Source organism: Halodesulfovibrio sp. MK-HDV, assembly GCF_009914765.1.
Taxonomy (GTDB): Bacteria; Desulfobacterota; Desulfovibrionia; order Desulfovibrionales; family Desulfovibrionaceae; genus Halodesulfovibrio.
Window position 1 is genome coordinate 1 of record NZ_WYDS01000004.1, and the last position, 57671, is coordinate 57671.

At 44.9% G+C, this 57671-nt stretch carries 44 protein-coding genes, 1 tRNA gene and 1 riboswitch (1 of these 46 running past the window's edge); of the genes, 21 read left to right on the forward strand and 24 right to left on the reverse strand.

The window, feature by feature from the left end; all coding sequences use genetic code 11:
* Positions 1-348, forward strand: a 348-nt coding sequence (locus MKHDV_RS03965; RefSeq protein ID WP_305794739.1) for a molybdopterin dinucleotide binding domain-containing protein, incomplete at its 5' end; no start/stop codon positions are given.
* Positions 349-786: 438 nt separating this feature from the next.
* On the opposite strand, the gene MKHDV_RS03970 is transcribed toward MKHDV_RS03965, so the two are convergent.
* The 11 genes from MKHDV_RS03970 to MKHDV_RS04020 all read right to left on the reverse strand — a co-directional run bounded on the left by MKHDV_RS03970 (position 787) and on the right by MKHDV_RS04020 (position 12904).
* Positions 787-1209 (reverse strand): GtrA family protein, encoded by a 423-nt coding sequence (locus tag MKHDV_RS03970; protein WP_160712494.1) that lies wholly within the window; start codon positions 1207-1209, stop codon positions 787-789.
* Positions 1200-2588, reverse strand: coding sequence for a glycosyltransferase family 39 protein (locus MKHDV_RS03975; RefSeq protein WP_160712496.1), 1389 nt, complete (start codon positions 2586-2588; stop codon positions 1200-1202). The genes MKHDV_RS03970 and MKHDV_RS03975 overlap by 10 nt, the downstream gene beginning before the upstream one ends.
* Positions 2579-3604: a glycosyltransferase family 2 protein gene (locus tag MKHDV_RS03980; RefSeq protein WP_160712498.1), complete on the reverse strand. Its 1026-nt coding sequence runs from the start codon at positions 3602-3604 to the stop codon at positions 2579-2581. The genes MKHDV_RS03975 and MKHDV_RS03980 overlap by 10 nt, the downstream gene beginning before the upstream one ends.
* Positions 3605-4226: 622 nt before the next feature.
* Positions 4227-6266, reverse strand: a complete 2040-nt coding sequence (locus MKHDV_RS03985; RefSeq protein WP_160712500.1) for a methyl-accepting chemotaxis protein — start codon at positions 6264-6266, stop codon at positions 4227-4229.
* Between the two features lie 397 nt (positions 6267-6663).
* A complete protein-coding gene (locus MKHDV_RS03990; RefSeq protein WP_160712502.1) occupies positions 6664-7023 on the reverse strand; it encodes a RidA family protein in 360 nt (119 codons plus the stop codon).
* An 8-nt stretch (positions 7024-7031) separates the two neighbouring features.
* The gene (locus tag MKHDV_RS03995) at positions 7032-8450 is read right to left on the reverse strand and encodes an NAD(P)/FAD-dependent oxidoreductase (RefSeq protein ID WP_160712504.1); all 1419 of its coding nucleotides are present in this window, start codon (positions 8448-8450) and stop codon (positions 7032-7034) included.
* Positions 8450-8740: a (2Fe-2S)-binding protein gene (locus MKHDV_RS04000; protein ID WP_160712506.1), complete on the reverse strand. Its 291-nt coding sequence runs from the start codon at positions 8738-8740 to the stop codon at positions 8450-8452. The genes MKHDV_RS03995 and MKHDV_RS04000 overlap by 1 nt, the downstream gene beginning before the upstream one ends.
* Positions 8733-9851 (reverse strand): FAD-binding oxidoreductase, encoded by a 1119-nt coding sequence (locus MKHDV_RS04005; protein WP_160712508.1) that lies wholly within the window; start codon positions 9849-9851, stop codon positions 8733-8735. Before MKHDV_RS04005 ends, MKHDV_RS04000 begins: the two co-directional genes overlap by 8 nt.
* Positions 9852-10072: 221 nt before the next feature.
* Complete coding sequence (gene dctP / locus MKHDV_RS04010) at positions 10073-11068, reverse strand: TRAP transporter substrate-binding protein DctP (RefSeq protein WP_160712510.1); 996 nt, start codon at positions 11066-11068, stop codon at positions 10073-10075.
* Positions 11069-11090: 22 nt separating this feature from the next.
* Entirely contained in the window at positions 11091-12389 is a 1299-nt protein-coding gene (locus tag MKHDV_RS04015) for a TRAP transporter large permease (protein WP_160712512.1), read from the reverse strand.
* A gap of 2 nt (positions 12390-12391) precedes the next feature.
* The gene (locus MKHDV_RS04020) at positions 12392-12904 is read right to left on the reverse strand and encodes a TRAP transporter small permease (protein WP_160712514.1); all 513 of its coding nucleotides are present in this window, start codon (positions 12902-12904) and stop codon (positions 12392-12394) included.
* A gap of 448 nt (positions 12905-13352) precedes the next feature.
* On the opposite strand from MKHDV_RS04020, the gene MKHDV_RS04025 reads away from it, so the two are divergent.
* Entirely contained in the window at positions 13353-15251 is a 1899-nt protein-coding gene (locus MKHDV_RS04025) for a sigma-54-dependent Fis family transcriptional regulator (protein WP_160712516.1), read from the forward strand.
* Positions 15252-15650: 399 nt separating this feature from the next.
* Here the strand turns inward: MKHDV_RS04025 and MKHDV_RS04030 are convergent, their stop codons facing one another.
* Together MKHDV_RS04030 and MKHDV_RS04035 are read right to left on the reverse strand one after the other, a co-directional pair.
* Positions 15651-17183 (reverse strand): HAMP domain-containing sensor histidine kinase, encoded by a 1533-nt coding sequence (locus MKHDV_RS04030; protein WP_160712518.1) that lies wholly within the window; start codon positions 17181-17183, stop codon positions 15651-15653.
* Positions 17184-17329: 146 nt separating this feature from the next.
* Complete coding sequence (locus MKHDV_RS04035; RefSeq protein WP_160712520.1) at positions 17330-18061, reverse strand: response regulator transcription factor; 732 nt, start codon at positions 18059-18061, stop codon at positions 17330-17332.
* Between the two features lie 236 nt (positions 18062-18297).
* Between MKHDV_RS04035 and MKHDV_RS19170 the strand changes: the two genes are divergently transcribed.
* The 12 genes from MKHDV_RS19170 to MKHDV_RS04090 all read left to right on the forward strand — a co-directional run bounded on the left by MKHDV_RS19170 (position 18298) and on the right by MKHDV_RS04090 (position 35895).
* Entirely contained in the window at positions 18298-20010 is a 1713-nt protein-coding gene (locus tag MKHDV_RS19170) for a flagellin (protein ID WP_160712522.1), read from the forward strand.
* Between the two features lie 332 nt (positions 20011-20342).
* Positions 20343-21122, forward strand: a complete 780-nt coding sequence (locus MKHDV_RS18855; RefSeq protein WP_254060406.1) for a flagellin — start codon at positions 20343-20345, stop codon at positions 21120-21122.
* Positions 21080-22072, forward strand: coding sequence for a flagellin (locus MKHDV_RS18860; protein ID WP_254060407.1), 993 nt, complete (start codon positions 21080-21082; stop codon positions 22070-22072). Before MKHDV_RS18855 ends, MKHDV_RS18860 begins: the two co-directional genes overlap by 43 nt.
* A gap of 613 nt (positions 22073-22685) precedes the next feature.
* Positions 22686-23234 (forward strand): RNA polymerase sigma factor, encoded by a 549-nt coding sequence (locus tag MKHDV_RS04050; protein WP_160712524.1) that lies wholly within the window; start codon positions 22686-22688, stop codon positions 23232-23234.
* Positions 23224-23889, forward strand: a complete 666-nt coding sequence (locus tag MKHDV_RS04055) for a flagellar hook assembly protein FlgD (RefSeq protein WP_160712526.1) — start codon at positions 23224-23226, stop codon at positions 23887-23889. The genes MKHDV_RS04050 and MKHDV_RS04055 overlap by 11 nt, the downstream gene beginning before the upstream one ends.
* Positions 23889-25487, forward strand: a complete 1599-nt coding sequence (locus tag MKHDV_RS04060; protein WP_160712528.1) for a flagellar hook protein FlgE — start codon at positions 23889-23891, stop codon at positions 25485-25487. The genes MKHDV_RS04055 and MKHDV_RS04060 overlap by 1 nt, the downstream gene beginning before the upstream one ends.
* Before the next feature lie 23 nt (positions 25488-25510).
* On the forward strand, positions 25511-27523 hold the full coding sequence (locus MKHDV_RS04065) for a flagellar hook-associated protein FlgK (RefSeq protein WP_160712530.1): 2013 nt from the start codon (positions 25511-25513) through the stop codon (positions 27521-27523).
* Between the two features lie 9 nt (positions 27524-27532).
* Positions 27533-28729 (forward strand): flagellar hook-associated protein FlgL, encoded by a 1197-nt coding sequence (gene flgL, locus MKHDV_RS04070; RefSeq protein WP_160712532.1) that lies wholly within the window; start codon positions 27533-27535, stop codon positions 28727-28729.
* 9 nt (positions 28730-28738) lie between these two features.
* Entirely contained in the window at positions 28739-30460 is a 1722-nt protein-coding gene (gene fliD, locus MKHDV_RS04075; protein WP_160712534.1) for a flagellar filament capping protein FliD, read from the forward strand.
* 1173 nt (positions 30461-31633) lie between these two features.
* Positions 31634-34684 carry a formate dehydrogenase-N subunit alpha gene (fdnG, locus tag MKHDV_RS04080; protein ID WP_160712840.1) on the forward strand — a complete coding sequence of 1017 codons (3051 nt, stop codon included), beginning with the start codon at positions 31634-31636 and terminating at the stop codon, positions 34682-34684.
* Complete coding sequence (locus MKHDV_RS04085; RefSeq protein WP_160712536.1) at positions 34684-35436, forward strand: 4Fe-4S dicluster domain-containing protein; 753 nt, start codon at positions 34684-34686, stop codon at positions 35434-35436. Before fdnG ends, MKHDV_RS04085 begins: the two co-directional genes overlap by 1 nt.
* 15 nt (positions 35437-35451) lie before the next feature.
* Entirely contained in the window at positions 35452-35895 is a 444-nt protein-coding gene (locus MKHDV_RS04090; RefSeq protein ID WP_160712538.1) for a cytochrome c3 family protein, read from the forward strand.
* Between the two features lie 512 nt (positions 35896-36407).
* On the opposite strand, the gene MKHDV_RS04095 is transcribed toward MKHDV_RS04090, so the two are convergent.
* Entirely contained in the window at positions 36408-36851 is a 444-nt protein-coding gene (locus tag MKHDV_RS04095) for a hypothetical protein (RefSeq protein ID WP_160712540.1), read from the reverse strand.
* A 464-nt stretch (positions 36852-37315) separates the two neighbouring features.
* A complete protein-coding gene (locus MKHDV_RS04100; protein WP_160712542.1) occupies positions 37316-38230 on the reverse strand; it encodes an SAM-dependent methyltransferase in 915 nt (304 codons plus the stop codon).
* A gap of 776 nt (positions 38231-39006) precedes the next feature.
* Between MKHDV_RS04100 and MKHDV_RS04105 the strand changes: the two genes are divergently transcribed.
* Positions 39007-39600, forward strand: a complete 594-nt coding sequence (locus tag MKHDV_RS04105) for a class I SAM-dependent methyltransferase (RefSeq protein ID WP_160712544.1) — start codon at positions 39007-39009, stop codon at positions 39598-39600.
* A gap of 20 nt (positions 39601-39620) precedes the next feature.
* A complete protein-coding gene (locus MKHDV_RS04110) occupies positions 39621-39857 on the forward strand; it encodes a hypothetical protein (protein WP_160712546.1) in 237 nt (78 codons plus the stop codon).
* Positions 39858-40435: 578 nt separating this feature from the next.
* Here the strand turns inward: MKHDV_RS04110 and MKHDV_RS04115 are convergent.
* Positions 40436-41827 (reverse strand): sodium:alanine symporter family protein, encoded by a 1392-nt coding sequence (locus tag MKHDV_RS04115; protein ID WP_160712548.1) that lies wholly within the window; start codon positions 41825-41827, stop codon positions 40436-40438.
* Between the two features lie 101 nt (positions 41828-41928).
* A riboswitch (glycine riboswitch) is annotated at positions 41929-42029 on the reverse strand.
* A 424-nt stretch (positions 42030-42453) separates the two neighbouring features.
* On the opposite strand from MKHDV_RS04115, the gene MKHDV_RS04120 reads away from it, so the two are divergent.
* From MKHDV_RS04120 to MKHDV_RS04130, 3 genes are all read left to right on the forward strand, one after another.
* The gene (locus tag MKHDV_RS04120; RefSeq protein ID WP_160712842.1) at positions 42454-43797 is read left to right on the forward strand and encodes a Na+/H+ antiporter NhaC family protein; all 1344 of its coding nucleotides are present in this window, start codon (positions 42454-42456) and stop codon (positions 43795-43797) included.
* Positions 43798-44044: 247 nt separating this feature from the next.
* Entirely contained in the window at positions 44045-45055 is a 1011-nt protein-coding gene (locus MKHDV_RS04125) for a M23 family metallopeptidase (protein WP_160712550.1), read from the forward strand.
* 524 nt (positions 45056-45579) lie between these two features.
* Complete coding sequence (locus tag MKHDV_RS04130) at positions 45580-45975, forward strand: hypothetical protein (RefSeq protein WP_160712552.1); 396 nt, start codon at positions 45580-45582, stop codon at positions 45973-45975.
* A 162-nt stretch (positions 45976-46137) separates the two neighbouring features.
* Here the strand turns inward: MKHDV_RS04130 and MKHDV_RS04135 are convergent, their stop codons facing one another.
* Both MKHDV_RS04135 and MKHDV_RS04140 read right to left on the reverse strand, forming a co-directional pair.
* Positions 46138-48552, reverse strand: coding sequence for a methyl-accepting chemotaxis protein (locus MKHDV_RS04135; RefSeq protein ID WP_160712554.1), 2415 nt, complete (start codon positions 48550-48552; stop codon positions 46138-46140).
* Between the two features lie 527 nt (positions 48553-49079).
* Entirely contained in the window at positions 49080-49646 is a 567-nt protein-coding gene (locus MKHDV_RS04140) for a flavodoxin family protein (RefSeq protein WP_160712556.1), read from the reverse strand.
* A gap of 223 nt (positions 49647-49869) precedes the next feature.
* Here MKHDV_RS04140 and MKHDV_RS04145 point away from each other — a divergent pair, with 223 nt between their 5' ends.
* A complete protein-coding gene (locus tag MKHDV_RS04145; protein ID WP_160712558.1) occupies positions 49870-50484 on the forward strand; it encodes a LysE family translocator in 615 nt (204 codons plus the stop codon).
* 191 nt (positions 50485-50675) lie between these two features.
* Here the strand turns inward: MKHDV_RS04145 and MKHDV_RS04150 are convergent, their stop codons facing one another.
* The 3 genes from MKHDV_RS04150 to MKHDV_RS04160 form a co-directional block, all read right to left on the reverse strand.
* Positions 50676-51401: a LuxR C-terminal-related transcriptional regulator gene (locus MKHDV_RS04150; protein ID WP_160712560.1), complete on the reverse strand. Its 726-nt coding sequence runs from the start codon at positions 51399-51401 to the stop codon at positions 50676-50678.
* A 512-nt stretch (positions 51402-51913) separates the two neighbouring features.
* A complete protein-coding gene (locus MKHDV_RS04155; RefSeq protein ID WP_160712562.1) occupies positions 51914-52123 on the reverse strand; it encodes an alkylphosphonate utilization protein in 210 nt (69 codons plus the stop codon).
* A gap of 109 nt (positions 52124-52232) precedes the next feature.
* Positions 52233-52673 carry a PACE efflux transporter gene (locus MKHDV_RS04160; protein ID WP_254060408.1) on the reverse strand — a complete coding sequence of 147 codons (441 nt, stop codon included), beginning with the start codon at positions 52671-52673 and terminating at the stop codon, positions 52233-52235.
* 156 nt (positions 52674-52829) lie between these two features.
* Here MKHDV_RS04160 and MKHDV_RS04165 point away from each other — a divergent pair, with 156 nt between their 5' ends.
* Positions 52830-53714, forward strand: a complete 885-nt coding sequence (locus MKHDV_RS04165; RefSeq protein WP_160712564.1) for a LysR family transcriptional regulator — start codon at positions 52830-52832, stop codon at positions 53712-53714.
* Between the two features lie 93 nt (positions 53715-53807).
* Here the strand turns inward: MKHDV_RS04165 and MKHDV_RS04170 are convergent.
* The 3 genes from MKHDV_RS04170 to MKHDV_RS04180 all read right to left on the reverse strand — a co-directional run.
* A tRNA-Thr gene (locus MKHDV_RS04170) sits at positions 53808-53883 on the reverse strand.
* Positions 53884-54022: 139 nt separating this feature from the next.
* The gene (locus MKHDV_RS04175) at positions 54023-57181 is read right to left on the reverse strand and encodes an efflux RND transporter permease subunit (RefSeq protein ID WP_160712566.1); all 3159 of its coding nucleotides are present in this window, start codon (positions 57179-57181) and stop codon (positions 54023-54025) included.
* A gap of 2 nt (positions 57182-57183) precedes the next feature.
* Positions 57184-57671: the end of an efflux RND transporter periplasmic adaptor subunit gene (locus tag MKHDV_RS04180; RefSeq protein ID WP_160712568.1), read on the reverse strand. 901 nt of this gene lie beyond the right edge of the window; 488 of the gene's 1389 nt are visible here — the last part of the coding sequence; its start codon lies off the right edge, out of view — the gene reads right to left on this strand; its stop codon occupies positions 57184-57186.

Genomic DNA, 57671 nt, shown 5'->3' on the forward strand with positions numbered 1-57671 from the left:
TTAATACTCACAACGGGTCGCGTATTGTACCAATATCATACAGGAACTATGACTCGAAAAGCCGAAGGGCTTGCAGCAAAAGTTCCTACAGCGTATATAGAAATGAGTAGCAATGATGCTGCAAAATATGGAGTAACTGATGGGAAGTTTGTAAAAGTATCTTCCCGTCGTGGTTTCATTGAGGTGGAAGTTCAGCTTTCAGAAAAAGCCGTAGATGGAACAGTTTTTATTCCATTCCATTTTGCAGAAGCTGCTGCCAACGTGCTTACTAACAGTGCAGAGTGTCCTGAATCCGGCATCGCCGAGGTGAAGGTCTGTGCTGTAACTATCGAACCAGTCGGTGACTAGGCTCACTAAACACAACACCCGCAATATTGTGAGCCTGCTACCTTCTTATAGACACATGGTAATGTAGGTTGAGTGTCTCGGTAATCAGATAATCCTTAACGGTTGCTGGCTCACGTGAGGAAAAAAGGAGTGATCTTGCTACGAGCATGTAGGCACATAGTTGTTCAAAACATTTGTTGGTATGAAATTCTTTGATAGGTGTAATTTGGTGTAAGTTTATCAGCTAATCGTGTCGCCAAGTTGGTCTGTGGTTCTCTGGAAGCCCTTGTCTATTAAGGAATAAGCTGTCTTTAGTTGTAGTTATACCAGACTTTCACGCAGGCGACAGTGGGCAAATCCCCTTGGGGACGCCAAGTAATCTAAGCTCTTACACGAAAGTGTAAGAGCTTTTTTTGTTCAAATTTTCGAGTGAAACGTTTAAGTGGCAACATGCTGAATTTATATTTCGCTTTGTACATTCTTCTTAGTTGCAAAGACCCAGTGAGAACTAAGTGTGTAGTTACTTATCATTCCAGCCAGCACACCAAAAATTAAAGCAATATAAGGTGCGAATTGTGTTTCCGCTAACAACTCTAATGAAATTTTAAACACAAGCAGGTTAGGTAAAGCGGAAAAACAGGAAGCGACCATGAATTTTTTCCATTGTGTGAGTCGGGGCGTTCGAACCCGATGTTTAAACGTCAACACCCTATTGCCTACCCATGTCGTTGTTGCCGCACATATAAAAGCAATTATTCGAGCTTTAAGTGCTGTGATTCCCATAAGTTCAAATAGTAATGCGAATATGGTTGCGTCAACAACAAAACCCACAGAGCCTACAAAGGCAAACAAAAGTATGTGGGGAAAGGTACTTATTCGCATAAATACCTTTGGCGCTTAGGTGACTCGGCAACGATTCTGCAATCCACTTTGTTTTTCTCAAAAAATTTGTCCAGATCCTTTTTCTTTCCTAACAAATAATAGGGAGAATCAAGCTCATTTAGCTGTTCAGAGTTTTTTAAAACAATAGCCTTACCGCTACTGTAGAATTGGCCGGAGAATGGACGTTTTCGAATATAAAACGCAGGAACGGACTTATCTGCTGTTTCAAACAGAATCTTATCACTATTTGTAGTTGCAGCTGTGAACATTACAACCACAAGACCAATCAGCATTACGGCCGGCATGACTTTGCAGAAGATAACAAACCATTTTTCATCTTTCTGTGTAAGTAACCCGGCACAGATTAAACCTAGCGCAGGAAGTCCAGGCAATACATATGTAGGCAAGATGTTTCCGGCAAATGTAAAGAGAACCATCGGAGAAATTAACCAGAAGAGAAGCATGTAAGCTAACGGGGGGAGGGATATTGTTTTTTCCGTTGAGCTTTTCCATTTCTTCCATAAGAGCATTGGAAGTATCAATGACCACGGCAAAGCCGAAAACAATCCAAAGAGCCAAATCATGCCGCGCGGGCGATCATGCGCTGAGCCATACAAGTCCCCTTCCCAGCCTGGAAGAGTAAAGCGTTTCCAGTGTTCACCTATAATGAAGTAGTCAAGAAAACCCGGGGTTGCTTTCTCAGCCATGAGATACCAAGGAAGGGAGATCCCGAGCATTAAAAGCGTACCGGTGATAACAGGGAATCGCTTCCAAAATACGACAAAAGCTTTAAATGGTCCGTGTTGTACTGCAAGGAAAGGGTAAAATGCGATAGCTGCAAGTACAATGGCCACAGGCCCCTTTGCTAGCAAGCCTATCCCAAGACCAACAAAGCCGGCATAGCCCCAAGCCTTTTTCCCATTCCAGCAAAGGTAGAATGAAAGTATGGTAATCGTAATTGAAAGCGTGAGAGCCATATCAGTCATCACAGCACCGCTGGAAATAAAAAACATTCCACAGGTAGCGAGTACTATCCCAGTGAGAAGTGGGCTAATTTTATGGTAGGAAGCAAACATCATTGCCATTCCGATAGTTACAAGACCGGCTAACCAGTGTGGAAAGCGGATTGCAAACTCGGATTGTCCAAATAACTTTAGACCTAGCGCACTCATCCAAGTGAACAAAGGGGGTTTGCCCCAGAATGGAACGTTGTAATCAAACTGAGGGGTGAGCCAGTTGCCTGTTTCGACCATCAAGCGCGCCATTTCCCCATAACGTGCTTCTGTTGTGTCCATAAGTGGGTACAAGCCTAGTGAAAGAAGCCTCATCAGTAGAAAAATTGCTAAGATAGCAAGCAGGTGTGTTTTTTTTAGGCCCATTGTTTGTCTTCATATTCTAAATGGTTTGCAGGCTGGTCAAGAATCTGATCAATAACGTAGGTCGGTCGTCCTTTTGATTCGATAAAAATTCTTCCAATGTACTCGCCTAAGAGACCAATACAAAGTAGTTGAACCCCTCCTAGTCCTAGTTGAACAACCATTAATGATGGGTACCCTTGAACTGGTTCTCCTGATGCCAAGGTCTTAATGATTACCCAAAAACCATACGCAAACGCACCGGTGGCTATTAACGTTCCTAGTACGGTAGCTATTCGCAAGGGGCGGATTGAAAATGAAGTTATTCCATTCATGGCCAACCCCATCAATTTGAAATAATTCCATTTCGTTTTTCCACAAAAACGAGGGTCACGATCAAACTGTAGGGTTGTTTGGACAAATCCTGGCCAAGAAAATAGTCCTTTCATGTACCGATTTTTTTCAGGAAGTGTATTGATATGCTCAACTACAGTGCGGCTAATCAATCGAAAATCCCCAACATTTTCAGGAATATGCAGTTCGGACAGTATGTTTATGAGTTTATAGAACGTTGCTGCAGAAAAACGTTTAAACTTTGTCTCTCCGTGTCGTACGGCACGCTGCATATTGACAACGTCATAGCCCTTTTCCCATTGTTCAAGCATCTGCGGAATGAGCTCAGGAGGGTCTTGCAGGTCTGCGTCTAGAATGACAACAGCTTGTCCACGAGTGTTTCGAAGACCTGCGGTCATTGCAGCCTCTTTGCCAAAATTTCTACTTAAACAGACGTACCTTACTGTGCTTGACGTGGGTAAGGCATTTGTAATTATCTTTTGGCTGTTATCGTAACTACCATCATTGATATAAACAATTTCTGTTTTTTCTTGGATTGTATCAAGAACAGCTGTGAGTCTTTTATGAAATGCTGGTAATACCTCTTCTTCATTGAAAAAAGGAACTACAACTGAAAGCTTTATATCAGATTTCTTAAAATCATCTGACTTCTGAAAATAGCCTGATTCTATTTTTTTATTTTTCATAAGTTGTTTCTGCTGCAGATTTAACAATGTGGCTGAACTTATTGTGTTTTTTGAATAGTTTTAAATTTATCCATGGCATTGTTTATAGGTAGGAAGCAATGAGAAGTGTAATATTTATTTTTAAATTACCTTCATGGATGATTCGACTGCAAACTTGTAGGCGCTAGTTAAGCTAAGGTTTTTTGATCGAATGAAATGTTCTGGAAAGTGTAAACTTGGTGTAAGTTTTTTATTTATGTCACTTATGCTACCTGTGTTCTTGTTGATGTCTTGAAAATCAAGAACTGAACAGTATCTGGTCAATATGACCTCTTCCTTTCACACAGATGACAGAGGGGGAAATTCTCCTTTGGGACGCTAAGCAAAAAAAGCTCTTACACGAAAGTGTAAGAGCTTTTTTTGTGTTCAAATAACGGAGTAAAAGAGTAGATGAATTTTTATGATATAAGATCTGTAATTACCTGTGTTCAATGTAATATAGAGAAATTATATGGATTGCTCCAAAAAAAGAGGATGCACGGAACTGTGCATCCTCTTTACATTTACAGGGAGCTATTTTTGGAAATATCCGAGATTACAATTAGCGATGTGAGTTTTCATGCTCACTGGCTAAGTAAAAATCTTAGGAATTTTTTAAGTGTGTAATCACGTTGTTTAGCTCTGATGTCATAGTTGAGAGCTTATGTACTGAATCCGATGCTAAAGCCATTGATTCCGCAGTTTCGGTTGCAATACGGTTAACCTCTTCGGAACCCCGACTAATTTGTTCTGAGGCAGCGGACTGTTGTTCACTTGCAGTAGCAATAGAACTAACTTGATCAGAGTTAGCCACGACAATATCGACAATTGACCGCAAAGCATCACCAGATTGCTGAGCAAAACCTGTTGAACGGACAACAGCGTTGGATGCTTGATCCATACCTTCAATATTTTCCCGTGATGCTAATTGAATAGCACGTATCGCCTCATCTACTTCTTTTGTGGCTAACATTGTTTTTTCTGCCAGCTTGCGAACTTCATCTGCAACGACAGCAAAACCTCGTCCAGCTTCACCAGCTCGGGCTGCTTCAATTGCAGCATTCAGGGCAAGCAAGTTGGTTTGATCAGCGATATCTGTGATGACAGTCATTACAGACTCAATGTTTTTGGCCTGTCCTCCCAAATCTGCAAGACTTGTCTTCAATTTACCTGAGTGGGCTTCAACTTCGCCGATCGATTCTACAACGGTATGTACAATGCTTTCCCCATCTTCTGCTTTTTCTCGGGCAGAAGTAGCATATTCCGCTGCTTCACCAGCATTGCGGGCAACCTCAAGGACTGTTGCATTCATTTCTTCAATGGCCGTTGCAGACTCTGCTGCACGTTCACGTTGAATGCTAGATCCATTTGCGGCTTCTTGAATTAACTGCGAAAGCTCTTGGGTTGTATAGGTAACACCGTCAACAATCTCTTCAAGTTGTGCCGCGGCTTGAAGCAGACCATCACGCTTTGCGTTTTCAGCTTCACTTCTTGCCTCTTCAGCATCCTGCATTGCAACCTGAGCTCTTGTAGATTCTTGCTCAGCTTCCTTGGTTTTATTCTCAGACATCGCAATCATGCTTTTTAGGTTTGTGACCATAACATTTAAGGACGCTGACAAGTTACCAATTTCATCGTGCCGTTCGATAGCTAAATTTTGTTCAAGATTCCCGTTGGCAACGTTTTCTGCAAACCCGACACACTTGTTAAGGGACATAATAATATTGCGAACAATAAAGAATACTACGAGTGCGACTAGTATCAATCCGACGAGGCTAATCAAAATATTGCTATTTTTGATGGCTGTGACTTCAGAAAAAATATCATCAACGTTTGCAGCTACAGCGACAATCCACTCAGTTTTAGGCTCGGTTCGATACGTGATAATCTGGCTTACGCCTTGCCATTCTGTGCGAAGAATCCCATTTTTGTTCTTCTGCATTTCTTTTCCGTCAGGACCGTCAGTTGCGCGGGCTTTCATGATGATTGATTTGTCGGGATGAGCACACAAGTACCCGGCTCTGGATATCATAAAAGCGTATCCGGTTTTTCCCAATTTTACGGGGTCAATAAACTTGATTGAGAATGCTGTGAGATTTAAAGCTCCTACAAAAACACCCTTAATCTCACCATGTAGACGATAGGGAATAGCAACTACAATAATGGGTTTTCCAGTTGTTTTGCTTATCAGTGCATCAGAAATTGCAATGTCACCGCGTACGGCTTTTTGGAAATAAGCTCTATCGGAGATGGTTGGTGTGGCGTTTGTTCCAGTAGCTACATATGCATGTGCAATCCCTTTTGTATCAAACAGCCCCATCCCTCTGTACTCTCCATATATTTGAAGAGAATCTTTAAGAATAGTGGTCGCACGAAGAGCCAGTTCCGGATTTGGAGTTCTCTGCGAAGCTAGTTCCTGAAAGATAGGGTGATGAGAAATTTGTGTGAGGTCTTTCTGTATTCCATCCACCCATATAGACATTTGAGTACTAATGCCTTTTACAGTTTGATCGGACTGGTTAAGCATGGCTTCAGAAATAGCGTCATCAGCAAGCTTAAAGGAAGTGTATGTAACTGCACCAAGGGCTAATGCCATAACTAGTAACGTTGGGATAAGAAATTTATTTCGTAGATTCCAATTCATAGAGACTCCTTTATTACAACGGGCAACGTTTTCAACAGGCACAAAAAGAAAAGTAGAGATAGTGGATTGTAAGTATGCATTCACTCTCATGAAAAAAAGGGCACAAGTACACTTTTAAAATAAACCGATCAACCAAACTAAATTATGAAGATTTTTATTTCATTGAGATGAAAAGTTTTGCAATACAGTTCCGTTATTGTTCCTTTCGGTATTCCGATGGCATCAGTTAATTTTTTGGAAGAATTAATATGATAGGTAAAAAAAAAGCAGCGTGTTCCCGTTGTGGCAATAACGGCGGGAACACACTGCTTTCTTAGTAAAGCGGAAGTAAATTGCTAGCGTATGAGGAGTCTGCGCGAAGTTTGGTGGAATACTTCGCAGCAACTATGCTGTTTTATTACTTCTCGATGACAGCTGCGGTTACAGAAACTTCGCAAAGGAGTTCTGGTCTGGCGAGACGAGCTTCAATACAAGCTCTGGCTGGTGCATAGCCCTCTTCGAACCATGTGTCCCATACGGAGTTGAAACCAGCAAAGTCTTTCATGTCTCTGAGGTAAACCAGAACAGAAAGAACATGCTTTCTATCGCTGCCTGCTTCTTTCAGAAGAGCGTCTACTTTCTCAAGCATGTTACGTGCCTGATCGCAGATATCACAGTCAGAGTTGTCCGGAACCTGCCCACAAAGGTAGGCTACTCCGTTAAAAATTGTTGCCTTGCTCATACGGACGCCGGGTGTAATTCGAGTAATTTCTGACATAATCTTCTCTACTTTTGGTTCTTAAATAAATCTGCAGGGCCGGAAGCTTGAGTAAATTTCATAGCGGCAATTTCACCAAGCGGTACCCCTTTTAAAGGAGGACGAATGGTTAAGTAGCCAACTTCATCCGGTGTAGAATCTAGTTCCTCAGCGAGGATTTCGTTGATGGCTGACCCACACATTCTGCCCTGACATGGACCCATGCCAGCGCGAGTTATGATCTTAATTTCGTTCGGGTCATGTGCACCCTGACTGATAACTTCGCGGATTTCACCCACAGTGACGTTTTCACAGCGGCATACCACGGTTTCATTATCGAATGTGTATTGTCCTGCACGTGGTGCATACATTGCGTCGATAAATGGTCTAGGGTGCTTATCTTTTGTAATTTGTGCAGTAATCGGCTTCGCGATTTCATCACGGGCTATGGTAGAAATGATGCCGAGACTTTTAGCGATTTCTAAACCTGTCAGTTCACCTTTTAGGCCTGCTGCAACTGCACCGGAAACATAGCTGCCGTCACCTGCAACAAAAACTCTGTCGTGGTTAGTGCGTCCCCAATTGTCGCAAACTGGATGCCAGTAACGAAGCTCAGGGTTCCAATGTAATTCACAACCCACCTGACGCATCATGTGGGTATTTGGAATAACACCAAAATGAAGCAGCGCAACGTTGGTTGGAATTGTAACTTTCTTGCCTCTGTGAGTGCATTCAACCTGTTCCACGTTGTCCTGACCAATCATCTTCAGACCGGAAACCCCGCGCAGGTAAGGTATTTTCGATTTTTTGATGTCCCAGAGAATCTTGAGACCCTTCAGGAGAAAATCTGTTCTCAGTAAAGCACGTGGAAGATTTTTGACCACGGAGAGAGAAGGAATAAGCGGCGTTGTGTCCAGAATTGCTTCAATCTGAACCCCTTTCTTAATCAGAAGAGATGCTTCGAGCAGTAACAGTGGACCGCTTCCGCAAATAACTACTTTTCCTTCAGGAGAAAGGCCTGCTTCTTTGGCAAGGTTGTTTGCTGCACCTGCACCTAACACGCCGGGAAGAGTCCATCCCTGAAGGGGAACAGGACGTTCCATGGCGCCGGTTGCGATAACGATATAGTTCGCTGTAATGTGGTGAGAAGCACCTTCGCAGCTGTAGCAGATGTCACCATCAGCTTCGACCTGCCAAACGGTTGCGCCACCTTTGTACTTTGCGTTGCTTTTTCTGAAACGCTGCACAATCGCGCGACCCTGTGCGTAATCTTCACCAAAGAATTCCAACTGTGCCGCAGAGGTGGATTCTACATTACGGTAAATCTGTCCGCCCGGATGAATCTGTTCATCAAGAATGAGCGTATCAAGTCCCATTTCAGCAAGTGTTGCACCGCAGGAAAGTCCGGAAGGACCTGCGCCGATAACAACAACATCATAATGGCTCATTAGCTTGCCTCCTCTTGCACGAAGTTACGGTTAATAACCATTCCTTCTGCAACTTCAGTCATACATGCCTGTTTTTTAGTGCCGTCAATTTCCATAAGGCATTCGTAACAAACACCCATGAGACAATGCGGGCTGCATGGCTTTTTCGATGAAGGGGAAACGCGGGAGATGATTTCTCCGCAACTTAAAAGTGCTGCCGCTACACTCATTCCTGCAGGAAGAGCTTTATGTTTACCATCGAGCAGAACAGTAACTGTCTGCTGAGCATGTGAAGGATCGATTTTAAACATTGAAACGTCCGTTGCTGAAAGGAGAAAGAGCTTCTGCGTTGCTGCCATTAAGAATCCACGGTGCTACAACTGATGTGTGCATTGGATTAAGCGAAACAGCGCTATGAAGAGCCATGACATAAATGTTTGGATGATTTGGAAGCGTGTCGTAAATCGGTGCGCCGTCCGGAGTCATTACGCGGATTGCACCCCAGGCTCGAACCCAGTTCACGGAAGCAAGTTCAGGGAAAATTCTGATTGCATTTTGAGCATGTTGTTGCATCGCCTGCGGGGTAACGCGGATATCGTGTGCGACATCTTCAGTGGTCAGGCCGACCATGTATGTACCGTCCTGAGTCTGGCGTACTGCAAGCAATGGGAACGGAAGTTTGCGTTCGCAGCGTTCTGTTACCAGTAACTGACCGCGTTGCGGATATACATTTAGTTTAAAACCAAGTGGGAAGAGAAGGCGCTCACAGCCGTGTCCGGCAGCTACCACGAGCTTGCCGCAACTGTATTCTTCGTCTTTGGTTTTAACAGTGACGGTGTTGCCTTTGGGGATAATTTCCAGAATGTTCTGGTTGCCCACAAATTCACCACCGTTCATCTGGAAAGATTGACGCATAGCGCCGAGAAGTTTCAGCGGGTTAATGTGCCCTTGATGCGGGGTGTACATTGCGCCGGAAACATCTTCACCAAGCTGCATTTTAGGCACAAGCTCTGAAAACTGCTGACGATCGAGAACAGAAACTGGGTAGTCCAGTCCAACTTCATCGCAGACGCCAGTAAGTTTTTCAACGCTTGAGGCATGAGCCTTTAACTGGTCTTCACCGAAGGCGTGTAATGCGCCGCCGTTCCATTCCAGTTCGATGTTTGTTTTTGTCTCATCTTCAAGGGCTGCTGCATATTCAGGCCACTGTTTGCAAGCGTTGCGACACCATTTGGCGTATGTCGAGCTGCCGCCGCCCTTGCACATGAACCATGTGAGTCCGAAGTTTGCACGGGAAAGTCGCTGCGAGGGCAGCTGGCTGTCGAACATAAGAACTTTGCCCGCGTTTTCTTTTACTAAGCCAAGTGCTGTGGAAGCGCCGGTAATGCCGCCACCAATAACTATGATATCAGCTGTCTTCACTGAAATCCTCCAACGTAATGAAACTACATACAGCAGTGTGCCAAAGATGAATAAGGTGCCAAAGATGAATAAGGTGCCAAAAAGAATAAGGTGCCAAAAAGAATACGATACTAGATAAGCAGAGATTGCTGCCAGCACAGAAAAGATGTGTTAATGACCCGGGGGCTTGGGCCCCCGGGACGGGCAGATTTCTGGGAGTGTGTACTCTTCAGTAGTTGCCGTTACTGAATGATATTTGAAAGAACGTTGCGTCCCCAGTCTTCGCCTACGTCAGAAAGAATGATTGGCCATACCTGCTCACGTACTTTTGTTGCATGGGCTTCTACAGCTTCTTTAGAAACAGGGATGATTTTTGCGCCGTAGTCTGCAAGACGCTGCTCGTTTGCAGCCTGATCAGCTTCAGCACGTTCCCAGCGACGCTGTTCAAAGTCAGCTGCTGCTTTATCAACGAGTGCTTTCTGAGAATCATCAAGACCGTTGTAGAGTTCTGCGTTCATGATGAGGTACCACATTTCGAAGTGAGTATTGAGCGGGAGGTAGAATTTGGTTACGTCGCGGAATGAAGCGTAGTAGCCTTCTGCGCCGGAGCCTACAACACCGTCAACAACACCGGTCTGTACTGCGGTAAATGCTTCAGAGAACGGAATTGGTGTGCCGATAAAGCCGATTGTGTCTGCCATAAGTTTAAATGACTTACTTGGCACAACGCGGATTTTTAAACCTTTTTTTGCATTAGGGTCGGTTGGGTTTTCAGGCTCTTTGTTCAGAGCTACGCCACCGAAGTATGCAGGCCATGTTGCAAGAAGTTTGATGTCCTGTTCTTGATAAAGACCAGCGATTGTTTTTCTGAGTGGTGCAGTTGCAGTAAAGTTCTTTTCTGCCTGTGCCCATGTGGTCATCATGAATGGGAAGTTGGCAATCTGCATGCGTTTGTCAGCTGCAAAAGCAACTGGCTGACAGGCCATATCTACTGCGCCGAGACCAACACGTTCCTGTACAACGGTGTAGTCACCGAGGGAGCTGGAAGCATAAATTTTTGCTTTCATGTTGCCTTTGCTGATTTCTGCCAGTTCTGCGGCAAATAACTTAAGGTCTTTGTCGATAGCAGCATTCTGCGGACGCACGTGGGAAATTTTCCAGCTGCGAGCCTGTGCAGTGCCTACGGCAAGAATACAGACAAACATCATAACAACAGCGACTGATAATTTTTTTTGCATATCCCTTACTCCTTACAAACAGTTAGTAGCCGATGAGGCTTGGTAAATAGAGAGCCAGTTGTGGCCAGAAGGACGTGAGAAAAACAACCGGTACATACCCGAATAGGATCAACGTCATTGCGGGCTTAATTACATCGACAAATTCAACTTCCCCGATACGAACACCAAGGTAGAGGATACTTGCGTAAGGTGGAGTAACGCCACCCATAGCAGTGTTAACGCCGATGATTGCAGCAAAGTGAATTGGGCTGATGCCGATAGCTTCCATAAGCGGGAGCAGCAGCGGAGCAGTAAGAATGATGGATGTAATGTCGTTAACGATCATGCCAATGAAGAAGAGCAGAATGTTAACGAGGATGAGAAGCATCACCTTATCTGTAGTGATAGTGAAAATGCCTTCAACAAGAGCCTGCGGAATTTCTTCCATTACAAACATCTGGCTGAGCATGAGGCTGAACACAATCATAACCATGATTGCGCCAATCGCGGTGGCAGCATCTTTAGAAGCGATGAGGAATTTTTTCCAGGTTAAGCCCTTGTATACAAGGAAACCAACAGGGAAAGCGTAGATAACGGCAACAGCCGCAGCTTCTGTAGGAGTCATGATGCCGCCGTAAATACCGCCCAGAATGATAATAGGCATTACAAGCGCAGGAATAGCGAGCAGCGTGGCAGCAGAAGCGGCGCGTACTGTTTCAGCGATTGGCTTTGGCTTATCCATTACGAGAGGGAATTTGCGACACATGACGAGGTTTACTACGCCGAACAGGAACGTAATAAGTATACCGGGGCCTACTGTTGCCAAGAAACAGGCAAGAATAGATGTGTCTGTTACCCAGCCGTAAACGATCATGGTTACGCTTGGAGGAATAAGAAGGCCAAGAATGGAGGAGTTTGCAACGAGTGCAGTTGCATAGCCTCTAGGGTAGCCTTTAGCTGCCATTTCAGGAATCAAAAGAGGGCCTGTAGCTGCAACACCGGTTAATCCACTACCGGAGATTGCGCCAATGATAGCACAGCTTAAAGAGGCTACGATACCGAGACCGCCTCGAATTCTACCAACAAAAATATTTACAAAGTCTAGCAGGCTCTTCGCAATACCACTTTCACTCATAATAGCGCCGGCAAAAACAAAGAGCGGGATACAGAGCAGAACAGGGTTGGAAAGCTGGCTGAAGCCCCAGAGCATGGTGCCTTTCATTGTAGCGCCACCAACAAGGTGCATAAACATGAGGGCGCCGCCGAAACAGAATGGTAATGGAACACCAAAGCTCAGCATTACAACAAGTAATCCGATTGCCAGTAATGAAATTTCAACCATTGCTATGCGCTTCCTTCGTTTGCACTATGCAAACTGGTAGTAACTGGTTTTGTGCTTAGCAGCGAAAAGCGCCGAATGTTCTTAATGAGGTGACCCAGGCCGAACATTGTCATTAAGAGCAGTCCGAGGAATAAAGAACATTCTGCATAAAAAGTAGGAAGATAAATTGTAGGAGTTTCTTTCCATACGCGGAGCGCATACTGGAAGTAATCCCATGCCCAGCGGGTGAGCCATGCAGATACAACAACTGTCATAACGTCGGCCACGACGCGGACACCAAGTTTGGAGCGCTCGGTTTTCAAAAACACATCAAGCACGTTGGCTTTGATCTGTGTGTCTTCGCGTGAGGCGTTTACACTGCCGAGCAGATATAGCCATAGAGTTGGGTAGATGACGATGTCATCCAGTCCCATAAGCGGGGCTTGCAGAATATAGCGCCATATGACCTGTATGAACTGTAATAAAGCGACAGTGCTTAACAGTATTGTCAGGGCATACCGAAATTGCTTCTCCATACTTTTCTCCTTCTATGGTTATGTTGATTAGTAGGTGTATTGTGATTGTTGTTGCTATATGCAATGCATGTTCCGTTTTTGATGCCGAACCGTTGTTATATAAAAATTACATTTTTGTTTTTTCCAAATCCGTTTGTGAAAACTCAATGTTTATGCTTGATTTGAGCAAGATTGTGTAACCAATCAACAAGCGATGTTTTTTCGGTGGGTTAGCTTTGTGCTAGATTGAGTGGTAGCAAGGAGTGCGTGATAAATGTCTCAAAATGAGGCATTGCGACCTTGTGAGAATGAATAATTCAAAAAACACTAGTAAATACGGCGTTATATTGATTGTGTCTTATTTTGAGACATGTCGCTATTTAAGACACACGGAATGTTTTTGTTAATAACTTAGGTGTGTAACGGAAGGTAACTGGTTACATTTATGAATGTTAGAGAGCGTGGAGAGATGAAAAAAGGACATGTTGTCGATTCCTCAACGATGATGAAGTTGATTGATGAGTCTCATGCACGCTCGAAGCAGTTCGGGATAGATTCCATGAGTCGGAATATGCAGCAGGAGTGTATTTCAGATGAGGCTCTGCGGGCGCGTCGTGCGGATAACGATGAATTGTTGCAGGTTGTGTTGCCACATTTTGCAGAGTTCTTTGATCTGCTCTCACCTGATGAATTTCTGATTGCTGCCATCGATGCTGATGGATACATCTTGCACATTACGGGGTCTGAGCTGTTAAAAAAGCAATACCGTCAGCGTAACTGTGCTCCGGGTTTTAAGTGGACAGAAGAGGACGTGGGGACAACTGCAATCAGCATGTGTCATAAGCACCACATTCCTATTCAGCTCACTGGTTCAGACCATTACTGCGACTTAGCGCACCATTTGACAAGCTCTTCTGCTCCTATTTTTGGGGAGGGTGGAGAACTTCTTGGTATTCTAGTTGTATCCGGTGCAAAAGAATTTACGCATCCGCACACGCTATATATGGTTACGACTGCTGCCCGTGCTGCCGAACGACAGTTGCGTGTTACGCGCAGGAATAAGACGCTTGCTCTGCATATCGGATTTTTTGATAAAGTGATCGAGTCTGCGAGTACTGGTCTGCTCATTTTGAATACTGAAGGCGAGATTTGGAAAATCAACGGAAAGGGCGCCCGAATTCTTAAATCGGACAAACTTGAAGGAAGGCATATCTCAGAGCTTGAAGGGCTGTCTTTAGATATCCAGCAATTACGTACTTCTTCAAAACGATGGGTGAACAAGGAATGCTGGATTCGTTGCGGGCGTGGCACGGTTCCAATTTTGTACACTGCACAGGCGGTTCTTTCTGAAACGAAAGAATTACTTGGAGCTGTTCTTGTTTTCAACGAGATGAGTGAGATCCAGAAACTTGCAGAGAACATAGCCGGTGCAAAAGCCCACTACACATTTCCGATGCTTGTAGGGCGGTCTGAAAAATTTCTTGAATCTATTGATCTGGCGCAAAAAGCAGCAGATTCGACAGTTACTGTTTTGCTTCAGGGCGAGACCGGAACCGGTAAAGAGCTTTTTGCACAGGCTATCCATAACCACGGTAGCCGCAGCCATTATCCATTTGTACCTATTAACTGTGGGGCGATTCCCGCGGAGTTGCTTGAAAGTGAACTGTTCGGGTATGTGGAAGGCACATTTACAGGTGCAGTAAAGGGCGGACGACCGGGGAAATTTGAACTGGCAGACGGCGGTACAATTCTGCTTGATGAGATCGGTGACATGCCGCATCACATGCAAGTAAAGTTGCTGCGTGTTCTTCAAACGGCAGAAGTGTATCGAATTGGTGCTCGAAAGCCTGTAAAAATTAACACCCGAATTATTGCCAGTACCCATGTGAATTTGAGCAAGGCAGTTGCGCAGGGACGATTCCGCGAAGACTTGTATTATCGTTTGAATGTGCTCCCTATTAATATCCCGCCGTTACGGGAGCGTGGTAGCGAAGATATTTTAGAGCTGGCTATGCTCTTTTTAAATCGAGGGACACCACTGCCGCTGACTTTTTCTCAGAGCGCTCAGCAAGCCCTTGTGTCGTATCATTGGCCGGGTAATGTGCGCGAATTGGAAAACATTGTGCAGCGTGCGTTGCATAGATGTGAAGGCGATGTGCTTGACGCAGAACATTTTGCACTACCTATAAAAGAAAATACACGCAGTGTTCCAATCGGGACATTGAAGGATATGGAATACCGCCTTATTGAGGCTACGTTGGAAGAAACCAATAATAATATGGTGGAATCTGCGAGACGTCTCGGTATTTCGCGTGCGACGCTGTACCGTAAAGTCGAGAAGATGAATGCTATTGTCTATCCGACATAATCGTACGTGATTGTTGTTCCCTTGTTCCACGTGCTCTTGTTTATACGTGCCGTGTGGTAGCATCTAACGTTTTCCACTTTTGTCACACGCAAAAAGCTTCGAGAAACAAGGACACAGCACAAAAAACAAACTGAAAATTACCGTAAAAAAGCTCCTACACATACCGTGTGGGAGCTTTTTTTTGATGCTGTATATTGTATTCACTTTAAGCAATGCTGCTCATATTTCTACAGGCCGTTGCTAATTTGTCCTAACAAAAGCCTTCTTCAAAGGATGAGTTGAATTTCAAATACAACCCTCAGATACCCCTAATCGGGGTCAAGGGGACCGTGTCCCCTGCGGATGCAAGGCAGAGCCTGCCCGCCGGAGGCTATCTTTAAACCAACTAAGAAGATTCCCTTACATAAACATCTGCTCAACTGCCGGTTTGAGATTGGCAGTGTCCGCAATGGTCAACTGTTCAGAAAATTCCACACCGATGAGCGTGCCGCGACTTTTAGTACTGGTCATGCTGACGTGTGCTTTGTGGGCGTTGGCAATAAGCTTGGCTGAATACGTGCCGAGACCTGTGCCGTCTTCTTTTCCGTACGTTGCATACTTGTTGAAGAATTTTTCTTGAATTTCTTCTGGTACAAGCGTGCTGTTGTGGATGGTTATGGTTTGATCATCGGTTTGAATTGCCACGGTCACAATGTCATCACTTCTGGAAGCCTCAACCGCATTTACGATGAGGTTCGAAAACAAGGTTTGCAATAGGCGATATTCACCGGCGACTGCGAATGTGTTGTTGGTAGAGACCGGATGATTGTTGAACGTAATGCGCAGGGTCACGTTGAGCCGTGTGAGCATGGACGTTATGTCATCCTGAATCTCAAAGAGCAGATGAACAAGCTCTACGGATGTTGCACGTAGCTTGTAAATACCGCGTTCCATTTTGAAGATGTCCAAGTTGTTGTTGATCATATCAAGGATACGATAACCGGCCATTTCGATCTTCTTGATGTAGTTTTCTTGATGCTCGGTGAGGTTGCCTTTTGAGAGCAATAACTCCGGGTACCCGATGACGAGGTTCAGCAGTGATTTTAGATCATGCTGGTTAATCCTTTCCACTTCGCAACGGATCATTTCAGCTTCTTCTCGTTCAGCAACTTCCAATACGAGCTGGGCATTTTTTTTTGCTAGCTCTGCGGTACGTAATTTTACTGCATGCTCCAACATCTTTTTATGAGACGTGAGGAGCCTGTCGCGCTTTTCAATTTGATCGAGCATTGAGTTGAAGTGCGTGACTAGGTCACCAAGTTCATCACTTGATTCGTAAGGCACTCGTAGAGTGTAATCTTTACTTACCCCAATTTCTTTGGCTGCTGCTGCGAGATCGTACAGCGGCTGTAGCATTTTTTTGTATAGCTTTTTAGCCATGAAAAAACTCACAAGGATACCACTTGTCCCTGCAAAGGCGGAAAGCAAGAGATACATTGTGATTCCTTTGTCCATAAGAAACACTCCTGAGCCGAGCAGGATGTAGGCCTTGATCTCTCCGTTTTCGATAATTGGTTCTGCGACAACGCGTGTTGAAGAATTCTTGATTGTGTTGTTGGAGAGCAGTTCCTTCATGTCAAACTCTAGCGAGCCGTAGGACGCTATGATTGAACCATCAGGACTGACTATGGCGGTGTAATCCACAAACGGCCACTTGTCATAGTCTCTGGCTTCACGCAGAGCAGTGCGAGCTTCACTTGGTATAAAGGGTCGAGGCATGCGGAATGCAAGACTCCGGACACAGTCTTTGATGATTCTTTCTGAACGTCCTTTTTTTGTAAGCATTATGCTTGATGCAGAAACAAGGACAACTGTGCAGATGGCGATGGCGCACATTGCAGTTATGAAAAAGATAATGCGACGGTTAAACGGCGCAAAAAAAGAGCGGAACATTGTGGTGCTCACGATAGTTGAAGGATATGTGAGAGAGGCATCCGAAATACTTAGGGGGGAAAGGTTCCGGATGCCCCAAAAGCCATGAGTACTTCTACCTGCCGCTGTCGGGGAATGACATTCCTAGAGGAAGCGGCAGGGGGAGACTACATGTGCATAACTTGCTGTGGAATTTGTTCCGGTATGGCCAGCAAGTAGCCATTTCCACGAATAGTTTTAATTATGGCGCAGTGTTTCAGTTTTCTGCGTAAATTACTCATATGTACGTTCAGTACATAGTCATCAAGTGAAGGATCGCGACCGAGTGCGTCTTCAAGGAGCTGCTCACGAGTAATGAGTGCGCCAGCGTTGCTGGTGAGCATTTCTAAAACATTGTATTCAGCGCTGGTTAGCTGAACCGGAGAATCTTCGATTTGAACACTGCGTGCGGAAGGTGTGAGAGACATACTTCCGATAATGATCTTATGCGCAGGATCAACTTTTGTGGGCGCATTAAGCTCCCGTGCTATTTTTGCAGGCATTGTACGGCGCAAAATTGCACGGATGCGTGCTGCCAGCTCACGCAACGGGCATGGCTTCGCCACGTAGTCGTCCGCCCCCATTTCAAGTCCAACAACTTTATCGATTTCGTCGCTACGGCCAGTAAGCATGATAACGGGCATGGTGTATTCGTTTCTGATCTTTTGCAGCAGATCAAAACCGTTCATGTCCGGAAGCATGATATCAAGCAGCACAATGTCAAAAGTATCTTCCTTGAGTTTCTCAATACCACTCATTGCATCGTGTGCTGTATGGAGCGAAAAGCCTTCTCCGCTCAAGTAGCTACCGAGCAGTTCACCTAATTCAAAATCGTCGTCGATAAACAAAATGCGTTTCATACCACCTCCAACGGAAACATAAGTGAACCATACGTTGTTTATGTTTTTTTCATCAACTTAATAAATGTTAAGTAAATCTATGAAAAACATTGGGGATGGATAAAAGCGCCAACTAGGAAAAATTTTCCGCTTTATAAACAAAAACAGGGTCAACCTCCGTATTCATTTGCAAAGGGCATATCGCTCTGACGAAAGACTATTGCAAGGATGCAAAATTATAAACCTGGAGGTTTACTATGTCTCTCATCATTAACAACAACTCTATGGCGAACACCGCAGCTCGTAACCTTAACTCCGCATACAGCGATTTAACTAAATCAACGGAACGACTTTCTTCCGGTATGCGTATTAACAGCGCGGCTGATGATGCAGCTGGCCTTGCTGTACGTGAAATGATGCGTGCAGAAGTAACTACATTGAATCAGGGTGTTCGTAACGCGAACGACGCTATTTCTATGATTCAGACTGCTGATGGTGCTCTTTCTGTAATTGATGAAAAGCTTATCCGTATGAATGAGCTTGCTGAACAGGCTGCTACCGGTACGTACACCGATGACCAGCGTGCTATCATCGATCAGGAATACCAGACAATGGCAGAAGAAATCACACGTATTTCCGACTCCACAGACTTCAACGGGCAGAGCCTGCTGAATGGTTCTCTTGAAGAAGGTGCTTCATACGAAGATGCAAGCGGCGCTACACAGACCGGTAGCTCAATGACTGTTCATTTCGGAAGCGGAAACGATGCTGACGAAGATAAATACAGCATTGAACTGGAAGACGTAAGCTCAGGCGCATTGGGCGTAGGTGGCGACTCTCAGGATTACAAAATTAATGAAGACGGTCTTGCAACTACTCAGGACGGTAGAGCAATCTATTCAAATGATGACGGCGAAGTGTACATTGAAGGTGATGATCCTGCTGTGACAGGCGCGCCTACTGGTTACACTCAGGTTCAGTTGAAGGATACAGTTGCTGACGCTACTGAGGTGCAGGATGCAACAGATGATTTGACAACTCTTGCTGAAGCAGGCGTTACAACAGCATTTACCGGTGCTGCCGGTGGTACTTCTACGGATGTTCAGATTGATGGTGAAGACTTGGAAGCCAGTTTTGATGCGACAACCGGGAAGCTGACATACGATGTTGGTGGTGGTGGTGACGTCGTTTCAATTGAAGCTGATTCAAGCGATCTTCTTATTGGTGCCAATAAAATGTATGCAACCATTGATGCAGACGGCACAGTTGCTTTGCATGAGGCAACAGGTACTACTATTCCTGATGCTGGGTACGCAGTTTCTGTTGATACTGATGGTAATCTGAACATTAACGTTGAGGGTGATGACAAAACGCTCCTCACATCAACAGGTTCTGACGGTTCTGTGAATTATCACATTGCGGATGAAAGCACTGATATCCCAGCGGATGCTTCGGTAATGAACATTGCGAAAGATTCTGTTGAGACAACCTTTGAAGTTGCTGCTGATGGTTCTGCAACACTTGGTGCCGTTGCTGTAAATGTTAACGCTGGTGCCTACGAGCTATCAGGCGGTGCTGCAGCAACATTTACAATGGGCGTCGAAACAGTCTCAGACGAAGAGCTTGCAAGCTTTGGCAAAGAACTCGGCAAAACAGACGAGTACGCAGGTTCCAGCATTGCGACTCAGGAAGGTGCACAGGCTGCACTTGGTGCTATTAAAGAAGCTATTGAAATGAAAGACAAAAACCGTGCAAACCTTGGTGCGTACGAAAACCGTCTTGAAGCTACTATCTCTAACCTTGAAGTTCAGAGTGAAAACCTCTCAGCCGCTGAGTCCCGCATTTCCGACGTGGACGTAGCAACCGAAATGACTGAATACACCCTACGTCAGACCATTTCATCCGCTGCAACTTCAATGCTTGCTCAGGCTAACACCCTGCCGCAGAACGCATTGCAACTTATCGGATAAGTAATTCAAAGCCACATGACTTAATGGCTTTACGCTAGAATGACTTACCGCCCCTGATTTTTCCAGGGATCAGGGGCGGTTTTTCATATAAACGAAAATATAGAGCGCAAACGATCTCGCAAGAACCCTTAAGGGCTTGTGAGGTTTTGTTTGCGCTTTTTTAGTAACTATAAAGAACGTGTTAATTAGCCGGATTTTTATATGAAAAATCAGTAAATTCATATGTTGCTTTATAAACGAAACCGTAAGCCTCCGCGTATTTATTTACATAGCGTAAAGCGAAAATGGAAAGTCATTGCAAGGATGCAGAATTACAAACCTGGAGGTTTACTATGTCTCTCATCATCAACAACAACACTATGGCAAACACCGCAGCTCGTAACTTGAACAGCGCATACTCCGATTTAACCAAGTCTACAGAACGCCTTTCATCCGGCATGCGCATCAACAGCGCAGCAGATGACGCAGCAGGTCTTGCTGTTCGCGAAATGATGCGCGCAGAAGTTACTACATTGAATCAGGGTGTTCGAAATGCGAACGATGCGATTTCTATGATTCAAACTGCAGATGGTGCTTTGTCTGTTATTGATGAAAAGCTCATTCGTATGAATGAGTTAGCTGAACAGGCTGCTACCGGTACCTACACCGATGAACAGCGCGCTATTATTGATCAGGAATACCAGTCTATGGCAGAGGAAATTACACGAATTTCTGACGCAACAGATTTTAACGGTACCAAGTTGCTGGATGGCTCTTTGAATGAAGGTGCTGAGTATCTCGATGATGACGGCCAGCCGCAGACTGGTAGCTCTATGACAATTCATTTCGGCACCGGAAATGATGCTGATGAAGATAAGTACGCGATTGATATTGAAGATGTAAGCTCTGGTTCTCTTGGTGTCGGTAGTGAATCTTTGGATTATGTCATTGATGACGACGGACTTGCTTCCACCAAAGACGGCAACGCTATCTATGCAAATGAAGATGGTGATATTTATATTGAAGGTGATGATCCGGCAGTGCTGGGGCACCTACAGGGTTTACTCAAGTTCAGCTTAAAGAAAAAGTTATGGCAGACACAACAGAAGAAGCGGATGCAAAAACAGATTTAGAAAACCTTGTTGCTGTTCCAGCTCTAGGTACAGCAGGGGCAGTTTTGGTGGATGGCTCTTCTGTTCATGGCTCCATTGATGCTGATGGTAATCTTGTATACACCGTGGACGGAACCGCTGATGCGACTTCTGACATTGCTGTGACTGATACTGGGCAGCTGAATATAGGTACTGGCGCAACAGCAAAAGCAGTATACACAACCGTTGATACAGACGGCACCGTATCCTTCAAAACTGTTGCCAATGCAGGCGATCCGATTCCAGAAGCCGGTACCGCGGTTGAAGTAGATGCCGATGGGAATTACACCGTCAATGTTGGTGGCGAAGATAAAAAAATTCTTACTTCAGAAGCAGCTGACGGCACAACTAAGTACTATATTGAAGATGTTTCTGAGGACGTTCCAGACTCTGCCGCAGTGATGAATGTTGGTGGAGATGTTGTTGAACAGAATTTCACCCTTGCAGATGACGGTAGTGCAACACTTGGCACTGTGGCGATTCAGGAAGGTGGATCTGGTTATGCGTTAACAGCTGCAACTGCTGGTGCGGGCGCCGCGGCAGTCAGTTTTGATATGACTGTTGCCAGTATTCCTGATGACGAACTTGCTGATTTTAGAAAAGAACTGGGTGGCACAGAAGAGTATGCAGGCTCAAGCATTGCGACACAGGCAGGCGCACAGGCTGCCCTTGATGCCATTCAAGATGCTATTGAGATGAAAGATAAAAACCGTGCAAATTTAGGTGCATATGAAAACCGTTTAAGCGCAACAATTTCTAACCTTGAGATTCAGGCTGAAAACCTCGGAGCCGCTGAATCCCGTATTTCAGACGTTGATGTGGCAACAGAAATGACAGAATACACCTTGCGCCAGACTATTTCATCCGCTGCAACGTCAATGCTTGCTCAGGCAAACTCCTTGCCGGAAACTGCTTTGAAATTAATTGGCTAAGATTTTACCTATTCGGAAGTAGCAAGCTATGGCTGCTTGCTGCCAGCCCCCGATTCTCCTGCAGGAGTCGGGGGTTTTTTGTGGCGTAGTGTACGGCTGGTAAGGCTTTGTATTGTGTCCGTACCGCGTTTCGCCTCTGTGTTGAAGTGGGGGTAACGCTTCTAATTGCTGTTTTGTTTTGAGCCATCTGCTTTACCTTTTTGTGCGTATAGCAACCCGCCATTCTCTTTACCGTTTCATAGCCAGTCTGTGGTTTCGACTGCCCCTATAATCTGGAGTGCTGCTAATGAGAATGGCTCTGCTACCACACTGTTTTTAGCACCTTATGTTGCCCGTTGTTATTCTGCTTTGATGGTTAGGCAATATTTACCTCATGCTAAATCTGCACTGTAAAACCCTCCACTAGGCAAAATTTTCCGCTTTTTTATCCGAAAAATACTCCAATTTAGCGTCTGAATCTAAAGAAAGGTTAAGGAAGCTTGCTTTATCTTAATCACTTTTCTCTCTTCCCAATATTTCTCTAACAAACTGTAACTATAAGTTTAGCATACTTTTATAGAACCATAATGTTGTTGGGCATGTGAGTTGCTTTAATAAGGGCAGGGAGTTCAAGATGAAACAATGCTTACAAGAGAAAAATAGTTCAGATATCTATAATGATTTCTTTGTTGATCATACAACTTTAATAAAAAGAACGATCGTATCTATATTAAAGAAGTTTAATTCACGCATAGATTCAACAATAGTAGATGAAGCTTTTCAAAATGTAGCACTTAAAATTATCAAGAATAACTATCTTGCTAAGTATGACAGTGCAAAAGCAAAACTATCATCTTGGATTTACGTCATAGTTGAGACTTCTATTATTGATGATTTAAGAAAACAACAAAAACATAGAACGGAAACATTAGATGAAACTTTTACAATAGGCGTCACAACGCATTTCTTTACAGTTAGAAACTATATCCCAAAGAGCTTACTGACTGAAAGACAAATGGAGATACTTATTCTCACTATTGAAAAAGAATATTCAACAAAAGAAGCCTCAGCTGTGCTGTCTTTATCGGAAAGCGCTGTTCGGTGCCTTAAGCATCAGGCGCTACGACGTTTACGTAATTATTATACTAAATATGACTCCTACGGGGGAAATCATGACCATTAGCGGCGTCAGTTCCAGCCAGGACATAACCACAAGTTCGACCCAGAGTAGCACTACGTTCAGTGAAGTTGACTACATGATATTGCTCGCAGCCGAGCTTCAATATCAGGACCCTACTGACCCTATGGATACAGACAAGCTCACTGAGCAGACTTGTATGTTTTCACAGCTTGATGAGTTGCAGAGCATCAATTCTCAGATAGGTGATCTTGGTGAGGCGCTAAATCGAACCGATCCTGTTTCGTATCTGGGACGGGAGGTAGAGGTTGAGGGAGATACTCTGGTTATGAAAGACGGTGAACCGTCTGAGGTTACCATGTATCTGGCTGAAGACGCCGACTCTGTCATTATCGATATCTATGATTCGCAAGGCAACATCGTTGCCATGCAGAATCTGGGTTCCATGTCAGTTGGTTTTGAACAGATAGAATGGGATGGAACTTTGCTGACTGGCGAAACAGCAGAAGACGGCACATACACCATCGGGGTGCGTGCGTTGGATGAAAATGGTCAGTCTATTGAGACAGCAACAACTATTAAAGACACCGTTGTTTCTGTTGCCAATAGCTCAAATGGTACGGTTTTGACCCTTGGTGGCGGAGCGGTTGTTGATTTTACAGATGTTATTTCTGTCAGTGTTGCTGAGGAGGAAGCGTAATGAGTATTACAGGTTCAATGTACAATGGTATCTCAGGGTTGCAGGCACAGAGTCAGGCTACTTTGGTAGTCAGTAACAACCTTGCTAACTCCAGTACGGTTGGTTTTAAAAGCTCCAGTGTTATTTTTCAGGATGTTTTTTACGAGACAGTGCGTGCCGGTCAAACCGGTAATGGTGTTTCTGTAGCTAATATTGATACTGACTTTTCGCAGGGTTCGTACCAGACGACTGGCTCTAATACTGACCTCGCAATTACCGGTGACGGGTACTATATGGTTAAAGATCCGGCAAACCAGTCCGTGTATTACACTCGAGCCGGTAACTTCGATTTTGATGAGAATGGATATCTCGTAGACCCTGAAGGCAATCGCGTTCAAGGCTGGGAGATGGAGAACGGTAGCCCTACAGGTGCGATTGGTGACATTCAGATTGATGACTCCCAGTCTCCACCGAAAGCAACGAACAGCATTCAGATGTCCATAAACCTTAATGCATCAGCTGAAGATAATAGTGTTGCAACGGTTGATGATAACGGAACACCTGCTGACCCGACCGATGATACAACAAGCTGCGCGTACACTGCTTTGTTTGATATGTACGACGGAACAGCTTCTCCTGCGCTCGACCAGAGCCGCTATGAATATCAATCCACAATTACTGTATATGATGAAGCAGGCGGTACGCATGAACTGACCGTATATATGGACCCTGTTTCTGTGGATGCCGACGGCAATACCGTGTGGGAATACACAGTAGCCAGTAATCCCGGAGATGATCACCGAGAAGGATTTGAAGGGACAGAATCCGCCGGTTTGTTGATGGCAGGCACCCTAACTTTTTCTCCTTCCGGTGATATGACTTCAATGACTGCGTACACACCGGTAGCATCAACAGGTGCTGGGTTTGACGGAAAAAGTGCTGCAAACTGGACTCTCGCAGAATTTGACGCCGCCGGTGTACCTGTTTTGGAAACTAACTTCTCCGGTAGTGCCGAAAATCAAAAAATGTCTTTCAACTTTGGTATGACTAACAAAGATCATGATACCGCAGGCGGTTGGACTGGTGCCGTGGATAACGACGGTGATGGCGTTGCCACTCTTGCTGATCTACAGAACGGCGGTGTTGATGTTGATTACACAGACCTTCCCGGTTTCAACGCGCCGGTAATAAGCCATTCAGGTACAACCTGTTATGAATCAAACTCTGCCACACTTGGATTGTATCAGGATGGCTTTTCAACTGGCACATTACAAGATGTAACAGTTGACCAGAGCGGTGCCATCAGCGGACAATATTCTAATGGCCAGACAATTGAGCTGTACGCCCTCGGGCTTGCAGATTTTTCAAATGAAGGTGGATTAAGTTCGCAGGGCGGAAACAAGTTTCTTGATACAGCAGAGTCTGGGGAACCTATCATAGGTCGTCCGGGCGTAGGTGGCATGGGGGGCGTTCAGTCTAATACTCTGGAGATTTCCAACGTGGATATGGCGCAGGAAATGACCAACCTTATTATCCTTCAAGCTGCGTATCAGGCAAACAGTAAGGTTATTACAACTGCGGATACTTTGCTGCAGACAGCTATTAACTTGAAGAACTAGTAGCTGGTTTATGAGGAGTATGCATGATTAATACGATCTACAATACTGGCATAAACGGTGTAGTTAATTCGCAAGCCAGTGTTAACGTAACTACGAATAATATTTCGAATGCAGACGTGGCGGGGTACAAAAAACAGACCCCTATTTACGAAACGTCCGGCTCTATAAAATCTCATGGATTACATATCGGTACCGGTGCACAAATTGCCGGTATCGAAGCCTCCATGAATTACTTTGTAGAACAGCAGTACCTTTCCACATCTGCTGATGCTGCAAAGTTTAATCAGCAGCTTGCCTACCAAATGCAGCTGGAGGGAACCCTCGGACAATCTGACACAACAGGTCTGAATGCTGCATTGAGCGGATTTTTCGGCGGATGGAACACACTGTCCTCTGACCCTACACAGCCTGGTGCGTGGGAAGAGGTACTCAGTACTGCTCAGGGAATTGCCTCTACATATAATGATACATATGCGCAGATGGAAAAGATTTATACATCCATAAATCAGGAGATTTCTGCACAGGTATCAGAAGCAAATTCACTGATGGATCAAATCGCTGCATTAAACGCGCAGGTTGCTTCTAATCCCACAGACAATCAGGCGGTTGATGCTCGGGATCAGGCAATTCGTGAACTTTCAACGTATATGAATGTAACGGTTGAATACCAGAACGACGGCACGGTAACACTGCTAGCAGAAGGTCAGTACACACTGGTTGAAGGCCAGCAGACGTATCATCTTTCCAGCCAGTCCGCGCAGGCACGCGAGTCCTTGGTTCCTTCTTCGTCATTTGATGGAAACGTACAGTTTCAGGGTGAATCCAGTGAAGAGATTATGCTCGAGTTCATTGATGCCACCCATTACAAGGTCTCGTATGATGGTGGAAAAACATGGGCGACGGATGAAAGCGGCAATTCGGTTGTATATGAAGCTGGTGATGCTGATAATCCGGAAAATATCGCTGGAGTTGATGTCTGGTTTTCCACAACATCAGGCACTCACGCGGCTGGTGATAGATACGTAATTACCCCTAAGACTGGATTGTATTTGGAAAAAGGCGACGGGTCATACCTGAACCTTACGCCGTTATCCAATGATCAAGGGATGCTTTCTTCAAATAAAGTAACTTCAGGATCTATTGCAGGATTGTTTATTACTCGTGATGATTCTGTCATGCCGACAATGGATGCCTTGGACGGACTTGCTCAGTCCGTTATCTGGGAAACAAACGTGGCGCATTCAAAGGGTGCAGGTCTTGAACATCACACCAGTCTTTCCGGATCGTACGAAGTGGATGATTCCACCGTGCCGCTTTCAGAAAGCGGGTTGTTTTTCGGTGATAAACTGGAATCCGGAGATGTAGAATACGTTCTATATAATGATGACGGTTCGATTGCCTCTACTGTGTCCATCACTGTCGATCCTTCCACAGATTCTTTAGATGATATTGCTGCGAAGATTAATGCCGCATCAGGTGGCGATCTTACAGCAACAGTTTCTGCTGACGGAACGCTTGAAATGGCTTCGGGAACAGGGCTGTCATTTGAAGTGGCGCAAGATGATGCGAATTTGATGGCGGGCTTAGGGCTGAATACTTTTTACACGGGCACTTCTGCTGAAACCATTGCTGTGAACAGCTACGTTTCAAACAACCCGCAGCATATTAATGCCGGAGCAGTGGGCGAGGATGGCTCAGTCACCAGCGGTGATAACAGCACAGCATTGCAGCTTGCAGCCCTTGCAGAAAAAGATGTGTCGATAACTGCAGGTGGCGTGACCTACACGGATTCACTCTCAAGTTTTTCCAGTATGATCGTTGCCGATGTCGGCGCGGATGTGATGCTGGCGGAGCAGAATCAGGCGTATGCGCAAGGTTCTAACGAATATTATTACGAGTACCAGTTGTCATCCAATGGTGTGAACGTTGATGAGGAGCAGCTGAACCTTATTAAATATCAGCAGCAGTACGAAGCATGTGTAAAAGTTATTACAACAGCACGCGAGATGTTCGATGAAGTGCTGGATATGCTGTAGGAGATCGTTATGAGAATCGCAACATCCCAAATTTATACAAGTTCATTGCAACAGATCAATAAATCCCTTGGTAATGTGATGGAATTGAAGATGATGACGAGTACGCAGAAAAAGCTGAATGCTCCATCTGACGATCCATCCGGTGCGGCTTTAACTATGCAGCTGCGTGCGTATTCCGCAACGCTGTTGACCTACGAAGAAAACTGCACGGTTGCTGAAGGGTATTTAGGGACAGCCGATGGAGGGTTGCAGCAGACAAGTGAAATTCTGATGAACGTCAGTGAACTTGCAGAACAGGCTGCCACGGAAACATACACGAAAGAGCAAATGGAAAGTATGGCCATTGAGCTACGACAGGATATGGAATCTATTTTTCAGATGAGCAATACCAAGCTTGGCGAAGTATACCTGTTTTCTGGAAATGATATCGAAAACAGCGCCTATGAGAAGGGTGTTGGTGTAACGATTGATGATCCTACCATGACACATGCTGATGTTGTTTCCGTGCAGGGTGATGCGTCTCAAACAGTCTTTATTCAGATGACAGAATCCGGAACCATCGGCGGAGTAGACGACCTTGAGTACCAGTATTCCACAGACGGTGGTGATACATGGACAACAGGGACTTTACTTGCTGGAGATACAGAGATCATTGCCGGTGATTCTTCCATTACCTTGGCGACAGGAACAGTTGTAACCGCAGAGGACGGCAGCGGCGAAGGGACTAATCTTTATATCAGAGCTGCGTATGAATACACTGGCAGCAATGAAGAGCTTGCTCTTGCCATCGGAGAGGATTCAACCCTTGATGTGACGTCTGATGGTTCATCCGTATTCGGTGGTGTTGATCCCGAAACTGGTGAGCCATATCCGGAACCAAACTTATTCGAAGCTCTGGGTGATCTCATGGTTTACATGGAAACTGGGAACACAGAGGGCGTGGCATCATGCATTGAAACAGTTAATGCTGCCTATGAGCAGATGCTACAGAAAGCCGCCAGTGTCGGTGCACGGCAGAACACCGCGCAGAATACCGCGACCGCAATTTCCATTACAAAAGATCGCAGTATTTCCCAAATCAGTGCTGTTGAAGATGCGGATGCAACACAGTTGTCTGTGGAAATGGCTCAGGCAGAATATGTGTATCAGGCTGTGCTCTCCACAACTGCAAGCGTGTATCAGCTTAACCTTCTAAGCTACTTATAGGGGGGTACCATGTCATATATTTCTTCTGTATCATCCGATGTAATGTCTTATCAGCCTGTGACTTCTTCTGGCGCAGTTAACTTTACCGGTCTTGGAAACGGGACAGATTTTAACGAGATTATTGATGCTCAGATTGAGGCGGAGAGTTATACAAAGAAAAAGTATGAAACCAAGCTGGCAGAAACCGAAGCTTGCTCTGCTTTGCTGGATGAGCTTGTCACTTCAATGGGTGAGCTGGATAAAACGCTTGATGACAAGAACTCCATGAGTGAATTTCTTGCAATGTCCGTAGTGTCGTCAGAAGAAGGTATAGCCGGTAAAGTGACAGGCGATGTGCAGGAGGGAAGTCACACTATTGAGGTGAACCAACTCGCCCAGAGTGATATATGGGTGAATACGAGTTTGACGTATTCTGAACCCACGGATGTTATTACTGATGTGGATTCAGTGTTTGCATTTGAGTGCGATGGTGAAGAAATTTCTATAGAGGTTCCTGCAAATACAACCGCACAGCAATTGGTTGATATGATCAATTCAGATCCGGTTGCGCGAGATCTAGTCAGTGCGGATTTGTTGTCGGACGGTGATGAATTGTACTTTAGGCTTTCCGGTTCTGAAACAGGGGCAGACCACGCGATTACTGTTTCAGGCACAACCACTCTTGCTGACTTTACATCTGCTGAATTTTCGAACGTGCGTACTGCGCAGAATGCAAAGATGAAGGTCGACGGGTTCCCTGCCGGTGCGGACGAGTGGCTTGAGCGTGAATCAAACACGGTGGATGATGTTGTGCCGGGGCTTGAGTTAACGTTGTCAGACACAACTGAAGGGAGCGTAAACCTTACAGTCACATGTGATACGGATGTTACAAAAGAAAACATTGAATCCTTTCTTGAGGAAGTTAACACGCTGATTCGAGAAATTCAGGAGTTAACAGGCCGCGTTGTTACCTACGTGGAAGATGAGGATTCCGGCGATAAGATGGAGGCATATACCATCGACAGTTATGCACTCGACATGGTGTACAACGATATAAAAAGTCAGATGTCCATGTCTGTTGTGGGATTCAGTGGTGAATACGATACTTACAATGCCTTGTCTCAACTTGGGCTGTATACAGATACAGATGAAGGGTCAGAGACTTTTGGTCAGTTGGTGATCGAGGAAGAAGATCTCGATAAGGCTCTGGAAGAGAATCCCTATGCCGTTGCTGAATTACTGAGCTGCTCAAATAGTGGAATTAGTGATACGCGAGGAGTGCAGGTTACGTCGACAATTGAAGGCATTACAGATCCTGGTGCCTATGAGTTTGAATATACCGTTGTGGGCGGGGAAGTAGTTTCTGCAACTGTAAATGGTGAACCGGCAGCTATTGACGGAAACACGGTTACGGCTGCGGCTGGCACTTCCGCAGCAGGTATGGTGCTTGAAATTTCTAATTTAGATGAAGGAAGCCATTCTGCTGATCTGCGCGTGAAGGAAGGTATTGTCGCCCAACTTCAGACAGCAATTGAAACATGGACAAATGCTGAGGATGGCACCCTGACTACGGTATCCGATACGTACGATGCAGATGCCACCAAATTAGAGAACGATATCTACTATCAGGAAGAGCGCCTTGCAAAGATGGAAGCTAACTTGCAACGCAAATATGCCGTTTTAGATGGGCAGCTTGCATACTATACAAATTTACAGAGTAGTTTAACTGCCATGATCTCGCAGACAGGGTAGGAACTTGATACAGGTGCTGCCTCTGGCGATGGGGGTACCTGTGTCATATATCCATCTATGAAAGCAGATAAATAGGCGTTCTAGCGGCACATTCTATATGACGGGTTTATGTTTCAACTGACTATCTAAATTTGCTATCTAAATTTGGCAATCTAAGCCCGAAGATTCAAAACTGACCAGCTAAGTTTGAATCTCCAAGCCTGACCAGCTAAGCCTGAAGACCCAGCCCTGAGCGTGGCTATTGAAAGCACACTGAAGAAATTCTCTTCAATGTGCTTTTTTGTTTTAGAACCTGATGTGTTAACTGTTGTAGTTAGTGTATAACTGCTGCCTGTTTTTCGATATGGCTATTTAAAACATAAGGTCTGTGCACTGGGTAGAACTCTGTTTGGCATCAAAAAAAAGCACATGGTGGATAGTTCGTACTAAATCTGTTTCCCGACTTTGAGGGTAGTGAACTGATATCTAGTGCAGGTTTAAGCGTAGGTTTTTCTTTGTTCTTTTGGAGGCGTTGTGTGCAGGCTGGTTAGGGGTACGTCCCTAAACGAGGGAGGTTGAATCGTTTTCAGCGCTAAACAAAATGGACTATTTTGGTAGAAAAACAAAATGAATTACGTTTTATATTCTTTTTTTTGAGTCATAAAAGTAATTACGTCCGGTTTGGCACAACTAGAAAATGACTCTGTAACAACATGATATTAGAAGCAAAATTTTTTATTACCATTCTATAATCGATATAAAACAAAAGAAATTGGGTGGGGGGTATGTCTTTTTTGTCAAATGTTGGCTGTGTTGACACTGTTATGATTTATCTGTTCTACAGATAAGCCACGTACATTCCTTATATAGTGCATAGATAACGGAATATGGACAGTTGTTGCTTGATGTGGAAATTTGCTCAGTTGTTTGATCCTCAAGTGAGCATTGTAGAAGATATCTTTTGTACTGTTAAAACTGACAATATAGCAAACGATGTAAAGTGTTTTACGGTGTGATATGGCGTAATTGCATGTTGTTTGTTGTGTTTTACTAGCTGTAACAGGGTCGATTGGTAGATTATACAGGGCGACAATAAGTACATGTTGATATTGCATGAACCAGTACAAGCATATGTGGAAGTGTTTGTATTGTAGCGAACGTACTGGTTTTCTTTATATTTGAGTTGTAATGGAGTTGCGAATGCAAAGAAGAACGTTTTTGAAGACGACTGCAGCAGCAGTAACTGCCACCGCATTTACAGGGCTGGGGCCTGCATTTGCTTTGGATAATGTAGTGAAAGAAGCTGGAGAGAGTAAAATCCAGTGGGCTAAGCAGACCACATCAATTTGTGCGTTCTGTTCCGTTGGCTGTGGTTTGCTGGTGCATACCAATAAATCAACCGGACGCGTTGTAAACGTAGAAGGTGACAGCGACCACCCAATTAACCGTGGTTCCCTTTGTGCTAAAGGTGCTAGCTCCATTCAGATGACTGTAAACGTCGCCAGACCTACCCAGTGTATGTACCGTGCGCCGTACAGTGATAAGTTTGAAGTGAAAGATTGGGACTGGTGTAAAAAACGTATTGCAAAGCTCATCAAAAAATCTCGTGACGAATCTTTTGAAGAGAAAAACGCAGCAGGTAAGGTTGTAAACCGTACAATGGGTATTGCCTCCTTAGGCTCCGCTGCTCTTGATAACGAAGAATGTTATGCAATGCATTCCTTCATGCGTTCTCTCGGTCTGGTGTATGTGGAACACCAGGCGCGGATCTGACACAGCGCAACTGTAGCGGCTCTGGGAGAGTCGTTCGGACGTGGTGCCATGACCAATCACTGGAATGATTTACAGAACAGTGATTGCATTTTGATTATGGGCAGTAACCCTGCCGAGAACCATCCAATTTCTTTTAAATGGGTAACAAAAGCTCAGCGTGCTGGTGCCAAAGTTATCCACATTGATCCTCGCTTTACCCGTACCTCTGCTCGTTCCGATATGCATGCCGCGCTTCGCTCCGGTACTGATATCGCTGTGCTCGGTGGTATGATTAACTATATCCTGCACGAAAAGCGTTACTTTAAAGAGTACATGGTGGAATACACCAACGCTTCCTTCATTGTGGGCAAAGATTTCGGTTTTAAAGACGGTCTGTTTACCGGTTTTGATCCTGCTAGCCGTTCCTACGATAAGTCCAAATGGGCATTCGAAATGGACAGCAAAGGCAATCCAAAACAGGACAAGTCTCTCGCGCATCCGCGTTGTGTATTCCAGATTATGAAGAAACATTACGAGCGTTACACTCTCGATAAAGTTTCCTCCATGTCCGGTGTATCCATCGAAGATCTCAAGCAGCTTTACACATTGTACACTGAAACCGGTACAGCTAAAAAAGCTGGTACCATCATGTACGCAATGGGCTGGACTCAGCACTCCGTAGGTGTACAAAATATTCGCGCAATGGCTATGATCCAGCTTATGCTTGGTAACATGGGCGTTGCTGGCGGCGGTGTTAACGCATTGCGCGGCGAGTGTAACGTACAGGGTTCAACAGACTATGCGCTGCTGTACCACATCCTCCCGGGCTACCTTAAAACTCCGCTTGCTGGTCAGGATACTCTTGAGCAATACAACAAGGCATTTACTCCGGTTTCTCATGATCCGAAGAGTGCTAACTGGTGGAGCAATTATCCTAAATATTCTGCAAGTCTTATCAAGGCTATGTACGAAGATGATGATCCTAAGGATGCCTATAATTATCTGCCGCGTCTTGATTCGCATAAATCCAGTGAATATTCATGGCTTCCGCTTATCGACCGTATGGCAGACGGAAAATTCTCCGGTGCACTTATTTGGGGTATGAACCCTGCTTGTTCCGGCTCTGACTCCGTTAAGACCCGTAAGGCTCTCGGTGAGTTGGACTGGATGGTGAACGTTAACCTGTTTACCTGTGAAACAAGTGACTTCTGGAAAGGCCCGGGCATGGATCCTAAGACCATCAAAACCGAGACTTTCTACCTCCCGTGTGCATCCGCAATCGAAAAAGAAGGTTCTGTTTCCAACTCCGGTCGCTGGATGCAGTGGCGTTACAAAGCTCAGGAACCGCAGGACGGCGTATTGACCGACGGTCACTACTTCCACGAACTGTGGGAAGAGCTTGCACACCTCTACGAAGAAGAGGGCGGAGCATATCCGGAACCAATTACCCATCTTACTTTCAACAGAATGTGTGAAGCGGATGAAGCTGGTCATTACCACTTCAGCGCCCAGCAGACAGCACGTTTGTGTAACGGCTGGTTCACCCGTGATGTAGAAGTAAAAGGGAAGAAGTTTAAAAAGGGACAGCAGGTTCCTAGCTTCGCATATCTTCAGGACGACGGCTCTACCACTTCCGGTAACTGGCTCTACTGTAACTCCTACACTGATGAAGGAAACAAAGCAGAGCGTCACGACAGCACACAGACAGCAGAACAGGCAAAAATTGGTCTGTATCCTAACTGGACTTGGTGTTGGCCGGTTAACCGCCGTATCATTTACAACAGAGCTTCCTGTGATCCAAAGGGTAACCCTTGGAACCCGGAAAAAGCTGTCATTAAATGGAACGGCGAAAAATGGATTGGTGACGTGCCGGATGGTGGCTGGAAACCAGGAACAAAGCATCCATTCATCATGCTCAAGCATGGTATGGGACAGCTCTTTGGTCCCGGTCGTGCCGATGGTCCTCTTCCAGAGTACTATGAGCCGCTTGAATGTCCTATCGACACCCATGTATTCTCCAAGCAGTTGAATAACCCGACTGCTGTTCATTTCGAAAAAGAGAAAAAAGCTGTTGCAGACGAGAACTTCCCGTTTGTTGCATCTACCTACCGCGTGACTGAACACTGGCAGACTGGTTCCATGACCCGCTGGATGAGCTGGCTTGTGGAAGCAGAACCGCAGATGTTTGTAGAGATCAGCCCTCAGCTTGCAAAACTTCGTGGTTTTGAAAACGGCGAGAAAATCGTTGTTGAAAGCCTTCGTGGTTCCCTGTGGGCAATCGCGATGGTTACTGATCGTATTCAGCCGTACAAAATTGCCGGTAAAGACGTGCACATGGTTGGCATGCCTTGGCATTACGGTTGGGTAACACCGAAAGACGGTGGCGATTCTGCAAACTTGGTTACCCCTAACGTAGGTGACCCGAACACCGGTATTCCAGAGTACAAAGCCTTTATGGTTAACGTACGCAAATGGAAGGAGGGTGATGCATAATGACTAAAGGTAAAGCTTTTTTTGTAGACCTTACCCTGTGTACTGCATGTCGTGGTTGTCAGGTTGCTTGTAAGCAGTGGAAAGACCTGCCGGCAGAACAAACCCGTAACGTGGGCTCTCACCAGAACCCGCAGGATTTGTCTGCAAAAACTATCCGTCTTGTCCGCTTCAATGAAGTGAAAGAAGACGGCAAGCTCAAGTGGCTTTTCTTTCCAGAACAGTGTCGTCATTGCATTGAACCGCCATGTAAAGATATTGGCAACATGTATGCAAAAGGTGCTGTAAAGCAGGATCCTGTTACCGGCGCTGTCATTATGACAAACAAAACCGCTGGTATTAATCGTCTTGAAAGCTGGGAGCTCTGCCCGTACAACGTTCCGCGTCGTGATGAAGAGAGCGGCATCTGGAACAAGTGCGATATGTGCATTAACCGCGTGACGAAAGGTATGCTTCCTGCCTGTGTGAAAAGCTGTCCGACTGGCACCATGAATTTTGGTGACCATGACGAAATGCTCGCAATGGCAAAAGCGCGTCTTGCTGAAGTTCAAAAAACTAATCCGGACGCATATCTTGCAGATCCTGAACACGTTCGCGTGATCTACCTCTGTGAATCAGCACCGGAAAACTACCATGACAAGCTTGTTGCATCAGCAGCACAGCACGAAAACATGGTAGCAGCAGCGCCAAAAGCGAAAACCGTAACCCGCCGTGGTATGTTTAAAAGCGTACTCGGTGAAAACAAAAACGCATAATACAAGGGAGATAGCATGAAAAAGTTATGTATCATTTGTCTGCTTTGTATCTGTGCAATCGCTACCGTTGCCTTTGCAGAAGAAGCAGTAACATCTGGGCCGGACGATATAGTCATCAACCGTGTTGAAGGTAATAGCGATCGCGATTTGTCCGTTACATTCAACCATTCCAGCCACGAAGGGTACTCATGTAATACATGTCACCACAAATGGAAGGATCCAGAAGCAAAGCCTAAGTTTAGTGCTCCAGTAAAAGATACCGTGCCGCCAAAAGGTTGCGTGTCTTGTCATAGCATTACAACAATGGATGAGAGCAACAAATGGCGCTCCTATTTCCGCGCTATGCACAAAAAAGGTGTTCGTCCTTCCTGTCTTTCCTGTCATATCGAAGAGTTCGGTAACGACAAGGAAATGACCGGCTGTTACGAGTCTGCATGTCATCCGGATGGCATTTACTAAGCCATAATTAAAAAAACAGCACACGGTACTCCTTCACATTCTCAACCGTTGCTGGATGAAAAAATGAAATCCCCCGTAGATAGTAATCTACGGGGGATTTTTTTTATTTTGTTTTGTTTATGTCTGCGACGCNTTTTTTGTCTCCGACGGCTGGGGGAAACCCTTTTGGAAAAGGGTTCTCCCCCAGACCCCTTTCCTAAAACTTTTATTATGCGAAGGAAGCCCGTTAATAAATTTTTCACGCGGCTTCATTTCACTGACTAGAGGTACAAAAAGGCTGTCCCTCAGATGAAGGACAGCCTTTTTTCATTTCTAGAAAGGTAGTGAGGCTAAGCCGCGAGGTTACGGAAACAATAAGCTGGCTTCGCATAATAAAAGTTTCTGGAGATTCTTAAGAACCTCTTGCAAGTTTTAGCCGTTAACGAGTTCTTCGAGTTTTACGGATAAAGACAGCAGAGCGAGGTTCTTAAGCCGCCGGAGGCAAAAAAAACAGTCAAAGACATAACTAACTATCAAGCAAGATACCCGTTATCAGGCATGACGGTTATGGTTTCAGATTCCATGCCGTCTTGCAGAGTAATGGTGAGGTCGTGTGGTAACGGGGTGCTGCCGGTGATATCGGTGCAGGGAGTTCCCTCTCTGTTAAAGTAGAGAGTAAAGCTCGAGATAGTGATGCTACCTTTAAGCCGATAGACTTCCTCGGCACCGGGGAGTTTTGAAATATTTTCGGGGGAATTTTCGAACAGGAAGTAACCAATATTTTGGCTGCTTTGTATACCATATATATGGTTGTAACACTGGGAGAAGGTTTGGGCATGGCGGATGTGCATGCGTAAAATGTCTGCCGCGCCTGCAAGGCTTTGATCATTAGGCGTAAGTCTAGAAAGGATCACAATAGTAATGAACCCAGCTAGTATGAGGATGAATAGAATTTGTGGCAGAGTGAAAACATGCATGCACGTCTCCTGTAATCACAGAGTGTTGTTTATATATGCCCGTTATCCTTCTTGTGTATTGATATGGTTGCGTAAAAGCTAACCCGAAACGCCTGTCCCTTTGCGTCTGGTTTAGCCAGCCTGTTCTTTTTGAGTAAGATTTTCTACGCTATCATGCAACCGTTTACTGTGAATGTGTGTTTCAAAATCATGTTTCAATTTTTTCTGCTGAATATTTTGTAGGATATCTGTCAGTAACAAAAAGAAAAAAAAGCAGTTGCAATTGCTTCGCGTTAGCACTCTGTGTCACAGATAATGGAGCGTGATGAACTGGCTGTTGAAAACATACGGTTAGAATATGAATACACACTTTAGAACCTTTCTTAGTATGCCATTTTTAGAGAAGTATAAGAACCAAAAAAATCCGTTGTAACGCAAGTGCGTTGCAACGGATTTGTTCTTATATCAATAAAAAGAAAGTTTTTTTATTCTTTATCCCACTCTTCTAATTTCACCCATGTAACTTCATGCTTGTTGCATGAGAGATGAATAATTTTAGAGTTCGGAATCTGTTTGAATTTTTCCAGTGTTTCATAATCTGTATCAGCCTGAAATTTGATGGTGCAGGCGAAGTTACGGCATTCACCGTGTTCAAGCCAGCGTTCTACAAGTGTGTAGAGGCGTTCCGGATAGCAGATAACGTCACTGAAGAGCCAGTCGATTTTTCCAGCATGGCGTGGATCAAGCCCGAATGCGCTGCCTGTACAGAAGTTAACGTTCGGCATTGAACCGATGCTCGGGGTGATTTCTGCTTTGTCGACGCTGAAAACATGTGCGCCTGTGTTGGCGATAACCCAAGTCCAGCCGCCCGGGCAGCTACCGAGATCAAGGCAGAGTTCTCCTTCTTTCGGGCTGCGTTCCAGTACTGTGAAAAGTTCCCACAGCTTGAGGTAGGCACGGGTTGGGGACGTTTCTTTGTCTTCTACAAAGTTGAGCTCACCATCAGGGTATGGGCTTGTGCAACGGCTTGCCGCGATGATGGTGTTAGCATCCCACAGAGTCCATGAGCCTAATGGTGCAGTAGGTTTTGGTGCGCCGTATTCAATGCGCTTTGCAGAAACATGTGGCAGCTTGGCTTGAATAAGTTTTGCACGGCGGTGGTTGTCCACAGTGTGCAGCCACCAGTTGCGCTGGATAGCTTTAAGCTGTTTTGCACCATCCCCGATTGAAGCAATAGGGATTTCGACAGGGTTTAACCAGATGTTTTGTGCCCATACGGTTTTCTGCACGCCACCTTTAGCGATAAACAGACGACCCTTGTGTGCAACAATATTTGTGAGCTCTTTTTCAAGCTCGTGTTCAAACCCGCGAGGGGCAAGATATAGCGTATTATTATTCATTGTATTCAAGTACCATTTTCTGCAAATTTTTGCGGCATATCGCCGGAACGAAGTGCGGTGTACCTTAATGGTACTAGATAGGGCAAGAACGAGAATGCGCTAAATGCGATAATCGTAAAAAATATTTATTTGTAACTCACTGTACTTATTGTGATGATCTTTTCCTATAGAATTTTAGACAAAGCGCATAAAAAAAAACGAGAAGTGCCTGCTCTGCACTTCTCGTTCTTTTTATTCCCCTCCGGTCAGCCGTTCCTGCTCAAAACAGCGCTGGAGCTATAAGGGATGAGGATGAAATTTATATGTAACGCTTAAAGCGTTTTCTTTTTTAAGGGGGGCGGCATGCCTGCCGCCCCAACGGGAGTAGGTGTTTCAGTCGTCTACTTTAAAGAGGTGTGCGTTATACACGTTCTTAAGTGTTAACGATGCTAGATCGTTAGATGGATACTTTTTATTGCTCTATATTAACAATCACGGAGTGTGATGTGATTGGTGTCGTTTGTTATTTCTTATATAGCAGGGAGCGTGCCAAAAGTGTGAAGTCTTTTAAATCAATATGTTATGATGTAAACAAAGTTCATTGGTTGTGCAACTTGTGCAATAAATAGCGTGCACAAATTGCGCTTTTTTGCACAAGGTGCACTTTTTTTTGGAGTTTCTGCATATTTTTTAAGAAGGTTGAGGAGTATATTGTGATTCTTTTTGAGTTCACGTATTTTGCGGAGATATTTTTTAGAATCTAGAATGCGGCATGTTCGCAGAACTCAGGAGAAATTATGCGCCCTAGGCACATTCCTTCTATATTACAGTTTACGAAATCAATTTGGCAGCCAGTAGCTGCAAGTTGGTGTGATGAAGGTATCGAAGCCATTGTTGTGGACGGAACCGTCGGTAACGGTCACGATACTATGTTTCTTGCTGATCTTATCGGCGAAAACGGGCATGTGTACGGTTTTGACGTGCAGAAGCCCGGGCTTGAGAATACTCGGGAGCGACTTGAACAAAAGGGGCTTGGGGAGCGTGCCACGCTTTTTCATGCCGGACATGAGACCGTAGGTGAACATCTTCCTGAAGGAATTGTTGTTGCTGGTGCCATGTACAACCTTGGTTATCTACCGGGGAGTGATCATGCGGTCATTACTCGCGCTGATACGACGATTACATCTTTGCAGCAGTTGTTACCTTTGCTTATGAAGAATGGTATTGTCACCGTACATATATATACGGGACATGAGGGTGGAGTTGTCGAGGGCGACAAAATTCAGGCGTGGTCGACGACATTGCCGTGGAATCAGTTCCGTGTGGCTCAGTATGATTTTCCGAATAAGAAAGTAAACAAAGAGCACTTGCTCGTTATCGAGAAGTTTTAAATTTATATACGGGGTAGGGTATGACTGAAGAGACTGTTTGGCCTGATAAGACTGATACTGATTTGTGGGAAGAGGTTCGTGCTGCGATTATTGAGAAGCACGGTGACCGGTTTGATGATGCGCACATGCGCAAGGCTTTTGATCTTACGTGTGATCATTTTGAAGATTATGTTTCGCGCAGCCGGTTCTTCAAGAAAGCTCTCATGAATTGTGTATGGGAACGGCCTATTATCTCCAAAGAGCAACAAGTCTACTAGAAAAATTGAGTCACGCCCGCACATCGCGACGTTACTTCGAAAAAGCTAAACTCTCGTGTAGGCTTACTACACGTCGAGCTTAGCTTTTTCTTGTGCCTTGCGCTGCACAGACGTGACTCAATTTTTCCGTTATGTACTTCGTACAGAGTGCGCACCCCTAGGGCACTTGTTCCCGCATGGTGTCAAAGACACACCAACGGTTGAATGCCGCTGCCAACAATATGTAATCAACCATGAATATGACATTGACCCTAGAGCGCTGACCAAACACTCCCCTAACCAGCCGATACATAATCGCGGTCAAGGGGGCGTCCCCCTTGCGGGTACAGGGCAGAGCCCTTGTCCCTCGGAGAGCCGTCGGAGACACCTTTGGTGCCGCCGTCGGAGACTCATTGAAGGTGCAAAGAAAATCAAAATTCAAAAATAAAAAAAGGGATGCAGTCGCATAAGCGATTGCATCCCTTTCGTATTATTTGAGAACAGCTTCGATTTAAACAACAAATCTATAAGAAAGCAAAAGAGTTGAGAGCAATAGATCTGAGAGCTTCATTCGAGGAGCTGTCTCAAAAATATTGTGATTACATTTCAGTAAGAACAGCGCCTGCTGATGCCTTCTTAGCATTTTCTTTTGCGAAAAACTCACGAGTTTCGTTCACTACTACACCGGAAAGACCGAGCAGACCGATAAGGTTCGGGATAGCCATGAGGCCGTTCACGATGTCTGCAAGAATCCAGATGAGATCAAGCTTGAGGAATGCACCGCAAGCGATGAGAGCAATGTAGATAAAACGGTACGGCATGATGGCTTTAACACCGAAGAGATACGCTGTGCAGCGTTCGCCGTAGTAGTTCCAGCCGATGATTGTTGTGAACGCAAAGAACATGAGACCGATAGTAACAGCGTACTTACCGATGTCACTTCCAAGACCCATTGCAAATGCGGAGTTTGTCATGGCTGCGCCTGCAAGACCCGGTGTGTTCCATGCGCCTGTGAGAACGAGCACGATACCTGTCATGGTACAAACGATAATGGTATCGAAGAAAGTACCTGTCATGGCGATAAGACCCTGACGTACGCAGGAATCAGTCTGTGCTGCGGCTGCTGCGATAGGTGCGGAACCAAGACCGGATTCGTTGGAGAACACGCCTCGGGCAACACCGTTACGCATTACCATAAGTACGGTAATACCCGTTGCACCGCCGAATGCTGCGGATGGATTAAACGCACTGTCGATGATGAGGCTGATTACAGCCGGAATCTCAGACAGGTTCAGTAAGATAACTGAGATGGAAGTAATGATGTAGAGAACTGCCATGAATGGAACAATGCGACTGGCTACAGCAGCGATGGAACGAATACCACCGAGGGTAACAACAGCAACGAGAACTGTAAGAAGTGTGGCAGTGAGCCAGATCGGGGAATCGAAGGTAAGCCTTGCAGCATCTGCAATAGCGTTAACCTGTGCGAATGTACCAATACCGAAGAAGGCAACACCGATACCGAAGAGCGCAAACATACGTGCGAGCAGCTTGTTGTTTAAGCCGCGCTCAAGGTAGTACATCGGGCCACCGGCCATCTGACCGTTTTCATCAACTACACGGTATTTGATAGCGAGCAGTGCTTCAGCATACTTGGTAGCCATTCCGAAAAATGCAGCAACCCACATCCAGAAAAGTGCACCCGGGCCACCAGCGGTGATCGCAGTTGCTACGCCGACAATGTTACCTGTACCGATGGTAGCGGACAAAGCCGTACACAGAGCAGCAAAAGGAGTAACGTCACCAGCTTTAGTGGAAGCTTTACGTGAAGCAGGGGAAAAAACGAGTTTTAACGCTTTTGGCAGGTGTACAACCTGTAATGCGCCAAGACGAATGGTGAGGAACAGGCCGGTTCCTACGAGTAGGATAAGCAGCGGTGGTCCCCATACGAGGGAATCAATTGTGTTGAGAAGTTCTGTAATATTTTGCATCTCGTCTCCTAAAAAATTAATTAATCAGGATGGATGAGATGAGTCTCTGAGCGGAAGGGAATAGATATGCGCAGCCACGGGCGTTGGATACACCTGTGCTGATACACCACTCTGTCCATGGTACCTGAGAGTTTCACCTTGCACAGCAAGGCTTGCTCCTTCGGTGCTTCGCAACATGCGAAGTCTCTCCAGAGGCTCGTCGGGAAGCAGTCCTTTTGCCTGAAAGATTTACTTCTTCGGCGGTGTCTTGCGACACTCTCTCCTGCAACCGTCATCCGAAATTGTGAAATGGCTGTTTATATAACCAAATAATTTTTTGCAAGGAGAAAGCGGTAAGAAAAGAAAGTAAGTACTCTATTTCAAGAAATCTTAATAAATAGAAAAAATTATTTCAATATATGCAAATTAAGTGAATTAGGTGCAAAATCAATCAGTTAATAGGTGAGAATTGAGTTTTTTGACAATAATGTAAGTAGACAGGGTTTCAAAGTGTGTCTAGAAAGGCTCATCAGTTGTCGAGATGTCCTTGTTTGATATGAATGAGGGCACAAACAATGTCGCTTGTTACTGTAAAGACTGGTGATGTTAGGCAGAAAAATTGTTGTCGCAATAAGGAAATTGAAGAAATGAGTTTGTTAGACAAGACGCACACAACAGAGGCTCAGCAGGGCAATGGTATTGCTTTGCTCCCCCTTCTTATCTTTCTGGTGCTTTTTATCGGCACAGGCTCTGTTCTGATGATGTCTGGTGTATCTATGGCGTTCTACCAGCTTTCAGCAACAGTGGCCGTGATTCCGGGAATCATGGTTGCATTGTGGATGGGAAGAGAATCTTTTGAAGAAAAAATTACTATCTTCCTTAAAGGCGCTGGCGACATAAACATCATGACCATGTGTGTCATCTACCTGCTTGCCGGTGGTTTTGCTGCTGTAGCAAAAGCGGTTGGTGGTGTTGATGCTACTGTAAACATGGGGCTCTCTTTAGTTCCTGCTTCACTCGTTTTGCCTGGTTTGTTTATTATCGCTGCATTTGTTGCGACAGCAATGGGTACCTCAATGGGTACTATCGCAGCAATCGGACCGATTGCCGCTGGCGTTGCTGGCCATTCCGATATGTCTATTGCACTGCTTATGGGTGCGGTTGTCGGGGGTGCAATGTTCGGTGATAACTTGTCTATGATCTCTGATACCACCATCGCAGCTACTCGTACGCAGGGTTGTAACATGCGTGATAAATTCCGCATGAACTTGCTGATTGCGCTACCTGCCGCGATTGTGACGATTATTCTTTATGCAACCACTGGTTCAACAGGCGCTGTTGCGAATGCAGGTGATTGGCAGTTCATTAAGGTGTTGCCATACCTTGCAATTCTTGGATTAGCTGTAGCTGGCGTTAACGTGTTTATCGTACTGACCACCGGTATTGTTTTCGCTGGTGCTGTGGGTCTTGCAACTCTGCCAGATTACGCACTGCTTACATTTGGCCAGGACATTTACAGCGGTTTTGTTGGCATGCACGAGATTCTCGTTCTTTCCATCCTCGTGGGCGGACTTGGTGAACTTATTCGTCATAACGGCGGCCTGACATGGCTTGTTCGTAAAATTGGCGACATCGCTAAACGCTTCAGCAAAACTGGTGAAAGCAAAAAAGCTGGTGAATTCAGCATCGCGGCTCTGGCTGCCTTGGCTGATGGCTGTATCGCTAACAACACTGTTGCGATTATTCTTTCCGGCGGCATGGCAAAAGAAATTGCAAAGCGCAGCGGAATTTCTGCAAAGCGTAGCGCAAGTCTGCTCGATATTTTCTCCTGTGTAGTACAGGGCTTGGTTCCTTACGCAGCACAGGTTCTGCTTGCCGGTTCCCTTGCAAAGGTATCCCCTGTGGATATCGCAGTGAGCAACTGGTACTGCCTGATCCTCGCATTTACCGGTGCAGCAGCTATCTTCTTAGGCAAACCGTCTGAACGATAGTTTTTGCCGACCTTACAAAGACCAATTCGAAGGGTTCCTTGCATACGCAGGGAACCCTTTTTTTTGCTATTTTTTAGATTGATATGGATGACGACACCTAAAATGGCTGCTTTTGCGCTCTTGATGCTCTTAGTCACCAGTATTCTCATTATAAATAGCTAAGAGCTATACAAAATAGCATTAAAATCATCTCGAGATACTTCGAAACTAAGTAATATCCTTACGATATTTCAGTTTTGAGGTGAGTATGAGTATACAATGTATTCGAGTGATCGTTGTTGCATGCTGCTTAACCTATAGCGTTACAGCATACGGTGTTACTTTTATCCCACCGGTTGCTCCACCAGATAGCGGTTACTGTTTTATTCAAAATTATGTCGATGTTGATCCTGAACACGGTGGTCAGGATTGTTATACCCATGCCCGAAGTTATGAGAAGCATAAGGGAACAGATTTTCGTGTGTCTTACGACGCAATGCTCGCAGGGGTCGATGTTCTCGTAGCCGCCAATGGTACGGTGCTTCGGACTCGCGACGGCATGGATGATGCCTTCTTTCAGGATGGAATGGTTGATGTTGAAGGCCGTGAATGCGGAAATGGCGTGATTATTGATCATGGAGATGGATGGCAGACCCAATATTGTCATTTGAAGAAGGACTCTGTTCAGGTTGTTCAGGGAGAATCGGTAAAGGCGGGCAGTGTGCTTGGTCAGGTCGGCCTTTCTGGAAAAACAGCGTTCTCGCATGTGCATTTTCAGGTAATCTGCCGTGGTGAGATCGTTTGCCCGTTTTCTGGTGCACGGTTGGAGTCAGTGGAAACAGAGAATGCGACAGGATTGCAGAAGATAGAATCCGGCACTTCCTTATGGCAAAACGAATCAAACGAAGTATTGCAATATGTCCCGTCTCAATTGTTGAAGGTTAATTATTCAACGTCGCCTCCACGTTCTGCGCGGGAGATTCTTCAACGTCCTAATTACATTGAAACGGTAAAGGCAGGACGTAACCCCTTTGTTTTTTCTGTGGTTACAGCGATGCTTCGGAAGGGCGATTTGCTGATTCTTAGATTGAAAACTGAAGCAGGAACGTTGCTTGCGGAGAAAGTTGTAAGTATTTCTTCGTACACTGCACAGCGGGTCGATTGTATTGGACGCAAGAATTCTGCAATGTATGCACATATGGAATTAGAAGGCATTGTAGAATTACGGCGGGGGAATGTGCAGGTTTTTGAGCACAAATCTCGCGTTTCGGTGCAATAGCCGTTCGAGCAATGCCTCTTCTGTAGGGGCTTTTTTTTTTGTTCTCGTTTTCAAAATGTAAAAACCGCAAGGCATGGAGGGAATGTTTGAAGTTGAAGGCTATAACGTAGCTATTAATCCAGAATATAAAGAAAAAATGAGATGATAACTGATGATAGCCTTGCAATGAGCAAGGCTTTTTTTATGTTAAATTACAGTATATTGAGCGTTATTTTTTAATTTTGCAAGAGCCTATAACGCGTCGGCGTGGCGAAAAATCTATAACGCCAAAAGGAGTCAGTATTTCATTGGGTTTTGATTACGGGGCAGAAAACGGGCGAAATTGTGTTGAGCAAGCTGTACTCTCTGCTACAATGGCGATGAAAACTGTTAGTGGATCGCGAGATGCTTGTTCTGAATGTTGCAGCACAAAGTTTCGTATTCAAGATCTTTTAATAATAAAGATGTTGTAGATAAGTTACTTTCTGTGCGTCATCATGGATGTGCTGCAACAGTTCAGGATTCTGGTATAAAAGGAGAGAATTATGCGACAGGAAAAGCTTATTGCTATTGCATTTGTAGTTGCAGCATTGATTTTTTCAACTGTAACATACTCATTTGCTGAAAGAGTTATCGTAATCCAGAAACTGACTCCCGTTAGTGTACAGACGGTCGATATCAGTATGTACCGTGTATCCCCTTGTAATATTGGTGCGGTCGTCGTCCGGCCGATGATGCCGCGCCCACGGGGATACCAACCAATGTACATGTCTCCGATATGTCCACGATACATGATGATGTGTCCTTGCACGAAAGCATATCCAGACGTAAGTCGAATTAGGACTCACGGAAGTGAAAGAGCAGCGATGGTCCCTAATCTTCATAACAGAACATATGGGGTTAAATACCATAACCTGCATGGAGATTATGTTGCTCAGTAACTGGTAATGACGGCTGTGTCCGTACCCTGCCTTATGTAGCGGCTAGTGGCTATTTTAGGTCGCGCAGGGTGTTAATATACATGAAGCCCCGCATACTATACTATGCGGGGCTTCTCTATGTGACTGCGTTTGCAGTGCGGGGGTATGCAGTAGATTCAGTTACTATCTGGATAAAGAATCCAGACGTTGTGCCAGTTTTGAAAGATCCTTAACGTTTTGAGCAGATTCTTGCATTTCTGTCGTAACGCTTCCTACAAGGATATTGATATCTTCCATTGCGCGGGTCATCTGCTCAGAAGTGGAAGACTGTTCTTCTGCTGCAGTGGCAATAGTTCCAATTTGACTGGCAGCCTCATTCGCAAGGCCTACGATTTCGGAAAGGGCGTTTCCCGATTCGTTTGCAAATGATGTAGCTGTTTCTACGAGCGTCATAGTATCTTGAGTTGTCTGTATTGAAGCGACAGCATGTTGTTGAATAGCAGCAATCGCGCGGTTTACTTCCTGAGTTGCCGTCATGGTTTTTTCAGCAAGCTTACGGACTTCATCTGCAACAACAGCAAAGCCTCTTCCTGCATCTCCTGCACGCGCCGCTTCAATGGCGGCGTTCAGTGCCAGTAAGTTTGTCTGATCTGCAATATCTGAAATGACACCCAGTACCGTTCCAATTTCATCTGCCTGAGAGCCGAGCTGCGTCATGGCACCATTCATGGTGTCTGCATGCTGGTGGAGGCTTTCAATGGATTCAATTGCATTTGAAACAATGTTTGCTCCCTGTTCTGCCCGTTCTCGCGTGGCTTCTGACTGCTGGGCAGCCCGTGAAGCGCTTTGCGCAACTTCAAAAACAGAAACGTTCATCTGCTCCATTGCGGTGGAGGTTTCACGAATACGCATTTGCTGAGAATCAACGGAGCCGGAAACATCAGTAATTTTTGATTCCAGTGACGTAGCAGAATCCAGCAATTCGTGCGCTACCTCTTTTGTTTCTTCGTAAACACCTTCGATAGTGAAGAGCTGCTGATTTATTTCACGCTCGGAAATAACAAGATCTGTCACGTTTCGAGCAACTTCGATGTATCCGGCACGATTACCTTCAGCATCATACAAAACATCTGCCACAGGCTGAATGTAAATAGGGCCTTCTTCGCCTGGGACGGTAATGATGTCCGCGACCACACGTTTCTGTGTTCGTTTTACTTGCTCAATAGGGCAATTTGAAGTCGTACATACTTCAGTATTGAACACATCATGACATTGCAGGCACATGAGTCCTTGCTGGTCTGTTCGCGCGGCTTCTTCCACTGCTTTGTTGGCAAGCAGCAGGTTGTAGTTGTCATCAACAGCGAAGATAGGGTCCGGAACAGTATTCAGAACGTTTTTGAATCCTTCCATCTCATTCAGCATGGTTGTGAGGCGTTCCATGAGGGTGTTGAACCAAAGAGTCAGGTCGCCCACTTCATCTTCCTGATTTACGGTAATGCGGTCTTTGAGATCAGCCTTGTCTTCGGCGAGCATTTGGATTTTTGTTGTGATGCTGTTGAGTGGTGCAGTGATATATTTTTTGAGCACTAAAATTATACCTAGAAGCGGTAGCAGTAGGATTGCTGCAAGAGTTGTTGCCAGTGATGTGTTTGCTGTGCTGGCAAGGCTGAGCGCTTCTGAAGAATCAATGGCACCAATGAGTGTGCCGATGCGTTGCCCTCTGTAATCTAGCATCGGGGAGCCGATTAGCGTGTAGTTGCCAATCCGCTCGGATGTTTTTTGACGTGATGCCGTGGCGAGAAATTGCTCAGATACCATTTCTACAAACGGCTGATTGTCCGAATTTTTGTTTACAAGAATGGTATTGTAGACAGACGGATACTTTGATGAATTATTAAGGCGTGTGGTAATGTTGAGGAACTTTTTGTCCATAAAGAGCATCATAGGGATGTTCTTTTGTTTTGCGATGTCGAATACAGACGCAAAGCTTTTAAGGACTTCGGCAGAACCTACGGTGACGCCGTTATCGTCTTTAACCGGAACAATGCCGCGCATGACAAATCCGCCGCGCCCAAGCTCAATGCCGCGAACAGGGGCACCTGTGCTGTTTACATCCAGCACTGTGCGTCGGAATGAAGAAATGTCGTCAGAAATATCAACCCAGCTTCCGTTCTTTTTTGTCTGTTTTTTACGCCAAAGACGGACAAGACTTCTGCCGTTGGGCAGGTGAAAGTGCAGCTTCAGTTTTTTGCCTGTTGTAGCTTTATAACTTGTTAGCTGTGGTGCGAGTTCGTTACGAAGCATTGTACGGGCTTCTTGTGACTCTATTGATGTAGCATCATCAATATCTCCTGTATGAGCAAGCTGATAAGCAGCCAATACTTCTGGAGAACGTGCAAATAGGGATGCAGTTTCTTGAGCAGATACACTTACCTGATCAATGTTTTTTTCAATAGCAATGAATGTATCATCAATAATGTATTCAAGATTATGCTGTTGAATAGCTATAAAACAGTTACTGATGAGAATGTAGCTTATGATACCAAGTATCGGTACCAATATCATCTGGGGAAGAGAGAGTTTCCAAAAAAGTTTCATAGCGTAACCTCCATCACAGTTGTGCTATTATGGGCATATGTTGTGCGTTAAAAATATGCCGCATGGAATAAGTGATGCATTAAACAAATTTAGCTGCTGAAAATTGCTTTGTAATAGCGTGCAGTGTAATAAATAATCAAAAAACAATGTAATAGTTATTTTTACATTGTGAAATTTTTAACAATATGTACAGCACTATTTACTACTGTGGAGGTAGGTTATGATGAAATAGAGGTTTTTTTGTGACAATAATCACAATATAAAGTTTTTTAACATTCGGGCGATAAAGTTCTGTGTCGGGAAATTGGACATAAAAAAGCCTCTAGTCTTTACTAGAGGCTTTTTTTGTTTTCTGTCAGCGGGAACTGATAGTGTGATGCACGAGTTGGCTGTAAATAAAACTTGAGCCGCTTGCTCTATGGCTTGAGTCTGCTCGACCGCAACTGCGCTGCTTTATGTGCTGAATAAGAATATGGCAGCGAGAATAGGGACGAGATCTGTCCCTTCAGTCGCTGAAGATAGTAGCTTTACGCTACAAGGTTTCGCGCAAAGGCAAGAGCACGTTTTTCAGTGTCTTCAGGACGGTTGCCGTCAATAGTACATTTTTCAATGAACAGTTCGCCAACGTTCTGAGTTTTGTAGAATGCCTGAAGCTTATTGAAAGCAAAGCCTAACCCTTCAGCATTGTTTTCGTACGTACCGCCGCCTGTGAGCAGAACAGCCTGACGCTTACCTTCGAGTAACGACACATGATTTGGTTTATGGTAGTTGCAGACAAGGCTCCAGCTTCTGTCCATAAGTGCTTTTACCGGTGCTGTGTAGCCCCAGAAGTATGTCGGAGATGAGAAAAGAGTCACATCAGCGTCGATCATTTTTAGTAGAATTTCTTCTGCATCATCTTTCTGAATACAGTTAATTTCTGTTTCAGATTCTTTGCATTTGGCGCAACCAAGGCATGGTTTGATATCTTTTTTTGTCAGGTTTATGCGTTCTACTTCATGCCCCATTGTACGTAATTCATCTTCCACCCAGCCAAGAATAGTTGCGGTGTTACCGTTTGCTCTGGCGCTGCCGAGCAGTGTTACTATTTTCATTGTAATTCCTTGTAATTTGAATGGTCGATTAGAGGTGAAAAAAGCTATGCAGAAAATGCACTGTAAATTCAATGTTCAGCAGTATATTGCGGTTCAAGAATACTGACAATTCCAAATTGTCATTTGCAAAAGTTTTCTGCAATACATAGAAAATAGTTACTTGCGCACTCGCGCCGGAGAACAAAGAAAGCGCATAAGCGCACGTTAAGTTGGGAGAGATTGGATGACGTTAAGCGTTTGGGTTTCACTGGTATTAATTTGTATTCTCGGAGCAATGTCTCCGGGGCCTAGTCTTGCTGTTGTAGCAAAAAACTGTCTAGGCGGTAGCTGGAAGAATGGTGTTGTAACTGCGTGGGCGCACGCTTTGGGTGTGGGAATGTATGCGCTGGCTTCCGTTCTGGGGCTTGCTATTGTTTTGCAGCATAACCCAAACCTGTTTAAAGGAATTGCATATCTTGGCGCTGGCTATCTATTCTGGCTGGGGATAAACGCTGTTCAGTCTAAAGGCGGTGTTGCTGCGAAGCTCACAGCGGGCGGGCAGAGCTCTTTGCTTCAATCTGCTCGTGACGGGGCTATGATTTCGATGCTTAATCCTAAGCTTGCCTTGTTTTTTCTGGCTTTGTTCAGCCAGTTTGTAGCAGCAAGTAATGCTTCAGAAAGCAGAGCGATTGTTATAGCTACACCGATGCTGATTGACGGATTGTGGTACACAATAATCAGTTTTTTACTCACCAGACCGAGTATCCTTGAAAAGATCAAAGCACGTGCAGTGATGGTGGACAGATTAACTGGTGTAGTTCTTATTGGATTAGCATTGCGAGTTGTCTACACCATTTAGACCTTATGTTTATTATATAGATTTTCGAAAAAGCCTGAATGTATCATTCAGGCTTTTTTTTGAAATTTGCATTGGGGTTTATCCGATCAGTGTAACCAGAACGATTAAAAAGAGTAATTTGAATACATCAAGTGACTCAGTCGTTTCAACTGGGGAATCGCTTTGATCGGGGCAATTGTAACAACTAGGTATTACGGGATGCTTATTAGACCGGCTGTGAGCGCTTTGGCTACTGCCTGAATTCTAGTTGTTGCGCCTAATCGTTCTTTTGCAGAATCAATGTGCATTTTTACAGTATGATGACTAATACCGATTTTATCTGCAACTTCGTGAGAAGTAAGTCCACCAGCCAGCCATGTAAGGCATTCCTGCTGACGGGGAGTCAAAGATATAGCGTGCGTATTTTTTGATGTCAGAACATAGAGTCGCTCGTGTGCTGTGCTTGATACGAGAAGCAGTTCTAAAATTCTGTCAGTCGGAACATCATTAAGTTGCGAGACTGTTTCAGGGAAGCAAACGTTAATACCACCTATACGTTTATTGTTGTAAAATGAAGGCATTGTGATGCCGCTGCTATAGTTGAACTCAGACGTACTTATCTGAATGAGTTTTTGCGCTTTTTCGCAAAGAAGCGGATTACCAATATCTTGATCACATCCATATAATAACGGGCCATTGCCTGTAAGGGTGTGATTAATAATAGAGTCATACTCGATTGCGTTGGTTTCTATGTAGTTGCGGTGCCACCATTCGGGTACCGTAGAAAACCAACTAATATTGCTATTAGTATTTTTAAACCAAGTATGAAGCTGGGCTACTCCCATATGTTTTGCATATTCAACAAATTTTTCCCACAAATAGTCATGGGAATCAGAAGTAACAATTGTTTCTAATATCTCGTACAGTTTGTCGTTCATTTCAGTCTCCCATTGCTGGATATGAAAGGCTGTGTGACCTCCCTGTTTAGGGAGGTGTTTTAAGCAACGTTATGATGTATAGGTGTGCACACCATTACGTGTCGAAGTTGCAGTGCATGTAAGCGAGTAAGTTGCTTTCTCGCGAGCCTGTTTCTTCGGCATATAGTTCAGATTGTTAGATCCATTTATATACGCGTGTCAGCACGGTTTATGTGGCGTGTGATACCAGCATTAGCCCATAAAACATGCTGTGCTTTTCCTTTTAATGCTTTGTTTAGAAGTATTGCCCCTCTATACCCTTGGTAGGTGTGGCGTTTTTTATCTACCAGGCGGTTTATATCGACACAGAACGTATATGTAGGGAAAGTGGATCAACTTAGGAGCCGTTGTGTCTCTCAACGGCTCCTTAATTTTAAATATTCTTTTATTTTCTGCCAATAAAATTAGCAAAAAAACAAAAAAAGACCGGACAAATCGTTGTTCGGTCTTTTTTTATATGATTTGAAAAGTCGCTAAGCTTTTTTCAGGAAGCAAGTCTTAAGGACGATCTGTCCTTTACCTACGCGACATTCAATGTGTTCTGGATTAGAAGTAGTCTGAATTTTTTTGATAACAGTTCCGCGCTTCAGAGTCATGGAAGCACCTTTAACTTTAAGGTCTTTAATTACAAGAACGCTATCGCCGTCGTTAAGAACGTTGCCGTTTGAATCTTTAGTTTCCATACAATCCTCTTTTTTATAACGTCGGTAGTATCCTACCGGTGTGTTTTTTGCTCGCGCCGATTATGGCAGATGTGGCAAACAAAAGAAAGTTGTTTGAAGCTCCTGATTATTAAGCAACTACTGCAACAGGCGGTGGAAAAACCCTGTCGTAGACTATGTTGTATCCAAACGCATATACAGGAACAAACGCTGCAAAACCGATATCAACCATCAATGCTTTCATGAATGGGAAGTTGAGCATCAGCATAACAGCTGGAACCGTGATAACTAACAGTGTTATCTCAAAAAGTATTGCGTGGAATACTCGGAGCATTCCACTTCGAGGATAGAGCGGTTTGTTGAACCGAACCAATGCGTGATCGAACAGGTAGTTGTACATGTAGTTCCATGATGCACCGGCGAGACTGAGCATAACGCTCATGGCGCCAATCTCTTCTACCGGTTTGCCCAGCGCGAAAGTCATGATTGGAATACAGAGTAGTAAAAGGAAAAATTCAAAGAGAAGTGTGTGACGCAAACGGTCTTTAGGGGTACGCATTACAATAGTCATGTTGAAAGCCTTTATTATTGCTGATTTTGTTTTTTACACGAATCATTATTCTTTTTATTCAACAGATATATATCTCTTGAAAAGAGATTGTTCTAATTAGATACTATCCGAAAAGCGGATAGATAAAATCAGAAACGCGGTCGGCAGGAGGGTGAGGTGCTATTTTCTATTGAACAGCTAGAGGCTTTTGTGGCGGCAGTGGAGCATGGGTCGTTTTCAGCAGCAGCCAGATATTTAGGCAAAGCGCAGAGCAGGGTAAGTACGTCGGTTGCGAACTTGGAAATTGATCTAGGCGTGACTTTATTTGATCGTTCAGGAAAATTTCCTGTGCTGACCAGTGAAGGCGAACGGATGTTGAGCACCGTGCGGGCTGTGCTGTACCAGTGCAGAGTTGTCACAGATACAGCAGATCAGATTATTGAAAAGCCACAGGTTCTGCTTAGGCTGGCGGTAGAGGAGCTTGTTTCTTCTGAAGTCATCGGCGGCGTTCTGGCGGAATTTTCAAAAGAGTTCGACTATATTCAGGTAGAGGTGCTGTGGGCTGCTATTGGTGACGTAAAAGAATTGGTCCTGAAAGATAGAGTGGATGTAGGTATTGCCATGCCTGCATCTGGCCTTCCGGACGAGGAGTGTTCATGGGAGCAGCTTGGCAGTGAAAAATTTTGGCCTATGGTCGGTTCAGTGCATCCCCTTGCAAGATTAACTTCTGTGACTGCCGATGACTTATGGGAGCACACGCAACTAGTTGCTTCGAGTAAAGATGGAGTGCGCGAAGCAGATTCAGGGTTGTTCAGTGAGAAAACATGGTTGTGTGAAGACAGCCAGTTGATGATAGATCTAGCCCGTCGCGGTGTGGGCTGGGCATGGCTTGCAGAATCGCAGACATTGCGGCTGCGTCAGCGAGAAGAAATGGTTTCGTTGCCCCTGACGTTTTTACAGGAAGGCTACAGCAATTCTTTTTATCTGTTGTGGAAAAAAGACTATCCGCTACGTCCTGCCGAAAAGTGGTTGGCAGCGCGATTGCAGAATGTGCTGACATAACGATATGTCATGTTTAGCATTCATTAGTTCAGTCCTTAAAGGTAGATACAAAAAAAGGCGGACAACTTACTGAGTAAGTTGTCCGCTAAAATATGGAGCTCTCAAGCAGAATTGAACTGCTGACCTCATCCTTACCAAGGATGCGCTCTACCAACTGAGCTATGAGAGCTTCTATAAGAGACCTTGACTGTGTCTAAGGTCAATAGTGCTGTATTGTGAGCACGAGTAACGTGCTGCGAAGAGGGTGTTTATATGGAACGCATGTAGCCGTCAACAAGAAAAAGTTTTTTTACTGTAAAAAACTCAAACTAGGACTCTTCCTGTGTTTTTTCGACTGAAGGTTCACTTTTAGCGTTTGTTTTTTTACCGACAAATTCGAGCCAACGTTGTAATTGATAGTAAAATCCTGGAACAAGTAGCGGGGCAAAGAGCGTTGCGGTGATCATACCGCACATTACGGCGATACCAAGAGAGTGTCTGCTTGCAGAACCCGGACCGGATGCTACCACCAAAGGTGAAACACCAAGTATAAAGGAGAACGCTGTCATAAGTACAGCGCGGAAACGTAGCTTTGAGGCGGAAAATGCTGCTTCTTTAGCTGTTTTGCCTTCTTTGTAGAGATCCATTGCAAATTCAACAATAAGAATAGATGTCTTGGCAGCCATACCAATTAGAAGAATTACCCCTACCTGCGCATAGATGTTGTTGCTCAGTTCATAAATAGGTGCCCAGTAGTGGATACCCGCGATTGCGCCAACAATTGCTAAAGGAACAGACCCCACAATGGCGATAGGCATAATCCAGCTTTCGTACTGCGCCACGAGGAACAGGTATACGAAAGTGAAGGAAAGAAGAAAAATGAGCGGTGCAAGGTTGCCTGCTTCAATCTCCTGAAGAGAAAGTGCTGTCCATTCAAATGTATAGCCGGGGGGAAGCTTTTGGGAAAGTTTTTCCATAGTTGCGATGGCATCACCGGAGCTATATCCGAGTGCCGCTCCGCCATTGATAGCTACAGTGCTATAGAGGTTGTAGTGGAATACCTGCGCAGGGCCGAGGATCGGGCTGATTGCGGCAACGGAACTGACCGGAACCATTTCATCTTTGCCGTTGCGTACGTAGAAAAGTCTAAAGTCTTCAGGCGTGGCACGGAATTGTGCGTCAGACTGAATATTAACCTGATAGATTTGTCCTTCCTTCACAAAGTCATTCACATATAAAGATCCGAACTGAGCTTGCAGTGTTGCGTAAATATCTCCAAGGGAAATTCCCAGAACCATCGCTTTGTTTCTGTCTACCTCAAGGAAATATTGAGGAACATCTGTGCGGAAAGTGGTGTATGCCAGCTGTACTGCGGGATCTTGTGTTGCATCAAAGGCAAGTTGCTGAGCAACTTTGGCGATGTTTTCCGGCGGACGACTTAATGTATCCTGAAGCTGATATGCGAACCCGTTAGTGGTACCGATCCCCGGAATAGCCGGCAACTCAAATGCCCTGAGTGATGCATCAGGGTATTTTCTGTATAGCTTGTTAGCTTCACGCATAATACTTCGTAGCGTTGCTCCGTCCGGCCTGCTGTCCCAATCTTTCAACATGACAATAATGAGGCCGGTGTTGGACAAGTTACCGGAAAGAAAACTACGACCGGAAACTGTAATTACTCGTTCTACGCCGCTCACTGTTTGGGTTATATCTGTAATTTCAGTCAAAACTCTCTGGGTTCTATTTAATGATGCAGCTTCAGGAAGTTGAGCATCAACAAAGAAGAACCCCTGATCTTCATTCGGAATAAATGCAGTTGGAGTATTGTTGTACAAATAACCTGTGAATCCGAAGATAGCGACTATTGCCACAAGTATGAGAAAGCCTCTACGCAGGATGAACGTAATAACTGTTCCGTATCGTTCTGTTGACCATTTAATGGCGCGATCAACTGGTCGTAGGAAAAAGATAGGCTCAAGCTGTCCTTCTTTAAGGATGAGTGAGCATAGTGCAGGGCTTAACGTAAGTGCATTTACCGATGAAATAAGAACAGACACGGAAATTGTTACAGCAAATTGTCGATATAAGCCGCCGGTAATGCCCGGCATGAACATAACAGGAACGAATACAGCCAGCAGAACAAGTGTAGTTGCAATGATCGGGCTTGTTACTTCTGACATGGCGATGCGTGCCGCCTCTTTTGGCGGCAATTTCGAGTCTACCATATGCCGTTCTACGTTTTCGATAACCACAATGGCATCGTCAACGACGACCCCGATGGCAAGCACAAGTCCAAATAGCGAGATGGTGTTAATGGAATATCCAAGGGCCTGCATGACGGCAAAGGTGCCGATGAGGGATACCGGGATAGCTACTGTTGGAATAAATGTGGCGCGTACGTTTTGCAGGAAAAGGAAAACAACCAGAATAACAAGCAATACGGCTTGAAGAAGTGTGGTCACAACTTCATCAATGGAGCGGCGGATAAATATTGTTGTATCGTAAGGAATTAAGTAATCGACTCCGTTAGGAAACTGTTTGGATAGAACTTCCATTCTTTTGTAAATATTATCTGCAATATCCAACGCATTGCCGTTACTTGTCTGATAAACAACAACAAATGCCTGCGGCTTATTATTCAGATTTGCATATGAGTCATACGACTTGTCACCTAGTTCTGCGCGTCCGATATCTTTGACACGAACAATCGCTCCATTGGGCGATGTGCGAAGAATGATGTTGTTAAATTCTTCTGCGGTAACTAATCGCCCCTGAGCCTGTACGGTGTATCTGAACTGTTGCTGCGGAACATTGGGACCGCCGCCAATACTACCGGCAGCAACAATAATGTTCTGTTGTTCCAGAGCATCTTGAACATCGGACGTGGTCATGCGGTACGATTCCATGAGCTTTGGATTAAGCCAAATACGCATGGAATATGGCGAACCGAAAATCTGTACGTCTGAAACGCCGTTAATTCGTTTAAGCGGGTCAACAATAAATTGTTTTGCGTAGTTGTTTAGAAACAGGCTGGAGTACGTGTTGTCCGGTGAAATAATGCTGACACCGAGCAGCATGGTTGTGGACTGTCTTTTAACAGTTACGCCCAGCCTTCGGACTTGTTCCGGAAGGTTAGCTAACGCCTGTGAAACTCGGTTTTGTACGTTTACCTGCGCAATATCCGGATCAGTTTTGGGGGCGAAGGTAATTGAAGTTGTAGATGTCCCTGTGGTGTCGGCGGTAGACGATATATAAATCATGTCTTCAACACCGTTGATATTGTCTTCGAGGGGTTTGATGACCGTACGTTCTAAAATTTCAGGACTCGCACCTGGGTAATTAGCCGTTACAGTAACAACTGGCGGTGTAATATCTGGATATTGAGCAACAGGGAGTACTATCAGCGCCAAAGAGCCCACAAGGGTAATGACGATGGCTATGACAATGGCGAACTTTGGCCGGTCAATAAAGAAATGACTGATTGTCATACTCAGCTCCCACTATTTGGCGTGGCAGATGGTGATGTTTTCTTGGATGAATTGGTTGGTGGTAAAATCGTATTCGGTTTAGCCGGAGGTAACGGCTTTGCATTTGGATCGGCGTCAGATGACGTATTTTTTTTGTTCGGATCTGTTTCAGTCCAACGCGGGTTTTCAGGAGTACCTTTTTTTGAACCGGTTTTTTTAGGAACAATTTTCGTCGGACCGGAGCCGCTTTTTTCCTTTGCTGAATGTTTTGTAATAACACCTGTTTTGGGGTCAACATTAACAAGGTGTGGATCAACAGGTTTGCCCTGCTGAACTTTTTGTAATCCTTCTACAATAATACGTTCTCCGGCATGGAGCCCGCTTATTACAACCCACATTGCATCAAGGCGCATTCCCAGTTCAACTGTACGGGATGTTGCAACATTATCTTTATCCACAACGACAACGGTGTAACCGGATTGGTTTTGCTGCACGCTTGATTGCGGGATGA

Excerpts from the sequence above, each read along its gene's own strand:
- MKHDV_RS04030 (WP_160712518.1), bottom strand. The coding sequence starts at position 17,183 with ATGTTCCGCTCTTTTTTTGCGCCGTTTAACCGTCGCATTATCTTTTTC.
- MKHDV_RS04065 (WP_160712530.1), top strand. The coding sequence starts at position 25,511 with ATGATTAATACGATCTACAATACTGGCATAAACGGTGTAGTTAATTCG.
- MKHDV_RS04150 (WP_160712560.1), bottom strand. The coding sequence starts at position 51,401 with ATGAACGACAAACTGTACGAGATATTAGAAACAATTGTTACTTCTGAT.
- MKHDV_RS04160 (WP_254060408.1), bottom strand. The coding sequence starts at position 52,673 with ATGACTATTGTAATGCGTACCCCTAAAGACCGTTTGCGTCACACACTT.
- MKHDV_RS04120 (WP_160712842.1), top strand. The coding sequence starts at position 42,454 with ATGAGTTTGTTAGACAAGACGCACACAACAGAGGCTCAGCAGGGCAAT.
- MKHDV_RS04035 (WP_160712520.1), bottom strand. The coding sequence starts at position 18,061 with ATGAAACGCATTTTGTTTATCGACGACGATTTTGAATTAGGTGAACTG.
- MKHDV_RS04115 (WP_160712548.1), bottom strand. The coding sequence starts at position 41,827 with ATGCAAAATATTACAGAACTTCTCAACACAATTGATTCCCTCGTATGG.
- MKHDV_RS04060 (WP_160712528.1), top strand. The coding sequence starts at position 23,889 with ATGAGTATTACAGGTTCAATGTACAATGGTATCTCAGGGTTGCAGGCA.
- MKHDV_RS04000 (WP_160712506.1), bottom strand. The coding sequence starts at position 8,740 with ATGTTTAAAATCGATCCTTCACATGCTCAGCAGACAGTTACTGTTCTG.
- MKHDV_RS19170 (WP_160712522.1), top strand. The coding sequence starts at position 18,298 with ATGTCTCTCATCATTAACAACAACTCTATGGCGAACACCGCAGCTCGT.
- MKHDV_RS04145 (WP_160712558.1), top strand. The coding sequence starts at position 49,870 with ATGACGTTAAGCGTTTGGGTTTCACTGGTATTAATTTGTATTCTCGGA.
- MKHDV_RS04130 (WP_160712552.1), top strand. The coding sequence starts at position 45,580 with ATGCGACAGGAAAAGCTTATTGCTATTGCATTTGTAGTTGCAGCATTG.
- MKHDV_RS03995 (WP_160712504.1), bottom strand. The coding sequence starts at position 8,450 with ATGAGCCATTATGATGTTGTTGTTATCGGCGCAGGTCCTTCCGGACTT.
- MKHDV_RS04050 (WP_160712524.1), top strand. The coding sequence starts at position 22,686 with ATGAAACAATGCTTACAAGAGAAAAATAGTTCAGATATCTATAATGAT.
- MKHDV_RS04140 (WP_160712556.1), bottom strand. The coding sequence starts at position 49,646 with ATGAAAATAGTAACACTGCTCGGCAGCGCCAGAGCAAACGGTAACACC.
- MKHDV_RS03980 (WP_160712498.1), bottom strand. The coding sequence starts at position 3,604 with ATGAAAAATAAAAAAATAGAATCAGGCTATTTTCAGAAGTCAGATGAT.
- MKHDV_RS03970 (WP_160712494.1), bottom strand. The coding sequence starts at position 1,209 with ATGCGAATAAGTACCTTTCCCCACATACTTTTGTTTGCCTTTGTAGGC.
- MKHDV_RS04105 (WP_160712544.1), top strand. The coding sequence starts at position 39,007 with ATGCGCCCTAGGCACATTCCTTCTATATTACAGTTTACGAAATCAATT.
- MKHDV_RS04100 (WP_160712542.1), bottom strand. The coding sequence starts at position 38,230 with ATGAATAATAATACGCTATATCTTGCCCCTCGCGGGTTTGAACACGAG.
- MKHDV_RS03985 (WP_160712500.1), bottom strand. The coding sequence starts at position 6,266 with ATGAATTGGAATCTACGAAATAAATTTCTTATCCCAACGTTACTAGTT.
- MKHDV_RS04175 (WP_160712566.1), bottom strand. The coding sequence starts at position 57,181 with ATGACAATCAGTCATTTCTTTATTGACCGGCCAAAGTTCGCCATTGTC.
- MKHDV_RS03975 (WP_160712496.1), bottom strand. The coding sequence starts at position 2,588 with ATGGGCCTAAAAAAAACACACCTGCTTGCTATCTTAGCAATTTTTCTA.
- MKHDV_RS03990 (WP_160712502.1), bottom strand. The coding sequence starts at position 7,023 with ATGTCAGAAATTACTCGAATTACACCCGGCGTCCGTATGAGCAAGGCA.
- MKHDV_RS18860 (WP_254060407.1), top strand. The coding sequence starts at position 21,080 with ATGGCAGACACAACAGAAGAAGCGGATGCAAAAACAGATTTAGAAAAC.
- MKHDV_RS04135 (WP_160712554.1), bottom strand. The coding sequence starts at position 48,552 with ATGAAACTTTTTTGGAAACTCTCTCTTCCCCAGATGATATTGGTACCG.
- MKHDV_RS04055 (WP_160712526.1), top strand. The coding sequence starts at position 23,224 with ATGACCATTAGCGGCGTCAGTTCCAGCCAGGACATAACCACAAGTTCG.
- MKHDV_RS04025 (WP_160712516.1), top strand. The coding sequence starts at position 13,353 with ATGAAAAAAGGACATGTTGTCGATTCCTCAACGATGATGAAGTTGATT.
- MKHDV_RS04015 (WP_160712512.1), bottom strand. The coding sequence starts at position 12,389 with ATGGTTGAAATTTCATTACTGGCAATCGGATTACTTGTTGTAATGCTG.
- MKHDV_RS18855 (WP_254060406.1), top strand. The coding sequence starts at position 20,343 with ATGTCTCTCATCATCAACAACAACACTATGGCAAACACCGCAGCTCGT.
- MKHDV_RS04090 (WP_160712538.1), top strand. The coding sequence starts at position 35,452 with ATGAAAAAGTTATGTATCATTTGTCTGCTTTGTATCTGTGCAATCGCT.
- MKHDV_RS04155 (WP_160712562.1), bottom strand. The coding sequence starts at position 52,123 with ATGGAAACTAAAGATTCAAACGGCAACGTTCTTAACGACGGCGATAGC.
- MKHDV_RS04095 (WP_160712540.1), bottom strand. The coding sequence starts at position 36,851 with ATGCATGTTTTCACTCTGCCACAAATTCTATTCATCCTCATACTAGCT.
- flgL (WP_160712532.1), top strand. The coding sequence starts at position 27,533 with ATGAGAATCGCAACATCCCAAATTTATACAAGTTCATTGCAACAGATC.
- dctP (WP_160712510.1), bottom strand. The coding sequence starts at position 11,068 with ATGCAAAAAAAATTATCAGTCGCTGTTGTTATGATGTTTGTCTGTATT.
- MKHDV_RS04085 (WP_160712536.1), top strand. The coding sequence starts at position 34,684 with ATGACTAAAGGTAAAGCTTTTTTTGTAGACCTTACCCTGTGTACTGCA.
- MKHDV_RS04020 (WP_160712514.1), bottom strand. The coding sequence starts at position 12,904 with ATGGAGAAGCAATTTCGGTATGCCCTGACAATACTGTTAAGCACTGTC.
- MKHDV_RS04125 (WP_160712550.1), top strand. The coding sequence starts at position 44,045 with ATGAGTATACAATGTATTCGAGTGATCGTTGTTGCATGCTGCTTAACC.
- fliD (WP_160712534.1), top strand. The coding sequence starts at position 28,739 with ATGTCATATATTTCTTCTGTATCATCCGATGTAATGTCTTATCAGCCT.
- MKHDV_RS04110 (WP_160712546.1), top strand. The coding sequence starts at position 39,621 with ATGACTGAAGAGACTGTTTGGCCTGATAAGACTGATACTGATTTGTGG.